This is a genomic window from Candidatus Pelagibacter sp., assembly GCF_052049995.1.
GTDB lineage: Bacteria > Pseudomonadota > Alphaproteobacteria > Pelagibacterales > Pelagibacteraceae > Pelagibacter.
Genome location: NZ_JBNGYX010000005.1, coordinates 60,172 through 105,697 on the forward strand (window position 1 = coordinate 60,172; position 45,526 = coordinate 105,697).

General features: G+C 29.1%; 38 protein-coding genes and 2 tRNA genes (1 of these 40 cut by a window edge). 15 read left to right on the top strand and 25 right to left on the bottom strand.

All coding sequences use genetic code 11. The features are described 5' to 3' along the window. Together ACTT9Y_RS05145 and ACTT9Y_RS05150 are read left to right on the top strand one after the other, a co-directional pair. Positions 1 to 411 carry the 3' end of a histone deacetylase family protein gene (locus tag ACTT9Y_RS05145; protein ID WP_440933325.1) on the top strand. 519 nt of this gene lie to the left of the window's left edge, so 411 of the gene's 930 nt are visible here — the last part of the coding sequence; the start codon falls outside the window, past its left edge; the stop codon is at positions 409 to 411. A gap of 32 nt (positions 412 to 443) precedes the next feature. Then, entirely contained in the window at positions 444 to 935 is a 492-nt protein-coding gene (locus ACTT9Y_RS05150) for an SET domain-containing protein (protein WP_440933326.1), read from the top strand. On the opposite strand, the gene truA is transcribed toward ACTT9Y_RS05150, so the two are convergent. The 5 genes from truA to ACTT9Y_RS05175 are packed head-to-tail and all read right to left on the bottom strand — an operon-like array spanning position 915 to position 5,041. Continuing rightward, positions 915 to 1,655: a tRNA pseudouridine(38-40) synthase TruA gene (truA, locus tag ACTT9Y_RS05155; protein WP_440933327.1), complete on the bottom strand. Its 741-nt coding sequence runs from the start codon at positions 1,653 to 1,655 to the stop codon at positions 915 to 917. The two genes, ACTT9Y_RS05150 and truA, sit on opposite strands and share 21 nt — an antisense overlap. After that, on the bottom strand, positions 1,655 to 2,578 hold the full coding sequence (fmt, locus tag ACTT9Y_RS05160; RefSeq protein ID WP_440933328.1) for a methionyl-tRNA formyltransferase: 924 nt from the start codon (positions 2,576 to 2,578) through the stop codon (positions 1,655 to 1,657). The genes truA and fmt overlap by 1 nt, the downstream gene beginning before the upstream one ends. Positions 2,579 to 2,580: 2 nt before the next feature. Further along, positions 2,581 to 3,099: a peptide deformylase gene (gene def / locus ACTT9Y_RS05165; RefSeq protein ID WP_440933329.1), complete on the bottom strand. Its 519-nt coding sequence runs from the start codon at positions 3,097 to 3,099 to the stop codon at positions 2,581 to 2,583. A gap of 21 nt (positions 3,100 to 3,120) precedes the next feature. After that, a complete protein-coding gene (locus ACTT9Y_RS05170) occupies positions 3,121 to 4,884 on the bottom strand; it encodes a hypothetical protein (protein ID WP_440933330.1) in 1,764 nt (587 codons plus the stop codon). Next, complete coding sequence (locus ACTT9Y_RS05175; protein WP_440907384.1) at positions 4,859 to 5,041, bottom strand: hypothetical protein; 183 nt, start codon at positions 5,039 to 5,041, stop codon at positions 4,859 to 4,861. Before ACTT9Y_RS05175 ends, ACTT9Y_RS05170 begins: the two co-directional genes overlap by 26 nt. A 57-nt stretch (positions 5,042 to 5,098) precedes the next feature. On the opposite strand from ACTT9Y_RS05175, the gene ACTT9Y_RS05180 reads away from it, so the two are divergent. Continuing rightward, positions 5,099 to 5,611 carry a shikimate kinase gene (locus tag ACTT9Y_RS05180; protein WP_440933331.1) on the top strand — a complete coding sequence of 171 codons (513 nt, stop codon included), beginning with the start codon at positions 5,099 to 5,101 and terminating at the stop codon, positions 5,609 to 5,611. Continuing rightward, positions 5,598 to 6,704, top strand: coding sequence for a 3-dehydroquinate synthase (gene aroB, locus ACTT9Y_RS05185; RefSeq protein ID WP_440933332.1), 1,107 nt, complete (start codon positions 5,598 to 5,600; stop codon positions 6,702 to 6,704). Before ACTT9Y_RS05180 ends, aroB begins: the two co-directional genes overlap by 14 nt. On the opposite strand, the gene ACTT9Y_RS05190 is transcribed toward aroB, so the two are convergent. Then, positions 6,693 to 6,953 carry a BolA family protein gene (locus ACTT9Y_RS05190; RefSeq protein WP_440933333.1) on the bottom strand — a complete coding sequence of 87 codons (261 nt, stop codon included), beginning with the start codon at positions 6,951 to 6,953 and terminating at the stop codon, positions 6,693 to 6,695. The two genes, aroB and ACTT9Y_RS05190, sit on opposite strands and share 12 nt — an antisense overlap. Before the next feature lie 17 nt (positions 6,954 to 6,970). Between ACTT9Y_RS05190 and ACTT9Y_RS05195 the strand changes: the two genes are divergently transcribed. The 3 genes from ACTT9Y_RS05195 to ACTT9Y_RS05205 are packed head-to-tail and all read left to right on the top strand — an operon-like array spanning position 6,971 to position 10,262. After that, positions 6,971 to 7,504: a J domain-containing protein gene (locus ACTT9Y_RS05195; RefSeq protein ID WP_440925977.1), complete on the top strand. Its 534-nt coding sequence runs from the start codon at positions 6,971 to 6,973 to the stop codon at positions 7,502 to 7,504. After that, positions 7,488 to 8,462, top strand: coding sequence for a cobaltochelatase subunit CobS (gene cobS / locus ACTT9Y_RS05200; RefSeq protein ID WP_075484811.1), 975 nt, complete (start codon positions 7,488 to 7,490; stop codon positions 8,460 to 8,462). The genes ACTT9Y_RS05195 and cobS overlap by 17 nt, the downstream gene beginning before the upstream one ends. Continuing rightward, positions 8,463 to 10,262, top strand: a complete 1,800-nt coding sequence (locus ACTT9Y_RS05205; protein ID WP_440933334.1) for a cobaltochelatase CobT-related protein — start codon at positions 8,463 to 8,465, stop codon at positions 10,260 to 10,262. It begins immediately after the preceding gene. On the opposite strand, the gene ACTT9Y_RS05210 is transcribed toward ACTT9Y_RS05205, so the two are convergent. From ACTT9Y_RS05210 to ACTT9Y_RS05265, 12 genes are all read right to left on the bottom strand, one after another. Continuing rightward, entirely contained in the window at positions 10,259 to 11,539 is a 1,281-nt protein-coding gene (locus ACTT9Y_RS05210; protein ID WP_440933335.1) for an ActS/PrrB/RegB family redox-sensitive histidine kinase, read from the bottom strand. The genes ACTT9Y_RS05205 and ACTT9Y_RS05210 overlap by 4 nt on opposite strands. A gap of 2 nt (positions 11,540 to 11,541) precedes the next feature. After that, entirely contained in the window at positions 11,542 to 13,599 is a 2,058-nt protein-coding gene (locus tag ACTT9Y_RS05215; RefSeq protein WP_440933336.1) for a DNA gyrase subunit B, read from the bottom strand. A gap of 115 nt (positions 13,600 to 13,714) precedes the next feature. Further along, positions 13,715 to 13,804: transfer RNA gene (locus tag ACTT9Y_RS05220), tRNA-Ser, on the bottom strand. 11 nt (positions 13,805 to 13,815) lie between these two features. Further along, positions 13,816 to 14,553 (bottom strand): hypothetical protein, encoded by a 738-nt coding sequence (locus ACTT9Y_RS05225; protein WP_440933337.1) that lies wholly within the window; start codon positions 14,551 to 14,553, stop codon positions 13,816 to 13,818. 14 nt (positions 14,554 to 14,567) lie between these two features. Further along, positions 14,568 to 16,376 (bottom strand): translation elongation factor 4, encoded by a 1,809-nt coding sequence (gene lepA, locus ACTT9Y_RS05230; RefSeq protein WP_440933338.1) that lies wholly within the window; start codon positions 16,374 to 16,376, stop codon positions 14,568 to 14,570. A 9-nt stretch (positions 16,377 to 16,385) separates the two neighbouring features. Further along, entirely contained in the window at positions 16,386 to 18,794 is a 2,409-nt protein-coding gene (pheT, locus tag ACTT9Y_RS05235) for a phenylalanine--tRNA ligase subunit beta (RefSeq protein ID WP_440933339.1), read from the bottom strand. Then, positions 18,791 to 19,858: a phenylalanine--tRNA ligase subunit alpha gene (pheS, locus tag ACTT9Y_RS05240; RefSeq protein ID WP_440933340.1), complete on the bottom strand. Its 1,068-nt coding sequence runs from the start codon at positions 19,856 to 19,858 to the stop codon at positions 18,791 to 18,793. The genes pheT and pheS overlap by 4 nt, the downstream gene beginning before the upstream one ends. Positions 19,859 to 19,901: 43 nt before the next feature. After that, the gene (gene rplT, locus ACTT9Y_RS05245; protein ID WP_440933341.1) at positions 19,902 to 20,258 is read right to left on the bottom strand and encodes a 50S ribosomal protein L20; all 357 of its coding nucleotides are present in this window, start codon (positions 20,256 to 20,258) and stop codon (positions 19,902 to 19,904) included. Positions 20,259 to 20,260: 2 nt separating this feature from the next. Next, positions 20,261 to 20,467, bottom strand: a complete 207-nt coding sequence (gene rpmI, locus ACTT9Y_RS05250; protein ID WP_023854436.1) for a 50S ribosomal protein L35 — start codon at positions 20,465 to 20,467, stop codon at positions 20,261 to 20,263. A gap of 53 nt (positions 20,468 to 20,520) precedes the next feature. After that, complete coding sequence (gene infC, locus ACTT9Y_RS05255) at positions 20,521 to 21,066, bottom strand: translation initiation factor IF-3 (protein WP_440933342.1); 546 nt, start codon at positions 21,064 to 21,066, stop codon at positions 20,521 to 20,523. Beyond that, positions 21,067 to 22,983 carry a threonine--tRNA ligase gene (gene thrS, locus ACTT9Y_RS05260; protein WP_440933343.1) on the bottom strand — a complete coding sequence of 639 codons (1,917 nt, stop codon included), beginning with the start codon at positions 22,981 to 22,983 and terminating at the stop codon, positions 21,067 to 21,069. Next, positions 22,984 to 24,138 carry a glycosyltransferase family 4 protein gene (locus ACTT9Y_RS05265; protein WP_440933344.1) on the bottom strand — a complete coding sequence of 385 codons (1,155 nt, stop codon included), beginning with the start codon at positions 24,136 to 24,138 and terminating at the stop codon, positions 22,984 to 22,986. It abuts the gene before it with no gap. Between the two features lie 42 nt (positions 24,139 to 24,180). Between ACTT9Y_RS05265 and ACTT9Y_RS05270 the strand changes: the two genes are divergently transcribed. After that, the gene (locus ACTT9Y_RS05270; protein WP_440933345.1) at positions 24,181 to 24,924 is read left to right on the top strand and encodes an alpha/beta hydrolase; all 744 of its coding nucleotides are present in this window, start codon (positions 24,181 to 24,183) and stop codon (positions 24,922 to 24,924) included. On the opposite strand, the gene gltB is transcribed toward ACTT9Y_RS05270, so the two are convergent. Then, the gene (gene gltB / locus ACTT9Y_RS05275) at positions 24,921 to 29,426 is read right to left on the bottom strand and encodes a glutamate synthase large subunit (protein WP_440933346.1); all 4,506 of its coding nucleotides are present in this window, start codon (positions 29,424 to 29,426) and stop codon (positions 24,921 to 24,923) included. The genes ACTT9Y_RS05270 and gltB overlap by 4 nt on opposite strands. Then, positions 29,426 to 30,865 carry an NAD(P)-dependent oxidoreductase gene (locus ACTT9Y_RS05280; protein WP_440933347.1) on the bottom strand — a complete coding sequence of 480 codons (1,440 nt, stop codon included), beginning with the start codon at positions 30,863 to 30,865 and terminating at the stop codon, positions 29,426 to 29,428. The genes gltB and ACTT9Y_RS05280 overlap by 1 nt, the downstream gene beginning before the upstream one ends. A gap of 183 nt (positions 30,866 to 31,048) precedes the next feature. Between ACTT9Y_RS05280 and ACTT9Y_RS05285 the strand changes: the two genes are divergently transcribed. Beyond that, complete coding sequence (locus ACTT9Y_RS05285; RefSeq protein WP_440933348.1) at positions 31,049 to 31,813, top strand: undecaprenyl-diphosphate phosphatase; 765 nt, start codon at positions 31,049 to 31,051, stop codon at positions 31,811 to 31,813. Here the strand turns inward: ACTT9Y_RS05285 and ACTT9Y_RS05290 are convergent. From ACTT9Y_RS05290 to ACTT9Y_RS05305, 4 genes are all read right to left on the bottom strand, one after another. Then, complete coding sequence (locus ACTT9Y_RS05290; RefSeq protein WP_440933349.1) at positions 31,810 to 32,703, bottom strand: DMT family transporter; 894 nt, start codon at positions 32,701 to 32,703, stop codon at positions 31,810 to 31,812. The genes ACTT9Y_RS05285 and ACTT9Y_RS05290 overlap by 4 nt on opposite strands. 6 nt (positions 32,704 to 32,709) lie before the next feature. Beyond that, positions 32,710 to 33,972: a 2-oxo acid dehydrogenase subunit E2 gene (locus ACTT9Y_RS05295; protein ID WP_440933350.1), complete on the bottom strand. Its 1,263-nt coding sequence runs from the start codon at positions 33,970 to 33,972 to the stop codon at positions 32,710 to 32,712. Beyond that, a complete protein-coding gene (aceE, locus tag ACTT9Y_RS05300) occupies positions 33,973 to 37,011 on the bottom strand; it encodes a pyruvate dehydrogenase (acetyl-transferring), homodimeric type (RefSeq protein ID WP_440933351.1) in 3,039 nt (1,012 codons plus the stop codon). Positions 37,012 to 37,140: 129 nt separating this feature from the next. Further along, positions 37,141 to 38,328, bottom strand: coding sequence for an acetyl-CoA C-acetyltransferase (locus tag ACTT9Y_RS05305; RefSeq protein ID WP_440933352.1), 1,188 nt, complete (start codon positions 38,326 to 38,328; stop codon positions 37,141 to 37,143). Positions 38,329 to 38,401: 73 nt separating this feature from the next. On the opposite strand from ACTT9Y_RS05305, the gene ACTT9Y_RS05310 reads away from it, so the two are divergent. Together ACTT9Y_RS05310 and ACTT9Y_RS05315 are read left to right on the top strand one after the other, a co-directional pair. Continuing rightward, positions 38,402 to 38,478: transfer RNA gene (locus tag ACTT9Y_RS05310), tRNA-Arg, on the top strand. A 119-nt stretch (positions 38,479 to 38,597) separates the two neighbouring features. After that, on the top strand, positions 38,598 to 39,023 hold the full coding sequence (locus tag ACTT9Y_RS05315; protein WP_440933353.1) for a PaaI family thioesterase: 426 nt from the start codon (positions 38,598 to 38,600) through the stop codon (positions 39,021 to 39,023). A gap of 10 nt (positions 39,024 to 39,033) precedes the next feature. On the opposite strand, the gene ACTT9Y_RS05320 is transcribed toward ACTT9Y_RS05315, so the two are convergent. After that, on the bottom strand, positions 39,034 to 40,995 hold the full coding sequence (locus ACTT9Y_RS05320; protein ID WP_440933354.1) for an acetoacetate--CoA ligase: 1,962 nt from the start codon (positions 40,993 to 40,995) through the stop codon (positions 39,034 to 39,036). Between the two features lie 173 nt (positions 40,996 to 41,168). Between ACTT9Y_RS05320 and ACTT9Y_RS05325 the strand changes: the two genes are divergently transcribed. From ACTT9Y_RS05325 to ACTT9Y_RS05340, 4 genes are read left to right on the top strand one after another with little or no spacing between them, the layout of a single operon-like run. Beyond that, complete coding sequence (locus ACTT9Y_RS05325) at positions 41,169 to 43,649, top strand: helicase-related protein (RefSeq protein WP_440933355.1); 2,481 nt, start codon at positions 41,169 to 41,171, stop codon at positions 43,647 to 43,649. 1 nt (position 43,650) lies between these two features. Next, positions 43,651 to 44,061, top strand: a complete 411-nt coding sequence (locus ACTT9Y_RS05330; protein ID WP_440933356.1) for a TerB family tellurite resistance protein — start codon at positions 43,651 to 43,653, stop codon at positions 44,059 to 44,061. Further along, positions 44,058 to 44,384, top strand: a complete 327-nt coding sequence (gene fdxA, locus ACTT9Y_RS05335) for a ferredoxin FdxA (protein ID WP_075484280.1) — start codon at positions 44,058 to 44,060, stop codon at positions 44,382 to 44,384. Before ACTT9Y_RS05330 ends, fdxA begins: the two co-directional genes overlap by 4 nt. Further along, positions 44,326 to 45,237, top strand: a complete 912-nt coding sequence (locus ACTT9Y_RS05340) for a CarD family transcriptional regulator (protein WP_440933357.1) — start codon at positions 44,326 to 44,328, stop codon at positions 45,235 to 45,237. Before fdxA ends, ACTT9Y_RS05340 begins: the two co-directional genes overlap by 59 nt. Positions 45,238 to 45,526: the final 289 nt, after the last annotated feature.

Below are 45,526 nucleotides of genomic sequence, written 5' to 3' on the forward strand. Positions count from 1 at the left end.
TATGAAAATGAAAATGTTCTCTTTATATCAACCCACCAATATCCCTACTACCCAGGAACTGGCTCAGAACAAGAAAGAGGTAAATTTAACAATATCTTTAATATACCTTTGCCAGCTGGCATAAGTTCACAAGAATATTTAAACGTATTTGACCGTGTATTAAAAAAATTAGAAGAGTTTAGACCTGAGTTTATATTGATTAGCGCTGGTTTTGACGCCCATGAAGATGACCCTCTCGCTCAATTTAATTTAAAAACAGAGGATTATTTTACTATTACTAAAAGAGTATTAGAGACTTCTAAAAAGTTTTGTAATGGAAAAGTTGTTTCAATTTTAGAGGGTGGTTATGACCTAAATGCACTTCGAGACAGTACTAAAAGACACGTTGATGCTCTTTTAGAATTTAATTGATAATTCTTAAGAAAACTCTAAATAAAAATTTCATGAAGTTGTATAAAATAAAAAAATCTGGCATTGATAATAATGGAAGAGGACTTTATGCAACTCGTGACATTAAAGAGGGAACCAAAATAATTGACTATGTCGGAAAACTTATAACAAAAAAACAAACACAAGATTCTGATAAGTACGATAATAGTAAACCAATATATTTATTCACAATTAATAAAAGATACGATCTAGATGGAGATTTTCCATGGAATACCGCAGGTTTAATTAATCATTCTTGTGATAATAATTGTGATTACGATGGAAAGGGATTGAAAATTTGGGTCAAAGCAATCAAAGATATTAAAAAAGGTGAGGAGTTTACCTGTGATTATGGATTTGGTTATGATGAAAACTACAAACAATTTCCTTGTAAATGTAAATCAAAAAACTGTTGTGGGTATATTGTAAGAGCTGAGTCTAGATGGCGAATAAATAAAAAGTTTGCTATGAGCAATAAAAATCAATTAATAAAGAACTCTAAATAAAAATAAACCACTTGGTGGTGCTGGAGGAGCACACAGTGTTCTTTTTTTTAACTTAAATCTCTTTTCAAAAGTTTTCAAATCCCATTTAGTTTCTCCCAAGTATTTTAAACAACCAACCATAGATCTAACCTGATGTTGTAAAAATGATTGAGAACTAAATTGAAATTCAATTTTATTTTTTGATGATTTAATTTTAATTGATTTAATAGTTTTAATTGGACTTTTAGCGTGACAGCTTGAAGATCTAAAAGTTGAATAATCATTAGTTCCTAATAACTTTTTTGCTCCCTTTTTCATTAAGTCTAAATTTAAAGGCCTACGAACATGCCATGCTCTATTTTTTTCAATTATTGGTTGGCTTATTTGATTAAAAATAAAGTATTTATAAATTCTTTGTTTTGCTGAAAATCTAGCATGAAATTTATTATTTCTTTTTTTAATATTTTTAATTGCAATGTCCTTTAAATTTAAAAAATGATTAATGGATTTTAAAAATTTAATTTTATCGGTTATTTTATTTTTGCAATCAAAGTGTGCAGATTGCTCAAATGCATGAACCCCTGCATCAGTTCTTCCTTGACCATGTAAAGCAATTTTTTCTTTTAATAATTTTGATAATTTTTCTTGAATTAATCCTTGAATTGTCGGACCCTTTTTTTGAATTTGCCAACCTCTAAAATTTGTCCCTACATACTCGATAAGTATTTGGTATCTATTCATTATAAAAATGAACCCTTTTTAATTTGTGTTCCTAAAACAAATTCCCCAATACTTTGAGGTTTTTTTCCTTGTCTTTGTATTTCTTTAATTTTTATTGATTTTTTATCTCCACATGAAATTTCTAAATGGTCAGATAAAACCTCACCTGGTTTTCCTTGTGATTGTCCAATTTCTGCTTTTAATATTTTATATCTCTCACCGTTAAACATGAAATAAGCTCCTGGAACTGGATAAAGTCCATTTATTTTACCAATTATAATTTTAGCATCTTCTTTCCAATTAATCTGCCCCTCTAATTTTTGAATTTTTGGTGCGTATGTCGCTGATGAGTGATCTTGTTCTATAAAGTTTGCTTTATCCTCATATATATCATCGATATTATCTAAAATTTTCTCTGCAGCCAAACTTGATAGCTTTTCATTAATATCTTCAGCGTTTAAATTACTCTCTATATTAATTTTATAAATATTACATACAGGTCCTGTATCTAGTTCCTCTCCTATTTTCATAATACTAATTCCTGTCTCTTTATCTAAATTCATAATTGATCTTTGAATAGGAGCAGCACCTCTCCATTTTGGAAGAATAGATGCATGTATATTAATAAATCCTTTTTTAGTTAAATTTAAATATGACTTTGGTATAATTTGACCATAAGCAACAACTATTACTAAATCTGCCTCTAAAGATTTAAAATACTCTAACTCCTCTAAATTTTCTTTTAATGAATTTGGTGTTCTAAATTCTATGTTTAAAGTTTCTGAAATTAATTGAATTGGTGACTTGTTAATTTTTTGACCTCTTTTAGATTTTTGAGGTGGTTGTGTATAAACGCAAGAAATAGGATATCCATTTTGATAAAGTGATTTTAAAATTGGAACAGCGAACATGGGTGTACCCATAAAAACTATTTTCTTTAGCATGTTTAAAGAACTGCTGCTGTAGATTTTTTCTTAGATAATTTTTTAATTATCATTGACCTTTTTAATTTTGAGAGATAATCAATAAATAGTATGCCCTCTAAATGGTCCATTTCATGCTGAATACATGTTGCAAGAAGACCATCTGCCTTTAACAATTTCTTTTCTCCATCATAATCAAGATATTCTACTTCACACTTACTAGGTCTATCAATTTCTGCAAACTGATTTGGCACAGAAAGACATCCTTCCTCATAAGTTGCTTTTTCTGGATCTTTATTTTTTATAACTGGATTTACGAAATATCTTGGCTCTTTTTTATTCTCATCTTTACTAATATCCATTACAATAATTCTTTTTGGTACACCAACTTGTATCGCTGCGAGACCAATTCCGTTTGCGTCATACATTGTCTCAAGCATATCATCCATCAATTTTCGCTCTTCTTTACCAACACCATTGACTGGTTTAGAAATTTGTCTAAGTAATTTATTGGGTTCTGTTATTATAGTTCTGATAGCCATAACTTGATTTTATTATAATTTTTATACTTTTAAAGGAAGAACTTTTAGCAATAGTTTATTTCTAATTAAATCAACATTTAATTGATTTAAAGTATTGATAATAAAATAAACTGTATCTTCATCAATATTTTCAATTTTGTCAGGTCCAATTACCTCAATTATTCTCAACAATGCGGCACCAATCTCGTTATTATCTATCATTGTTTGAATATCGGCAGGCATTTCTGATTGCTTCACCTCATAAAGACCGTCGTATTTTTTTGAAATTTCAACTCCATCAGATTTAAGCGCCTCTAAAAAAATTATATCTTTTTTCGATAAAAAATATTTTTTATCTTTTTTAATTTTCTTTAGAAATTTATCTAGATCCTCTTCAATTTTAGATTTTGCATAATCCCCATTGAAATAATTTATAAGTTTTGATTGATGTAAAATTTTACTATTATATTTAATCTTTTTATCTACTGTCTCTTTCTTGTTTAGATTTCTATTATAAAATGTTGTAAAATTTGATGGAACATCCTCAAGATTAATTTCGCTTAAAAATTTTTTTAATTCTAAATCAAAGGCGTCGCCTATTTCATCAGATATGAATAGATCCTTTAAAATCTTTATAAATTCTAATTTGATTTTTGGTTCCTCTGTTAAAAGAGTTCTTTGATATAAAAGAGCACGTCCCTCGATCGGAGATAAAGATTTATACGCCTCTTTTGCATTTAAAAATTGATTAATATTAAATTGGAATTTTTTATAAAATTCGAACAACTCCTCCTCAGAATAATTTTTATCATTAACAGCTTTTTCTATTGTAGAAATTTTTTCTACATCAGTAATTTCTATATCTTGAATTTTAAAAAGTAAATTAGCAGATGAAAGATATTTCCAAATTATTTTTGGTGTTTCCTCTGTTGGTTCGTAAGAAAACTCAGAGTTAGTTCTATGAGCTAAATGAAAATCTAAAATTGAATTTGTTGATATTTCTTTATCTGGCTCATCTAGATATCCAAATAGATAATTTATTTTATTTTCGTAATAACTGTCTTCGAAACCTAATTCTTTTTTTAAATCTAAGATTAGTTGTGCTTCTTCATTTTTTCCATAATTGATTAAACAATATAAATTAAATTTTGATAGATATTCATCTTGAATGGGTTCAGAATTTTTAGAAAAAATCTCACATGATTTTTTTATGTTTGATTCTGATAAATAAGTATCTACCAAATATTTTGTTAAATTTGGATGCAAATTTATTATTTGATTTTTAATTAAATACTCTTCTATTAATTCTAAGTTTGCATCCTTTATTAACCAATCAGATTTAAAGCTCATAAATTCTTGCTCTGTAATATTTTGAGTTGGGGAATAAGCGTTAGTTAATAAAGATATGTGCATTATATCAGATGCATCATCAGAAAGATTAAATTTATTAATATTCTCAAATAAATTTTTTAATTTATTTCCATCAGAATTTGACCACATATCCATACTCAAACCGTATTCACTAGGATCATATAACCCAACAATTTTAATTTCTTTTGAGGAAAATTCTTTATCAAGTTTAATAGTATCAGTTTGTTTATTTGTTTGTAGTTCGTAAACACTATTCTGAGTAGTGCCACTAGAATTTTCACTCGAAATATTTGTTTCTGAAATAACCTGATTATTTTTTTTTTCTATATTCCAAATATCAATTGGTTTCTCTTCTGAAAATACAGGTGTAAAAAAAATAAGACAAACTAATGTAATTGAAAGAATTTTTTTATTTAACAATTTTAAAATTTTCATTTGGAATAATTTTTTCAATTTCTTTTTTAGGTGCAGGAAAATCAATTGTACTTAGAAAAAAAATAATACCTAAAATAACCCCTAATCCGATTATAGATTTAATCACAAGTCCTATGATACTTGCTTTGCCTGAACTTGTGTTTTTAGTGAATTGCATATACTTTTAGATAATTTCAAATTAAGACATATTTATGTTTTTTCAATAAAGAAACTTATGAAATCAAAAGAAAATCTAGTTTTTTTGGGGATGATGGGTTCTGGAAAGAGCTCTATTGGATCTTTAGTAGCTAAGAAATTAAAATTTAATTTTATCGATATTGATAAAGAAATTGAAAAAAATTTAAACATTACAATAAAAAAAATCTTTGAAGTTAAGGGTGAGAATTATTTTAGAAAAATTGAAGAACAAACAACTTTAAAAAAACTTAAATTAAGCTCTACTGTGATTTCACTTGGTGGAGGAGCTTTTACAAATAACAATATTAGGAAAGAAATTTTAAAAAATCATTTATCTTTTTGGCTAAATTGGGATGATAAAACATTGTTAAATAGAATTAAAAACAGTAAAAAAAGGCCATTAGCGATTAATGCAACAGATACTGAGTTAATTGATTTAATTAAGAAACGATCTAACATTTATTCTAAAGCTCTATATGAGATAAAATGTGATAATCTTACTAAAATTGAAATAGTAAAAAAAATTGTTGAAATTTATGAAACAAACTAGATTAAATATAGTAACTAAAACTGAAAAATATCCAATAATTATTGGATCAAATTTGACCTCAAGTGTATCAAAAATTTTTAAATCTAATTCAATTGATTTTGATAAATGTTTAATCGTTGTTGATAAAAATGTTCCAAAAAAATTTATCTCGAATATTAAAAAGTCTTTGAAAAATAAAAGTATTTTTGTGTTTTTTTTTAATGCTAGTGAAAAAAATAAAAATATTAATAGCGTTAATAAAATTCTAGAAGTTTTATTAAATAAAAACTTTTCAAGAAATGATGTTTTAATTTCTTTAGGAGGAGGAATTACAGGCGATGTAAGTGGTTTTGCGGCTAGTCTTTTTAAAAGGGGCCTAAAGTTTGCAAACATTCCAACAACTCTTTTAGCTCAAGTTGATTCATCAATAGGTGGAAAAACTGGAGTTAATTCTAAGTATGGTAAAAACCTAGTAGGAAGTTTTTATCAACCATCATTGGTTCTCTCAGATATTCAATTTCTTAAATCTTTATCAAAAAGAGAGTTAATTTGTGGATATGGAGAAATATTGAAGCATTCATTAATTGAGAATAAAAAATTTTTTATTTTCTTAAATAAAAATCTTCAAAAGATTTTAAGTCTTTCATCTCCATTTATTGAAAAAGCTATCTATGAAAGTTGTAAAATTAAAAAAAAGATAGTCGAAAAAGATGAAAAAGAAACAGCATTAAGAAAAGTATTAAATTTTGGCCATACATTTGCCCATGCTTATGAAGCAGGCTTAGGGTACAGCCATAAACTAAATCATGGTGAAGCTGTGATACTTGGAATGAAAACAGCACTGAGTTTTAGTTTTAAGGAAAACCTGCTAAATAAAAGTGAATATAATTTAATTGTAAATCATATTGATAATTCTGGTCTACCTTCTTCTATAAAAAAATATTTTTCTATAAAAGATTTAAATAAGATTTTATCTTTTATGATCAAAGATAAAAAAAATAATTCTAAAAAAATTAACTTAGTTTTGTTAAAAAAAATTGGTAAGCCAATTTTTAACAAACAATACTCAAAAAAAAAGTTAAATTTATTTCTAAAAAATTTTTTAACTAATTAAAATTTGGATTGAGTGAATAAAGTCTTTTAATTCTTGATCCAAAATCTTGTAAATTTTTTTATTACTTTCAATTTTATTCATTTTTTTTAGTTCTTCAGAAACAATAATTAATTTTAAATGATATTTTCCCTCTTGATTTCCTTTGTGATTTTTATGAATAAAAGATTTATCCTCAATATTTATACTTTCAATATTAATTTGATTTAATAATTTATTTTTTACAATTGTAATTAACTCATTTATATCCATATATGTTATTATATATCATGAAAAATATTTGTGACTGGAATAATTGTAATGAAATAGGTGAATATAAGGCGCCAGTCGAAAAAGATAATAGCAGAAAATTTAGAATGCTTTGCCTTGAGCATGTAAAAGAATTTAATAAAAATTGGAACTATTTTTCAGGAATGAATGATGATCAAGTAATGGATTTTTTAAAATCTGACATGACTTGGCACAAACCTACACAAAGCTTTAGCTCTTCAGATAATTTTTTCAAAGTATTATGGAATACAACTTTGAGAGATGAGTTAGATAAAGAAAAAATAAATGGAGAATATAATCATATGCGTCAATTTAAATTTGATCATAAAGATATAAAAGCTTTTGGTATATTAGGGGTTTCTGTGGGTTTAAATTGGAAGAAAATACAAGATAAATTCAAATTACTTGTGAAAAAATTTCACCCTGATATGAATTCTGGAAATAAAAAATACGAGGAAAAACTTAAACTTATAACACTGGCTTACACCCAATTAAAAAATACCTATAGAGAAAAAATTGACACCAAATCTTAACACAGAACCAGATATTAAAGTTTCATTAAAACAAACTTTTGGGATTGACTCAGAAATGGAAGTTGACGCATTTTCAAAAAAAAATGAATACGTTCCTGAAATTGATAAAAACTACAAGTTCGATAGAGATACTACTTTAGCCATTATTTCAGGATTTGCGTTTAATAAGAGAGTTTTAGTTCAAGGATATCATGGCACTGGAAAATCTACTCACATTGAGCAAATAGCTGCAAGATTAAATTGGCCCTGTATCCGTGTAAATTTAGATAGTCATGTAAGTAGAATTGATTTGATTGGAAAAGATGCGATCGTTCTTAAAGATGGCAAACAAGTAACTCAATTTAACGAGGGTATTTTACCATGGTCTATACAAAATCCAGTTGCACTTGTTTTTGATGAATATGATGCAGGTAGACCTGATGTAATGTTTGTAATTCAAAGAGTTTTAGAGGCTGAGGGTAATTTTACATTACTAGATAAAAACAAAGTAATTAAACAAAATAAATTTTTTAGATTATTTGCTACTTCAAATACTGTGGGACTGGGTGATACGACAGGTCTTTATCATGGTACACAGCAAATTAACCAAGGTCAGATGGATAGATGGAATATTGTTACAACATTAAATTATCTTAGCCTAGATAGAGAAATGGATATTGTGTTGTCCAAAAATAAAAATCTAAATAATGCAAAAGGTAAAGAAAAAGTTGCCAATATGATAAAAGTTGCATCCCTAACACGTAAAGGATTTATAGCAGGGGATATTTCAACGGTAATGAGTCCTAGAACTGTGTTGCATTGGGCTGAAAATTCTGAAATTTTTAAAGACACTGGTTACGCTTTTAGAGTAACTTTTCTAAATAAATGCGACGATATAGAGAAAAATACTATCGCAGAATATTATCAAAGATGTTTTGGAGAAGAATTGCCAGAGTCCTTGGTTAATATTCAAATTTAAATGAGCTCTAAACAATCAAACTTAAAAGAAAAATTCAGAATTGCTTTAAATTCAACAGCAAAAGTAATTTCTGATGATTTTGATTTAAATAAAAAAAACTTTGAAGAAAAAAAAGCTAAAGATATTATTTCATTAGAAATCGATAATCTTACTAATCCAAGCGACTTTATAAGACTACGTGCAGAGACTGACTCAAGTGCCCTTAAAAAAAAATTTTCTAGTGAGTTAATTTATAAAAAAAACTTACCTAGCAACAATTCATCTAGATCACTTTATAATATTGCTGAAAAAATTAGATATGAGGTCTTGGGTGGTCAAATGCTTAAAGGTATAGAAAAAAACTTACATGAAAACTATTCACAAATAATTAATCGTAAAAGGAAAGATCAATTAAAAACAAAAGAGGATGTACCTGTGGCAGAGGCTTTTGAATTATATATGCTAAAAAACTTTCATAAAATAAAGTTAAATGCTCTAACTTCTAGAATGTTAAATTTTTGGGAAAAAGATTTTGAAAATTCTATTGAAAAACACAAGGAATTTTTGATGAATAATCTAGAGGATCAAAATACTTACTCTTCAAAATTTTCTCAAATATTGGAAGAAATGGATATTTTTCAAAGTGATGAAGATAACGAAAAAGAGGAAGAAAATCAGGATCAGGGGCAAGACAATCCTTCAAATGATGATCAAAACAGTGATAAAGATGATAACAAAGATGAAAACAATGACCAGGAAACTCAAGCCTCTCTAGACGCTGACTATAGCATTGATGAATTTAACTTAGATGAACAGCTCAACGAAGTTGAATCTGATGAACAAAGTCCAGAACAAATAGTAAAAAAAAATATAGATAATATAAATCTTGATTATAGAATTTTTACTACACAGTATGATGAAATAGTAAAAGCTGAGAATTTAGAAAATGCTGATGAAGCAACTAAACTAAGAAAAAGTTTAGATCAACAGCTAATTGGTTTCCAAGATGTTATAACAAAATTAGCAAATAAACTTCAAAGACAATTGCTTGCAAAACAAAATAGAGCTTGGGAATTTGATTTAGAAGAAGGATTATTAGATAGCTCTAAACTTCCAAGAATTATAATGGACCCTTATAATTCTTTATCTTTTAAAAAAGAAAAGGACTTAGATTTTAAAGACACAGTAGTAACTTTATTGATCGATAATTCTGGATCTATGAGAGGAAGACCAATTACTATTGCAGCAATATGTGCGGATATTTTATCTAGAACTCTAGAAAGATGCTCAGTTAAAGTTGAAATTTTAGGTTTCACAACAAAAAACTGGAAAGGTGGACAAAGTAGAGAGCTTTGGACAAAAAATTCAAAACCTAAAACACCAGGTAGATTAAATGATTTAAGGCATATTATATACAAAGGTGCAGATACTCATTGGAGACAAGCAAAAAATAATTTGGGACTGATGCTTAAAGAAGGTTTGCTTAAAGAAAATATTGATGGAGAAGCAATATCATGGGCTTACAATAGAATAAAAAAAAGAAAAGAGGAAAGGAAAATCTTAATGGTAATTTCTGATGGAGCACCTGTGGATGACTCAACTCTTTCAGTAAATTCAGGAGATTTTTTAGAAAAACATTTAAAAAAGATTGTAAAGTTTATTGAAAATAAATCTGATATTGAAGTTTTGGCTATAGGAATTGGTCATGATGTTTCAAGGTATTATAATAAAGCTATTAAAATTACTGACGTTAATGAATTAGGAGATGTTATGATATCTCAATTAAGTTCTTTATTTGAAACAAAAAAAAAATATCACTAAATATTAAATAGTTCTTTGTTCTTCCATCTAATAATAACTTCAGCACCATTACGTGTTTTTGAATTTCTACAATTGACTGATGCAAAATTTTTTTCTAATAAGGTTTTTCCAATAAACAAACCAAGACCAAGACCTTGTTTCGACTTGTCGTTAGAATAATTTGATTTTAAATATGGTTCTCCAATTTTCGATATAATATCTCGTGGATAACCATTACCATCATCTTCTATTGTAAGCTCTGTAAATTCACTATCACTTTTTAAATTAATAAAAATAGAATTTTTGGCAAATTTATTTGCATTTCCTATAAAATTTCTTAATCCATAAACTATTTCAATAGATTTACTTATTTTTTTTGGGTTTGAGTCTTGATCAAAATTGAAGATAAACTCCTTTTTGCTTATTTCTCTAAATGAGGAAATAATTTCATTCAAGTAATCTCGAATATTAATATCTTTGTCAATAAATTCATCTTCCTCCACAGGATTTAATGTTAATCTCTTTAAAATTTCATTACATCGCTCGACTTGGCTATTCAATAACTCTATATCTTTTTCTAAATCTTTTTGCCCCTTTAATTGTTTCATTAAATCATGTGCAATTATTGTTATTGTGGAAAGTGGTGTACCTAAAGAATGTGCAGCTGCAGCAGCTTGACCACCCAAAGATAAAAGCTCATGTTCTTTAGCCATTACCTCTTCCATTTTTCCTAATGCCTCTTTTCTTAATCTGGATTGTGTACCAAACGTCATTGCAAAGTAATTTAAAAATACCAAGGCAATAACTAATGATATCGGTATAGAATAATAAAAATAATGATTGTTATGAAAATCACTATTTAAATTAATTGGCAAGTCTTGATAATTAAAAGTTAAAAATACAATTATAATTATTGTTAAAATTACTAACAAAGTATTAGTTCTTAAGCTTAAATTTGATGAAGAAAAAACACTTGGAATTAATATAAAAATTACAAAAGGATTAGTTATTCCACCTGACAAATAAAGAAGAACACCTAATTGTAAAATATCTATAAGTAGAAAGATAAAAGCAGACCTATCTGATAATTGTGTTTTTTTATAAATAAAAATTAAATATAAATTACTTAATACTCCTAAAAATATAACTAGGTTTGACGTAATATGATCAAAACTAGGATTTAGAAATAAATATACAAAATTTACTGCAATTAATTGTCCAACAATTCCAATCCATCTAAGTGTTATATAAGTTGATTTTTTAAAAGAATGATATTTTGAAGTTTCAAAGAACTTCATTTTTAAATATCGAGATTTCTAACATTTATAGCATTTGAAACTATAAAATCTTTTCTTAATGCCACATCGTTACCCATCAAAGTATGAATTAAACTTTGATCCTTTTTCAAATCTTTTGAGTATTGTACTTGAAGTAAATTTCTTGTTTCTGGATCTAATGTTGTACTCCACAACTCCTCAGGGTTCATTTCTCCAAGACCTTTGAATCTTTGAATATTCATTTTTGATTTTTCCTCTTCCATTTTTTTTGAGTAATCTTTAGATCCTTTTTTAATTTTTTTTAAATCCTTATTATTTTTTGTTATATAATCTTCTAACTCCTTCTCATCCTTAATATAAACACCTTTAGTGCCTTTATTAATTTTAAATAAAGGAGGTTGTGCTAAATAAACGTGACCATTTTCAATTAGCTTATTAAACGGCTTATTATTAAAAAAAGTTAAAAGAAGAGCTCTTATATGAGAACCATCTACATCAGCATCCGTCATAATTATTATTTTTCCATATCTTAAATCCTTTAAATCAATTTCTTGCGCTTTTGGGTCCAAACCTAGAGCATTAATCAAGGTAACGATCTCATTTGAAGAAATCATTTTAGACAAAGCCTTTGTTCTTTGATCAGAACCATTTCCATTACCGTTTTTCTTAATGTTAAAATCCTCTACATAAGTATTAAGTATTTTTCCTCTAAGTGGTAAAACTGCTTGATTTGCTCTATTTCTTCCTTGTTTTGCAGAACCACCCGCTGAATCTCCCTCAACAATAAACAATTCGGTCCCTTCTTGTTTCCCAATTTGACAATCAGCTAATTTTCCAGGAAGACCACTTAATTCAAGAGCTCCTTTTCTTCTTACATTTTCTCTTGCTTTTCTAGCAACATCTCTGGCCATTGCTGCTTGAATAACTTTGGCTAAAATGATTTTTGCAATAGATGGATTTTGATCAAACCAAATAGATAATTTTTCATTTACTAATGTCTCTACTATCATTCTTACTTCTGATGAAACAAGTTTATCTTTTGTCTGAGATGAAAACTTTGGATCAGGAATCTTTGTTGAAAGCACACAAGTAAGACCTTCCTTAATATCATCACCTGAAATTGCCAATTTATTTTTTTTAAGTAAATTATTCTCATTAGCATATTTGTTTACTACTCTAGTTAATGCACTTCTGAAACCTAATAAGTGAGTTCCACCGTCTTTTTGGTATATATTGTTTGTGTATGGAAAAATATCTTCTGTATATCCAGCATTCCATTTTAATGAACATTCAAGTTCAATACTATTTTTTTTACCCTCTATATAAATTGGTTTTCTAAATAAGTCGTTTCCATTTTTATTTTGTAACTTTTCTCTCTTTTCATCTAAAAAATCTACAAATTCAATAACACCTCCATCAAACTTAAATTCTGATGTTTTTTCTTTCTTTTGGCTGGCGTCTGTAAAAATTATTTTTATTCCTTTATTTAGAAATGCTAATTCACGCATTCTTTTAATTAGTATATTTGCACTAAATTTAATTAAAGAAAAAATTTCTTTAGAAGGCAAAAAAGTAATCTGAGTTCCAGTATTTTTTGCTTTTCCCACAACCTTTAAAGGAGCTTTAGCTTCACCATTTTGAAATTCTATGTAGTGTTTTTTTCCATCTCTACATATCTCTAACTGTAATTTTTCTGAAAGCGCATTTACAACTGAAACACCCACACCATGTAGTCCGCCTGAAACTTTATAAGAGTCATGATCAAACTTACCACCAGCATGAAGTTGGGTCATAATTACTTCTGCTGCTGATTTTTTTTCTCCTTTATGTATATCAACAGGTATACCTCTTCCATCATCATTTACTGTAATTGTTCCGTCAGAATTAATTTTTACGTTAATATTTTTACAATATCCTGCTAATGCCTCATCAATAGAGTTATCAACCACTTCATAGACCATATGATGCAAACCAGTTCCATCATCTGTATCTCCAATATACATACCTGGTCTTTTTCTAACCGCTTCAAGACCCTTTAAAACTTTGATGGAGTCTGCCTGATATGTGTTTTTATTTGTCATTTTTTTAAATTTTGGAAAAAAATAATTATAACATTTTTTATAAAAATTGCTGATTAATATTAACAAAAAAGCTTTAAAATGCTCAAATAGCCCTTGAAAAATAAAGCTTATTTAATGGCGGAGAGAATGGGATTCGAACCCATGAAAGAATTGCTCCTTTACACGCTTTCCAAGCGTGCGCCTTCAACCGCTCGGCCACCTCTCCTAATTTTAATATTAAATATTTTTAAAATTATTAGTTTTTTTTTTAAATAATAAATATTCATCACAATTTTCTTTATACTTTAATTCTCGTGCTTTTTTACGATCAGTGCTGTAAGTTTCTATTATAGCTCCCAGCTGAGTATGTTTTTTATATATCGACTTATGTTTAAATAAAATTGGTTGTTTTAAAAAAGGGAATGCTGAAATTATATCAACTTTTAATACTTTGTTTAAATAAATTGAAATCCATAGATCATCATTCAGTATTAATTTCTTATTATCCTTTATGTATTTATTATAAAAATTTTTAATTTTATTTAAATAATTAGTATTAATTGTAAATCCATCTGCACCTTGACCAACTTTACAGTCTAAAATATCATAAACACAAAAACTATAAGATTTATCTATGTTCCTTTTAGCTAAATCAAAAAATATTTCTAACATTTGTTTTTTATAAATATGATCATCATCTACTAATACTACAAAATCATATTCTAAAATTTGATCTAGAGAACCTAATAATTTTGTACCAGGACCAGAGTCATTACATCTATTTATTATTAAATTTGAAAATTTTTTTGTCAAATTATCAAAGTCATATTCTGTATTTTTAAATCTATTAAATATATTCGGAATATTCAAAAATATTTTTTCAGGTTTTTTGTTTTGATTTTCTAAGGAGTTTAAAGTTTTTTCTAATGATGAAAATCTTGGTGGTACTGAGGTCATTGATACGCAAAAATTCATAATTTTTTTTTGATTTAAATATCTTTGTTTATTTTAAGAACTCCTATAAATGCCTCTTGTGGAATTTCAACTCTTCCAAACTGTTTTGATCTTGCTTTACCTTTTTTCTGTTTCTCTAAAAGTTTTCTTTTTCTATCTGTTGCTCCACCACCATGAATTTTAGTTAAAACATCTTTTTTGAAACCTTTTATTGTTTCTCTAGCAATAATTTTTCCTCCTATTGCAGCCTGTACTGGTATCATAAAATTATGTCTTGGTATTAAATCTTTTAGTTTTTCACATACCTCTCTACCAGTTTTTTGAGCAAAATCTTTGTGGATCATCATTGCTAACGCATCAACTGGCTCTCCATTTACTAAAATTCCAAGTTTAACAAGATCGCCTTCTCTGTGCTCTATAATTTCATAATCAAAACTAGCATAACCACTTGTCATTGACTTCAACCTGTCGTTAAAATCAAAAACAACCTCGTTTAACGGCAGTTCATAGTTCACAACAGCTCTATTTCCAGAATAACTTAGATTAGTTTGAACACCTCTTTTATCCTGACACATTTTTATAATTGAACCTAAATATTGGTCAGGAGTAATGATTGTTGCTCTTATCCATGGTTCTTCTATATATCTTATTAAAGTTGGATCAGGTAAACTTGATGGATTTTGAAGATCAATTACGTTTCCATTATTAAGATGCACTTTGTAAACAACACCGGGTGTAGTTGTTAATAAATTAACATCAAATTCTCTTTCCAATCTTTCTGTTACAATTTCGAGATGAAGCAAGCCTAAAAATCCACATCTAAAACCCAATCCTAAAGCTGAAGATGACTCTGGTTCAAATGAAAAACTTGCATCATTTAACTGCAATTTAGCTAAACCATCTTTAAGTTTTTGAAACTCAGAACTATCTACTGGAAATAACCCACAGAACACCACCGGTTTACTTGGTTTAAATCCTGGCAAAGCTTCTTTTAATGGTTTCGAGGCATCACAAATTGTATCTCCAACTTTTGTTTCAGATAAAACTTTAATTCCTGTTGTAATAAATCCTATTTCACCTGTTTTTAATTCATTTATGTCTACTGGTTTTGGGGTAAAAACTCCAACTTTTTCAACAATATATTCTTGATTAGTAGACATCATTTTTATTTTCATATGTTTTGAAAGTTTGCCGTCTATCACTCTCACTAATATAACTACACCTAGATACGTGTCATACCAACTGTCAACTAATAAACATTTTAAATCCGCTGAGCTCTCTCCTTTTGGCGCAGGTAATGTTGTGATTATTTGTTCTAAAATATCCTCTATACCCTCACCAGTTTTACCTGAACACGGGATTGCGTTTTCAGTATCAATTCCTATAACTTCTTCAATTTGTTTTTTAGTTCTTTCTAAATCTGATGCAGGCAAATCAACCTTATTTAAAACTGGTACTATCTCATGGTTAGTGTCTAAAGCCTGATAAACATTTGCTAAGGTTTGAGCCTCTACCCCTTGTGTACTATCTACGATCAAAATTGAACCTTCGCATGCATATAAAGATCTACTAACTTCATAACTGAAATCAACATGGCCCGGAGTATCAATAATATTTAAAATATAATTTTTTCCATTTTTAGCTTTGTAATTTAATTTTACAGTTTGAGCTTTAATTGTGATTCCTCTTTCACGCTCAATATCCATAGAATCTAAAACTTGAGCTTTCATTTCTCTTTCAGTTAATCCACCACAACTATGGATAATTCTATCAGCTATAGTAGATTTTCCATGATCAATATGCGCAATTATTGCAAAATTTCTTATATTATCAATTGAACTCATTTATTTATTTTAGGAACGTATTTTAGCTGCAGTTTTATTTTCAACTGTTTCTATTATCAATTTATTAATTTTTTCCAAATCATTATCCGTTAATGTCTTTTCCAATGATTGAATAGTAACGCTTATTGCGATTGATTTTTTATTTTCAGGAATATTATCTCCCTCATAAACATCAAATACTTTAATGTTTGAAATTAAATTTTTATCAATGTTTGATATTACATTTACTAAATCTTGTACGTTTACTTTTCTATCAACTATAAATGCAAAATCTCTTTCAGATTTTTGAAAGTCAGATACTGTATATTTTGTTTTTTGATCTTTCAGAGGTTTTTTAGGTAATTTTAAATTATCTAGAAATATTTCGAAACCTACTAAAGACTCTGTTTTAATATCTAGCGTTTTGATTATATTTGGATGAATTTCACCAAAATAAGCTGCTACCTTATCTTTTCCCTTATTTAAAAATATCCTGCCTGATTTTCCTGGATGATAATAATTAGGGCTTTGATCATCAATATAAAATTTTTCTGAGTCATAACCAGCTTCTACTAAAGTTTGTATAACATCTTTTTTAATATCAAAAACATCAATATTTCTCTCTTTTTCAATCCATGAAAGTCTAGATTTTTTTCCAGCTGACAAACCACAAACAACTGTATTTTGTTCTCCGGGTTGTGAACCATAAAATATTGGCCCTATTTCAAATATTGATAAATCTTTAATTCCTCTATCTAAGTTTTTACTAATATTCATTGCTAAATTTGAAAAAATAGAGTTTCTTAGTACTCCCAACTCAGAGCTAATTGGATTTACAATTTTTATTTCCTTATTGGCTTCTTTAAAGAGATCATTATATTTGGCATCTGTAAAAGACCAAGTAATTGCTTCCAAATAACCTTTGGATGCTACTGCCCTTTGAAGAAAATGAAATAACTTTTGAGTTGGATTTAAAGTATTTTTTGATCTTTCTTTGACAGGATTTTCTATTTTTATTTTTTCATAGCCATTAATTCTTACAATTTCTTCAACTATATCAATTTCTTGAACAATATCTGGTCTCCAAGATGGAACTGATAATTTAAAGAATTTTTTTTCTTTTTTTAATTTAAAACCAAGTTTTTCTAAAATAATTATCATTTCTTTGGTTGAAATTTTAAAACCGGTAACTTTTTCAAATGTTTTTGGTTCAAATTGTATTACTTTATTTTTATAAGATTCAATTTTTTGAATATCTATTTTACTAATTTCACCACCACAAATTTCCTTAATTAAAAATGCTGCTTTATTTAATCCATTTTCAATAGACAACTGATCAATACCTCTTTCAAATCTAAACTTAGCATCTGTATCAATATTTAATTTCTTAGCAGTTTTTCTAATTGATCTTGGATCAAAATAAGCTGACTCTAATAAAACATTTTTTGTATCAAACTCTGTACCAGATCTTGTTCCTCCAATAATTCCTCCTAGGCCTAGGACACCTTTGTTATCGCTTATTACACACATTCCATCATCCAGTTTATAATTTTTATTGTCTAGGGCAGTAAATTCTTCTCCTGATTTTGAATTTCTAATAATTATTCCTTTATCAATTTTGTCAGCATCGTACGCGTGCAAAGGACGATTAATATCAATCATGACATAATTAGTAATATCTACAATTGCAGATATTGGTTTTTGACCTATAGAAATTAATTTATCTTTCAACCATTTAGGACTTTCTGTATTTTTGACATTAGTTATCAAGCAGCTACCAAAAGATAAACACCCTTGATTTTTTTCTTTTGTTATTTTTACTTTTAAGGTCTGTTTTTTATTAGATTTTATTTTTTTATCTTTTTCAAATTTTAAATTTCCAAAACCTGCGGCTGATAGATCTCTCGCAATCCCCCGAACACCAAGACAGTCTGGTCTATTTGGTGTAATGGATAAATCGATAAGATTTGAACTTGGTTTAGAAAAATAACTTTTTCCAATATTTTTGGCATATTTGGATGACGATAGCTCAGTAATCCCATCACTTTCATCTGATAAATTTAATTCAGATTCAGAACAGAGCATTCCATAAGATGTAACATCTCTTATTTTAGCAACAACAAGTTTAGTTTTATTTTTTGGAATTGTTGCGCCTGGTGGAGCATATACAGTAAGAAGGCCCTCTCTTGCATTTGCAGCACCACAAACAACTTTTTTGATTTCTTTATTACCAACATCAACATCACAAACTTTAAGTCTATCTGCATTAGGATGTTTTTCTGTTTTTACAATTTTTGCTATCTTAAATAAATCTAATCCCTCAGATAAGTTTTCTATACTCTCAACCTCAAGACCTATGTCTGTTAGCTTCTCAAGAAGTTTATCTTCTTTGGCACTTGTTTTTAAATGATCTTTTAGCCAATCATATGTAATCTTCATCTGCTAAGACCTCTATAATTTGAAGGAACATCAAGTGGATCAAAACCAAAATGATTTAGCCATCTATAATCACAATCAAAAAACGCTCTTAAATCATTAATGCCATATTTAAGCATTGCTAATCGGTCTATACCTATACCAAAGGCATATCCTTGATATTTAGAGGGATCTACTTTTACATTTCTTAAGACATTAGGATGCACCATACCGCACCCTAAAATTTCAAGCCACTTATCTCCTTCTCCGATAATTATTTTGCCATCTTTCATTTCATAACCAATATCTACCTCAGCGGATGGTTCTGTGAATGGAAAATGACTTGGTCTAAATCTCATTTTAATTTTTTCGACTTCAAAAAATTCTTTAATAAAATAATTCAGGCATCCTTTCAAATGTCCCATATTAATATTTGTGTCAATATGCAAACCTTCTACTTGATGAAACATTGGTGCATGTGTTTGATCACTATCAGATCTATAAGTTCTACCAGGAGCAATGATCTTAAATGGGGGTTCGTCTTTTAGCATAGTTCTGATTTGGACTGGTGAAGTATGAGTTCGTAACAAAACATCTTTGTTTTCATCTAAGTAAAATGTATCATGCATATCTCTTGCTGGATGATTGTCAGGTGTGTTTAAAGCAGTAAAGTTGTTATATTCATTCTCGACATCAGGGCCTTCCTCAACACTAAATCCTATTTCAGAGAAAATAGATGAAATTTCATCAATAGTTTGAGACACTGGGTGAACTTTCCCTCTAACGAATGGTCTTTCAGGTAAAGTTATATCAACTTTTTCCTTTTCTAATTTTTCGTTTATTTTTTTTCCTTCTATCTCACTAATTTTAGAACTAATCAAATTCTGAAGTTCGTCTTTAGCTTGATTTAAGTCTGATGCAAATTTTTTTCTATCAGTCTCTGGAATTGATCCTATTGTTTTAAATTTTGATGAAATTAAACCATTTTTTCCAAATAGCTCAGTTTTGATTTCATTTATTTGATCAATATTTAAATCATTTTCAAGCTTTGATACAAACTGATCTCTAATATTTTTTATCTCTGACATATTAGTAGATTATTTCCTTAAGAAATAAAAACAATAGCGAAGATTAATTTAAAGCCGATTGAGCTTTTTGTACAATTATTTTGAATGCTTCAGGGCTATCGTAAGCAATTTCAGCAAGAATTTTTCTATCTATTACAATACCACATTTACCTAATCCATTGATAAATTTTGAATATGTTAAGCCTTCAGCTCTAACTCCAGCATTGATTCTCTGTATCCATAATGATTTAAAGTCTCTTTTTTTATTTCTCCTATCTCTGTAAGCGTATTGCATGGATTTTTCCATAGCTTGCTTTGCAACTCTAATAGTATTTTTTCTTCTACCCCACTGACCTTTTACAGCTTTTAAAACTTTTTTATGTTTAGCTTTACTAGTTACACCTCTTTTAACTCTTGCCATTATTAACCTCTTAAACTGTAAGGCATATATGACTTAACAATTTTTCCATCTTGTTTTGACAATGTTGTAGTGCCTCTTAGTTTTCTTATTTGTGAATTCGTTCTTTTGATCATGCCATGTCTTTTACCTGCTTGAGCAGAAATAACTTTACCCTTAGCAGATATTTTAAATCTTTTTTTTGCTGAGCTTTTTGTTTTTAGTTTTGGCATAATTCTGCGGACTTATACAAAGAAAGATATAATTTTACAACCTCTATTAAGGCTTATAAAGGTTGAATTACCATGATCATTTGCTTTCCATCAAACTTGGGATGCAATTCTACCTTACCGATATCCTTCATATCTTCTTTAATTTTGCCCATTAGTTCATTTCCTAAATGGGAATGCTGAAGTTCTCTACCTTTAAATCTTATAGTGAATTTAACCTTATCTCCTTTAGCTATAAATTTTTTAGCATTTTTGACTTTAAACTCATAATCATGAGTTTCCGTAACAGGTCTCATTTTAATTTCTTTTAAAGAAACAATTTTTTGTTTTTTCTTTGCAAGATTTGCTTTTTTCTGAGCATCATACTTATATTTACCCATATCCATTATTTTACATACAGGAGGATTTGCATTGGGTGCTATTTCAATTAAATCTAAACCTTGATTTTTTGCCATAGAAATAGCTTCATTGGTATTGATCACTCCAAGATTTTCTCCATCACTTCCTATGACCTGAACCTCTGGAGAAGAAATTCTATTATTTGATCTTGGACCTCTGTCCTTGGTTCTTCTTTGAAAATAATTTTGTTTGAAATCTGCCACTTAGTTTGAAGATGCTTTGTTTAAAGCAGAAAATGTTTTTAAGAATTGATCTATACCCATATTTTCTTGTTTATTAGAGTCTAATCTTCTAATCGTTACTGAATTGGAGTCAACTTCTTTTTTACCACAAATTAATAAAAGCGGTATTTTTGCCAAGGAATGATCTCTAATTTTATAATTTAAATTATGATTTTTTAAATCTACTGCAGAACTTATACCTGAATTTTTAATTTTATTTGATACCTCAACTGCATAATCATTAAATTCTTCTGAAATAGGTATTACCATAGTCTGTAAAGGAGATATCCAAAATGGAAACTTGCCTGCATAATTTTCAATTAAAATTCCAATAAATCTCTCTAAAGAACCAAATAATGCTCTGTGCAACATAACAGGAACTTTTTTAGTTCCGTCTTTGTCAACATAAGAAGCATCTAATCTTCCAGGTAAATTTAAATCTACTTGTAAAGTTCCACATTGCCAATCTCTGCCAATAGCATCTCGTAAAACAAATTCAATTTTAGGACCATAAAAGGCTCCTTCACCTTTATTAATAGTATATTCTAATTTAGAGGCTTTAACGGCTTCAAGCAAAGAGGCTTCTGCTTTATCCCAAACTGAATCATCACCCACTCTTACTTCTGGCCTATCTGCATATTTTAGAATCACATTTTCAAAACCAAGATCCTTATAAATATCTAGTATTAGATTTGTAACAATTAAACATTCGCTAGTAATTTGATCTTCAGTGCAAAAAATATGGGCATCGTCTTGAGTAAAGGCTCTTACTCTTAATAAACCATGTAAAGCGCCTGAAGGCTCATAACGATGAACTTTCCCAAATTCAGCAAAACGTAACGGAAGATCTCTGTAACTTTTTAAGCCTTGATTAAATACCTGGATATGACCAGGGCAATTCATTGGTTTAATTGCAAAAACTTTCTCATCTGGTGTTTCAGAAGTATACATGTTTTCTCCATATTTTTCCCAGTGCCCAGATTTTTCCCAAAGTTGTCTATCTAGTACCTCTGGAGTATTGACCTCTTTATAACCAGCTGCATCTTGTCTGCTTCTCATGTAGTTAATGAGCTTTTGAAATAAACCCCATCCTCTTTCATGCCAAAATACTGAGCCAGGGCTTTCTTCTCTAAAATGAAATAAATCCATTTCTCTACCTAATTTTCTGTGATCTCTTTTTTCTGCCTCTTCTATTCTTTTCAAATATTCATCTAGATCTTTTTGAGTTGCCCAACTCGTACCATATATTCGTTGCAACATTTCATTATTAGAGTCTCCTCTCCAATATGCTCCAGATACTTTTGTAAGTTTAAAATATTTTCCTATTTTACCAGTAGAGGAAAGGTGTGGACCTCTACATAAATCATGCCATTCTCCATGAAAATAAATTGATACATCTTCGTTTTCAGGTATTGCTTCAATCAACTCAGCTTTATAAATTTCTCCTTTTTTTTTAAAATGGCTAATTGCTTTGTTTCTTTCCCAAACCTCTCTTTTTGTTATTTCATTCCTATCAACAATCTCTTTCATTTTATTTTCAATTTTAACTAAATCATCCTCTGTGAATGGTTCTTTTCTAGCAAAGTCGTAATAAAATCCATTTTCAATCACGGGTCCAATTGTAACTTGTGTTCCAGGAAATAATTCTTGAACAGCCATAGCTAAAATATGAGCTGTGTCATGTCTTATAGTTTCCAAGCCCTCAGGATTTTTTGAGGTAAAAATTTTTACAGAACAATCATTTTCAATTAGAAAATCAAGATCTTTAAGCTCACCATCAACACTCATGACCATGGCTTGTTTAGCTAATGATTTACTAATTTTATCAGCTACTTCCTGTCCAGTAACTTTATTAGGAAAATCAATATTGTTTCCGTCAGGTAATGTTATTATCGGCATTTAATTTAATAATCTCTTATACTCTGAATAAGTAGAAAAGCACATTTTTTCAACATTAAATTTTTGAACTATGTTTTTTCTTCCCTCATTACCAATTGATTTTAATAGAGTTTCATCCATGTTAAGAGTTTTTAAGATTTTATTACTTAATGATTTAGCATTTCCTGCTTCGTATAAAAAACCAGTTTTTTCATCAATTATTGTTTCATTAGAACCTCCAATGTTACTTGCTATAATTGGTTTTTCCATCGATTGTGCTTCTACAGCAACTCTACCAAAAGCCTCTGGTTCGGTTGAGGCCGAAATGATAATATCAGAAACTTTATAAGCTAATGCCATATCCTTACAATGATCTATAAACCTTATTTGTTTAGACAGTCGATATTGCTCTGCAAGTCTTATTAATTTTTTCTTATATAAATCTCTACCTTGATCACTACCTAGAATGACAGCATAAAAAGCTTCATAACCCAGTTCGATATTCACTAAATTAATTGCCTCTATAAAAACTTCCTGTCCTTTCCAGGAAGTTAATCTACCGGGTAAAAGTATAATTTTTTTATCTTTTTCAATGTCCCATTTTTTTAATAATTTTTTTTCATCAATTTCAATTTTTGTTGTTGGGTCAAAGTAGTCAACATTAATTCCTCTAAAAATAACCATTAATTTTTTTTTCTCATTTAAATATTTTGAATAATTTTTTTTAATATGAGAGAAAATAAAATTAGATCCTGCAATTATTAAATCTGCTCTAGTCATTACTGAATTATAAATTTTTTTTATATTACTCTTAAAATTGTATGTTCCGTGAAATGTAGTTACAAATTTTCGTCCTGTGATTTTTGTTGCTAACAAACATGACCAAGCAGGCGCTCTGCTTCTTGCGTGAACAAGAGAAATATTATAAACTAAAATTATTCCAATTAAGATAAATGAATTAATTAAAATTAATAAAGGATTTTTACTCTGTACCGGAAGTCTAAATACCTTAACTTTTTTTCTATCTACAAATTTAAGTAATTCACCACCACTTGTAACAATAAATGATTTACAATTATTTTCTGGTAAATAATGCGCAATATCATAACAACCTGTTTCGGCTCCTCCGTAACCTAACTTTGGAATTACTTGTAAAACTTTTAAATCAGATGACATTTGATATGATTATATATTAATAGACAAAACTTATAAACGATTATGGCAAATTTCAGATTTCATCAAATATCGAATACAAAGAAAATTAGACATATTTCTAAAATTTTTAAAAATAGTTCTTTTATAGTTTTTTTGCATGGTTTTATGTCAGATCTTGAAGGAAAAAAACCAAATGCATTTTTAAAATTTGCTAAAAGAAATAAAATAAGTTTTTTAGCACTAGAATACTCTGGTCATGGGAAATCTTCTGGAAAATTTGTAAATGGAAATATTTCAAAATGGAGTAAAGAGACGTCAATTTTAATAAAAAAATACGTTAAAAAAAAAGAATTTGTACTAATTGGTTCAAGTATGGGCGCATGGATTTCGCTCAATCAATTCAAAATTTTCAAAAAACAGATTAAAGGATTTTTAGGAATAGGGGCTGCTCCTGAATTTTTAGAAAATTTAATGTGGAAAAAATTTACAAAAAAAATGAAAGAGGAAACAATACGTAAGGGTATTTACAAATTAAAACATGGCAATTATGAATATCCAATTACTCTACAATTAATAAAAGATGGGAGAAAAAACAAAGTCTTAAATAAAAAAATTAATTCAAAAATTAAAGTAACAATGGTTCATGGTGAAAAAGATGAGGCAGTTCCTGTCTCATATTCAAGAAAAATTTTAAGATTATTTCCAAAAGCTAAGAAAAAATTAAATATTATAAAAAAAGGTGATCACAGTTTATCAAATAAAAAATGGTTAAATATAATTTTAAAAGAGCTTAAATTATTAATTTAGCTAACTTTTTTTATATCTTTTTTTGAAGTAATTGGATTTTTTAATTTATCTAACATTTCTTTAGGACACACCTGAACAAAATTATTTACCTCATCATCAAAATTTTCAATTATTTTTTTCGATAATTGAGACTCAGTTTCTTTAAAGTGCTCACTGACTAAATTTTTTAAATATTCTCTCCAGTAATCTGTCTCTACATTTTGCCAAACTACTGATTCTGGATTTACTTTCTTTTCAAATTGTTGAGATTTGTCATATATAAAGGCCATTCCACCTGTCATACCAGCTGCAAAATTATCACCAACATCTCCTAAAATTACTACAGTTCCACCAGTCATATATTCACATCCATTAGAATCGCATCCTTCAATTACTGTAACTGCACCAGAATTTCTAACTGAAAATCTTTCACCAGCTTGGCCAGCAGCAAAAAGTTTTCCTGAAGTAGCTCCGTAAAGAACAGTATTTCCTAAAATTGTATTCTCATTTGAAACTAAATTGCTCTCTTCAGGTAATTTTATTGAAATAGTAGCTCCTGATAAACCTTTACCAACGTAATCATTTGCATCTCCCTTTAATACAAGTTTTAAACCTTTGGAAGAAAATGCACCAAATGATTGACCTGCTGATCCTTTAAAATTTAAAACTAAAAAGTTTTCATCAAGTTTTTCATAACCATATTTTTTATACAAATGATGAGAAATTCTAGTGCCTACTGCCCTATGAGTATTTTTTATTTGATATTCTTTCTCAATTTTTTTAGAATTATCTAAAGCTTGTTCAATTTCTGGCCAAATTTGTTGGTCAAGAGTATCTGGTACACTGTTTATTTCTTGATCCTCACAATACCTTGGATTATTTCCAGTATCAGCTTGAACAAATAAAGGATTTAAATCTAAATCGTCTAAATTTGGAGAACCTTTACTAACCTGTTTTAACAAGTCTGTCCTACCAATTACTTCATTTAATGATTTAAAACCTAAATTTGCTAATATTTCTCTTACTTCACTGGCTATAAATGTGAACAAATTGACTACTTTTTCTGGTGTCCCAGTAAATTTTTCTCTGAGCTTTTCATCCTGAGTGCAAACGCCCACAGGACATGTATTTGAATGACACTGCCTTACCATTATACAACCCATTGCAACTAAAGCTGTAGTAGCAACACCATATTCTTCAGCACCCATCATTGCAGCTATCACCACATCTCTTCCGGTTTTAATTCCACCGTCTGTTCTTAATGTAACTTTATGTCTAAGATTATTTAAAGTTAATACTTGGTTTGCTTCTGTCAAACCCATTTCCCATGGTATTCCAACATACTTAACACTAGTCTGTGGTGTTGCTCCTGTTCCACCATTGTGTCCGGAAATTAATATTATATCTGCTTTTGCTTTAGCTACACCAGCTGCTATTGTTCCTACTCCAGAGGAAGCAACAAGCTTAACTCCAATTCTTGCTTTAGGATTTATCTGTTTTAAATCATAAATTAGTTGTGCAAGATCTTCGATTGAATAAATATCATGATGTGGTGGTGGTGATATTAAAGTAACTCCAGGAGTTGAATGCCTAAGTTTAGCAATCTCCTCTGTAACTTTAAATCCTGGGAGCTGACCTCCCTCACCAGGCTTAGCGCCTTGTGCAATTTTAATTTCTATCTCATTACAATTATTAAGGTAATTAACTGTAACTCCGAATCTTGCAGAAGCTATTTGTTTAACTCTTGAGTTTGCGCTGTCACCATTATCTAAAACTTTAAATCTACTCGCATCTTCACCGCCCTCTCCACTACATGAAGCACCTTTAATCCTATTCATACCAGTTGCCAAGGTTTCATGGGCCTCTTTTGATAAAGCTCCATGAGACATACTCCCACTTCCAAATCTTTTTAAAATATTTTCTATTGGCTCAACCTCAGAAATATCTATTGGCCCACTTAATTTTTTTTCTCTAAAATCAATTAAGTCTCTAAGATTAATAGGTGGTAAGCTGTATATTCCATCCGCATATCTTTTATAGGCATCATAAGAATTAGACCCTACTGCACTTTGAAGTAAATGAATTAATTTTCCTTGATATTGATGAGTTTCACCATTTTTACGATATCTATATATACCACCTATCGGCAATATGGTTTCAGAACTTTCAAATGCCTCTTTATGTATTTCTCTAATTTTTTTCTCTATACCCGTAAGTCCAATGCCTGAAATTTTAGAGACAACTCCTGGAAAATAATCTGCAACAATTGTTCTACTTAAACCTACGGTTTCAAAGTTACATCCACCTCTATAAGAACTTAGAACTGAAATACCCATCTTAGACATGATCTTTAATAAACCTGCGTTTACTGATTTTATGTATCTCTCTACACATTCATCAAAGCTAAATTGACCAAATAATTTCTTTTCATGACGCTGAAATAAACTATCAAATGCTAAGTATGGATTTACAGTAGTTGCTCCAACTCCTATTAAGGTTGCAAAAGAGTGTGTATCTAAAGCCTCTCCAGATTGAACATTTATTGATACATATCCTCTTAGTTTTTTTTCAATAAGGAATGAATTAATTGATCCAACTGCTAAAAGCATTGGTATTGGAAGTTTTAAGCTAGAAAGCTGTTTGTCACTTAAAATCAATTGAGTAACTCCCTGTCTTACTGCAATTTCAGCTTCTTTTTGAATTTTTTTAATTGAATCAAATAAAGTTTCATCCTCAGAAAAAGTACAATCAATTATAGATGAATTGTTACCAAAAAAATTTATAAATTTTTCAAACTGAGAATTTGATAATATTGGACTATTTAAAACATAAATATTTTGCTTTGTTAAATTGTCAAAATTTAAAATATTTCCAAGATTTCCAAATCTTGTTTTCAAACTCATAACCTTGTTTTCTCTTAAAGAGTCTATGGGTGGGTTTGTGACTTGGCTAAAATTCTGTCTAAAAAAATGGTATAATGGCCTATACCTATCTGACAAAACAGCCAATGGTGTATCGTCCCCCATAGATCCAGTTGCTTCTTTAGCATCTTCTGCCATAGGATGTAGTATAAGCTCAAGATCTTCTAAACTTATTCCAAAAGTATATTGTCTTCTTCTTAAATCATCTCCTGAAAAAGAATTTTTTTCATCTGAAATAGTTAACTTGTCATCTAGGTCGATAATTTGTGAATTAAAATGTTTATATTCTTTAGCTAAATAATCTTTTATTTGCTTGTTAGTAAATACTTTACCTTTTTCTATTCTAACTCCAATTATTTCCCCGGGACCTAATCTTCCCTTTGACAAAATTCTTTTTTCATTTAATTCAATCATTCCTGTTTCAGAACCTGCAAATAGTAATTTATCTTTTGTAATTGCGTATCTTAAAGGTCTTAATCCATTTCTATCATTTGCAGCTATAACCCACTCATTATCAGTTCCAGCAATGGCTGCCGGTCCATCCCATGGCTCCATAGTACTGTTTAAAAAATTAAATAATTGTTGGTGATCTTTTGGAAGAGTTTTATTTTTTTTAGACCATGCATCTGGAACTAACATGAGCTTAGCCAAAGGAGCTGGCTGACCAGATATATTTAATAATTCAAAAACATTGTCTAATGCAGCAGAGTCTGATGCTCCTTGTTGTATAACAGGTTTTAAGTTTTCAACATCGTCAAAAAGGGGACTGTTCATCTCTTGTTCATGAACTTTCATCCAATTTTTATTTCCTCTATAAGTATTAATTTCTCCATTATGCGCTATAGCTCTAAAAGGTTGAGCTAAATTCCAGCTAGGTGCTGTGTTTGTTGAAAATCTTTGATGAAAAATAGCAAACCTTGAAACAAATCTCTCATCTTTTAAATCAAGGTAGAAATCTGAGATAGCTTCAGCTAAAAACATTCCCTTATAAATGATAGACTTAGAACTCAATGAACAAATATAAAAATTGTTTAAAGATTTTTTAAAAGCTTCGTTTTCTATTTTTCTTCTAGTTTCATAAATTTTTCTCTCTAAATCTTTATTTGTTAATTCTGGGTTATAAGGCTTAAACAATACTTGGATAATTTCAGGCATTGTTTGAAATGCCTTTTCTCCTAAAACTTTTGGATTAACTGGAACTTGTCTCCAGCCATAAATACTAAAATCATTTTTGGTTAATTCACTTTCAACAATAGTTTTGCAACTTTCTTGTGCCGCATAATCATTCCGAGGCAGAAATATCATACCCACACATATTTCAGAATTGTCATGTGTGTGTCCTGTCACTTCTATCTTTTCAATGAAGAAATCTTTTGGTATTTCAACATGAATTCCAGCTCCATCTCCAGTTTTCCCATCGGCATCTACAGCGCCTCTATGCCAAACAGCTTTTAACGCTTCAATACCATACTCTACAATTTTACGAGATTTTTTACCTTCAGTTGATGCAATTATACCAACACCACAAGCATCATGCTCCATGTCTTCTGAATAAATATTATTTTCTTTTAAAAGGTGAAGGTTTTTTTTATAATTTTTCATTAAGCCACTCTTTTTTCCACTTTAGATTTACTCTCTAGATAAGTTTTAATTGAAGCAGCTGCATCTCTTCCATCTTTTATCGCCCAAACAACTAATGAAGCTCCTCTAACTATATCACCAGCAGCAAACACCCCTTTTATATTTGTTTCCATAGTATCAAAATCTGTTTTAATAGTTCCCCACTTTGTTACTTGTAATTCACTACTATCAAATAAACTTGGTAAATCCTCAGGATCAAAACCTAGTGCTTTGATAACCATATCTGCTTTTGTTTCGTAACTTGAACCTTCTTGTACTTGTGGCTTTCTTCTTCCTGTCTCGTCTGGATCACCTAGTTTAATTTGATCTACAATTATTTTTTCTACTTTATTTGTACCTTTAAATTCTTTAGGACTTGATAACCAAACAAATTCAACACCTTCTTCCTCTGCATTTGCAACTTCTCTTGCAGATCCTGGCATATTTTCTTTATCTCTTCTATACAAACATTTAACAGATTTTGCCTTCTGTCTTATAGAAGTTCTCACACAATCCATTGCTGTGTCACCTCCACCGATTACAACAACATCTTTACCTTCTGCGTTTAAAATTCCTTTATCAAACAACTCAACATCATCTCCTAGACCTTTTTTATTAGATGCTGTTAAAAAATCCATTGCAGGAAAAATATTATCAAGATCATTTCCAGGTAAATTTACTTCTCTTGCTTTATAAACTCCTGTAGCAATTAAAATTGCATCGTGTTTTTTTCTCAATTGGTCTAGGCTTGCATCCTTACCAACTTCAAAATTTTGAACAAATTCAATTCCTCCATCTTTTAAGAGTTTTGTTCTTCGCTCTACAACTTCTTTTTCTAATTTAAAATTTGGAATTCCATAAATTAATAATCCTCCTGCTCTATCATATCTATCGTAGACAGTTATTTTATACCCATTTTTTCTTAATTGTTCTGCAGCAGCTAAACCAGCAGGACCTGCTCCTATAATTCCTACGCTTTGATTTTTTTCATTCGTTACCTTAATTGGTTTTACCCAACCCTGAGCCCAAGCATTATCTGTAATATATTTTTCTACTGATCCAATAGTTACTGTTCCATGACCAGACTGTTCAATTACACAATTTCCCTCGCATAATCTATCTTGGGGGCAAATTCGGCCACACACTTCAGGCATATTGTTTGTGCTTTGGGATAATTCATACGCCTCTTTTAATCTTCCCTCAGCTGTGAGTTTAAGCCAATCTGGAATGTTGTTACTTAAAGGACAATGAACTTGGCAAAAAGGTACTCCACATTGCGAACACCTACTTGACTGTTCTTTAGCTTTTTCATTGATATACTCGTCATAGATTTCCTTAAAATCCTCCTTTCTAGTATCAACTTCTCTTTTAGGTGGAGTTTGTTGACCTATTTTAACAAATTTGAGCATTTTATCTGGCATAATATTATTTAAGTTTCGGCAAAATATACCCTCATTTATGTATATAAAGCATAAAATAGGTCATATATATTGACCTTAATTTTTAAATTATTACCACTAATACACAAGTTTTTAATTATTGCATAGCTATTATGCTTAAATCGAATTGTTTTAAATAAATACTTTATAAGTTACGTAGAAATAATGTTTCAAAATATTATAGAAGTTTTAATTCTCTCTGCAATTCAAGGAATATCTGAATTTCTTCCGATTAGTTCCTCTGCTCATTTAATTTTGGTTTCTACTTTATATGAATTTAAATCTAGTTCCTTGCTTATTGATATCAGCCTCCATCTAGGTTCTCTAATAGCAATAATTTATTTTTTTAGGGATGAACTATTTGATGCTAGAGAAAATAAAAGACTTTTAAGTTTAATTATACTTGGATCTATTCCGTTAATAATTGTTGGATACATACTTTATAGTACAAATTTAATTTATCAGTTAAGAAACATAGAAATTATAGCATGGACTACTTTGATATTCGCAATAATTTTATATATCTCAGACAAAAATCGATTTGATAAAAAAATTTCTTCAAATTTAAATTTTCAGTCAATAATATTTATAGGTATTTTCCAAATTTTCTCTCTAGTACCCGGAGTAAGCAGAGCAGGAATTACTATAACAGCTGCGAGAATTTTAAAATTTAATAGAGTAGACTCAAGTAAGATATCTTTTTTACTTTCAATTCCAGCATTAGTTGGAGCAAGTGTCTTAAGCTTAAAAGATGTTTTGGAACAATCAATACAGTTTAATTACTTAGTTGTTATCGCAATTATATCTTCTTTTATTTTTTCATTTCTAACAGTAAAATTCTTTTTAATTTATATAAATAAATTTTCAATGAATGCGTTTGTAATTTATAGAATAATAATTGCTTTAATTTTATTTAGTTTAATTTATTAAATATACTTCTTTTTTATCAAAGGAAGTAATTGAGACAAGAGAACTCCACATAGAATAAAAAAGCATCCAAGTAAATTATTAATTTCTAAAATTTGATTTAAAATAAACCAAGCAGCTATAGTCGCAAATACACCTTCAAGAGAAAAAATTATAGCAGCAGGTGCTGGAGTAATATTACGCTGCGCATAAATTTGTAATACAAATGCAAATCCACCGGATAATATACCTGCATATAAAATTGAATAAATTTCCATTAAAATGTTGCTGAAAATAAATTCTTCATAAATAATTCCAATTATAAATGAAAAAAAAGCCACAATTAAAGTCTGCACAGCTCCTAAGGTAAGTGGAAGATTGTATTTAGTTATAATGATCCCAGTAAAAATGATATGAGTGCTCCAAAACAAAGCTCCGAGAACAACCAAAGTATCTCCTAATCTTACTGTTGCATCATGAAAATTTGTTAATAAATACCCTCCAATTAAACATAGAACTACAGAAGGCCATACACTCCAATGCATTGATTTTTTACCAAACATAAAAATGATAATCGGTACCATTGGCACATAAAAAATTGTAAAAAAAGCAGCATTTGCAACATCTGTATAAAGCAAAGCGACTTGTTGAAGTGCTGAGCCTAAGAATAAGGAAATTCCGATTAATAATGAATAAATTATGAAAGTTTTTTTATCTAATTTAAATTCTGATTTAAAATTTTTTAATTCAAATAAAATCATAAGTGGAATTATGGCTAGAAAACCAACAAAAAACCTCACAGCGTTAAATGTAAAAGGGCCAATATTATCCATGCCCGTGTCTTGGGCAATAAAAGTTGTTCCCCAAATAAAAGTGCACAATAAGGCACTAAATAATGATATGGATTTATTCATTTTTAATTAGACAGCTAATTTATAGGCAAAATTTTTGCCTAAGTTTTCTTTTAGATCATTATTAAACCTAGCTGCTTCAGCACCATCAATAATTCTGTGATCATAAGATAAAGAAATTGGCAGCATAGTTCTAGTTTGAAATTTTCCATTCATAAAAATTTGTTTTTTTTCTGATCTTCCTACTCCTAATATGGCAACTTCAGGATAATTAATTATAGGAGTAAAAAATGAACCTCCTATACCACCTAAACTCGTAATTGTCATCGAGCCACCGAACAATTCTTTTTTATTAATTTTTAAATTTCTACAAAGTTCACTTACCTCTTTTAATTCTTTACTTATGAGAGAAATTTTTTTGTTATTTGCATTTCTTATTTTTGGAACCATTAATCCATTTGGCGTGTCAACTGCTATCCCAATATGGTAATATTTTTTTAAAGTCATTTTTCCAGTTTCAATTTCGTCAATAGAAGAATTAAAACTAGGAAATTTCTTAAGAGATGCAACCAAAGCCTTTATTATAAAGGCTAAAGGTGTAATTTTAATTTTTTCCCCAGTATACATGTCTGTTAAAGAACTTCTAAAACTTTCCATCTCTGTTATGTCAACTTCATCGTGATTTGTAACATGAGGAATTGTTTTCCATGAATTTGTAAGATATTTTGATGATAATTTTTTTACTCTTGGTATGTCTTTAATTTCTATTTCACCAAAATCAGAATGTTCAAATTCGTTTTCAATTTTATCTGATTTACTATCTTTTACTTCAACGTTGTTTTTCGAAGTTGATAAAACAAATTTTTTAATATCGTCTTCAACAACTCTGCCATCTTTCTGACTACCTACTACTTGATTAATATCTACACCAAGTTCTCTAGCAAATTTTCTAGCTTTTGGACTTGCAGATGAAATGTCTGAAATTTTATTCGTAGAAAAAGTTTTTTCTTGAATTTCAGGTTTTATTACCTCAATATTTTTTGATTTTTTTTCAATTTCTGGTTTTTCTTTTACCTCTTCCTTTTGAATTTCAGTGTCACTTTCTACAGTTAAAATTAAGTCGCCCTCAGAAACTTTGTCTCCTACTTTTATTTTTAAATTTTTAATTTTACCTTCTAAATTTGATGGTATCTCTACGCTAGATTTATCACTTTCAATTGTTATTAAAGCATCATTTTTTTTAATTGATTGACCTTCAGAAACTAATACCTCGATGATCTCAACATCTTTAAAATCTCCTATATTAGGTACTTTAATCTCAGTTTCTGACATTTATAATTTTGTTGGCATTGGTTTGTTACTATCAATATTATACTTCTTCATTGCATCTTTTGCGTATTTAGATGTTATAAGCTGTTCTTTTGCCAAAATACTTAAACCGTAAGCAACCAAATGTTCTTTATCCACCTCAAAAAATTTTCTTAAATTTTTTCTTGTATCACTTCTTCCAAAACCATCTGCTCCTAATGAATAAAAACTTTTATTAGTATAAGATCTGATTTGATCTGAATTCATTCTCATATAATCAGATGCAGCCATAATTGGGCCCTCTGTTTGGCCCAGGCATTGCTCAACATAAGATTTTTTAGGTTCTTTGTCAGGATTCAAAAGATTATATCTTTCTACCTCCATTCCATCTTTTCTTAATTCATTAAAACTTGTTACACTCCATATCTCACTATCAATTTTATAATCATTTTGCAAAATCTCCGCAGCTGACATCATTTCTCTTAAGATTGTTCCTGATCCTAAAAGTTGGATTTTAGTTTTTTTATATTTGTTAAATTCTTTTATTTTATACATGCCCTTTAAAATGCCTTCCTCACAATTTTTATCTTTTGGCATTTCTGGGTGAGAGTAATTTTCATTCATTGTTGTAATATAATAAAAAACATTCTCATTTTTCTCATGCATTCTTCTTAGACCTTCTCGAAAAATTACCGCTAATTCGTAATGAAATGTAGGATCATAAGTTACACAATTTGGAATAGTTGATGCAATTAAATGACTATGCCCATCCTGATGTTGTAAACCTTCTCCAGCTAGTGTTGTTCTTCCAGCTGTTGCACCCACTAAAAATCCTCTAGCCTGACTATCTCCAGCTGCCCAAGCAAGATCTCCTACTCTTTGGAAACCAAACATTGAATAAAAAATATAAATTGGTATCATTTCGATATCATGATTAGTATATGCAGTAGCAGCAGCAATCCATGAAGACATAGCACCTGCTTCATTGATACCTTCCTCTAAAACTTGACCACTTTTATCTTCTCTATAAGAACTTAATTGCGCTGCATCTTCAGGTTCATACTTTTGTCCTTCATGCGCATAAATACCTATTTTTTGAAAAAATCCTTCCATACCAAACGTTCTTGCTTCGTCGGGAATAATAGGAACCAGTCTAGGAGATATATTTTTATCCCTTAATAAATTTGTTAACATTCTTACAAGTGCCATAGTAGTAGACATTTCTTTTTCACCAGTTGATACTTTCATGAAATCGAAAATATCTTTTGAAGGTGCTTTGATTGGTTTAGCAAAAGTCGAACGTTCGGGTAAATATCCACCTAATTTAATTCTTTTTTCTTTTATGTATCTTATTTCTGGAGATTTTTCGTCAGGCCTAAAATATTCAATATTTCTCACCTGTTCATCTGTTAAGGGAACATCAAATCGATCTCTATAATACATCAAGTCATCAACATCTAATTTTTTAGTTTGATGAGTAGTATTTACACTTTCTCCTGATTTCCCCATTCCATAACCTTTGATAGTTTTTGCAATTATCACTGTTGGGCTCCCATGATGTTTAGTCGCTTTATCATATGCGGCAAAAACTTTATGAGGATCATGTCCACCTCTGTTGAGTCGCCATATATCTTTATCAGACATACTTGAGACTAATTCTAATGTTTGAGGAGATTTTCCAAAAAACTTTTCTCTTACATAAGCACCATCTCTTGCTTTCATTGCTTGATACTCACCATCTACGGTTTCATTCATAATTTTTATCAAGTGACCAGTTTTATCATTAGTCAATAATGAGTCCCAATATGATCCCCAAATAACTTTTATTACATTCCACCCAGCTCCTCTAAAACTTCCTTCAAGTTCTTGAATAATTTTTCCATTACCTCTAACTGGACCATCTAATCTCTGAAGGTTACAATTAATTACAAAAATTAAATTATCTAAATTCTCTCTTGCAGCTAGCCCAATTGCACCCATCGACTCTGGTTCATCCATTTCTCCATCACCTAAAAAAGCCCATACTTTTCTTCCTTCATCTTTAATCAAACCTCTATTGATTAAATATTTCATATACCTTGCTTGATATATTGCTAGCATAGGACCTAATCCCATCGATACTGTAGGGAACTGCCAAAATTTTGGCATTAACCAGGGGTGTGGATATGAGGATAGACCTCCAGGTTTTACCTCTTGTCTAAAACTATCTAATTGTTTTTCATTTAATCTACCCTCTAAGAATGCTCTTGCATACATTCCTGGAGCACTATGTCCTTGAAAATAGATTAAATCTCCACCAAATTTGTTATTTTTTGCTCTCCAAAAATGATTCATCCCAACATCATATAATGTTGCAGCAGAAGCAAATGTACCAATATGTCCACCAAGTTCAGGATATTTTTTATTTGCCCGTACCACCATCGCGGCTGCATTCCATCTAATTAACGATCTAATTCTTCTTTCAATATTTTGATCACCACCAGACTTTACTTCAGCCTCAGGAGGTATTGTATTAATGTAAGGTGTATTTTGAGTATAGGGAATATTTGCTCCTTCACGATAAGCTTTGTTAATTAATTCTTTAATTAAAAAATGAGCTCTTTGATTTCCATCTTTCGAAATGACTGCAGATAAAGATTCCAACCAATCATGGGTTTCAAGCGGATCAATATCATTGCCATTAACTAGTTGAATTGTAGATTGCTTTTTCTCAATTATAGGTTCAGATATAATTTTTTTTTCCTCTTTTTTTACAGCCATTGCTTCTTCAGCTTGTTTAATTATATTTTCTGTATCTTTTGGAAGAGTGCTTTCTGATGATGTTTTTGATGATGATGTAAGATTAAGCAATAAATCTCCTTTAGAAACTTTATCACCAACTTTAACTTCTAAACTATCGACTTTTCCAGCAATTGTAGAAGGAATTTCAACACTTGATTTATCACTTTCAATTGTAACTATTGGATCATTTTCTTTAATTTGATCACCAGGTTTTACAAGTATCTCTATAACCTCAACATTTTCAAAGTCACCGATGTCAGGAACAAGTAATTTTTCGCTCATTTTTTAAAATGTTTTATATACCCAAAAAAACATTATTGGATTTTATTTTTATCACATTAATAAGGTTTTTTCGTTAATCTTGTATTTTTATTATACAAAAAATAAAAAAATAAATGAATATTAAGCTTTTTAGCTTCTCTCAATACACATAGCTATTCCCATACCACCACCAATACAGAGTGCCGCACAACCCTTTTTTTTATCTTGCTTAATCATTTCATGAACAAGAGTAACCAAAATTCTTGCACCCGAAGCTCCAATCGGATGACCTAAAGCAATTGCTCCTCCATTAACATTAACTTTTTGTTCAGGGATTTTTAATTCTTTAATTACCGCAATACTTTGTGCTGCAAAAGCCTCATTAATTTCAAATAAATCTACTTCATCTATTTTCCAATTCGCTTTGGATAAAGCGTCTTGAATTGAAGGTATGGGTCCTAATCCCATTAATGAAGGCTCAACCCCACAAGTAGCCCAAGATACAATTTTAACCAATGACTCTAATGATTTTTTTTCTGCTTGCTCTCTAGACATTAAAACTAGGGCCGCAGCACCATCATTTATACCTGAGGAATTTCCAGGTGTTACAGTCCCATTTTCTTTAAATACTGTTTTTAATTTTTTTAGATCATCTATACTTAAATTTTGTCTAGGATGTTCATCTTTTTCAAAAACAAATTTTTTATTACCTTCTTCAATTTGTAATTTAATCAGCTCGTCTTTAAATTTATTTTCGCTATAAGCTTTTTCTGTTTTTTTCTGAGAATTTAAAGAAAAGTTATCTTGTTGATCTCTTGAAATTTTATATTTCTCAGCAACGTTCTCAGCTGTAACACCCATATGATAATCATTAAATGAGTCTAATAGACCATCTTTCATCATTGTATCTACTAATTCTTTTTCAGAAAATTTTTTATCTTCTCTATAATAAATTGCATGAGTAGCTCTAGACATATTTTCTTGACCCCCTGCAACAATTATTTGATTTTCTCCTAAACTGATTGATTGATATCCTGACACAACAGATCTTAATCCAGATCCACAAACCTGATTGACTACATGAGCAGGTTTTGAAACTGGTATTCCAGCTCCAATCGAAGCTTGTCTAGCAGGATTTTGACCAAGTCCAGAAGTTAAAACATGCCCCATTATTACTTCGTCAATCTCTTCTAAATCTAATTTTGATTTATGAATTACCTCTTTAATTACTATTGATCCTAATTTTGACGCACTAAGATTTTTTAATGAACCTTTGTATCTTCCTATTGGAGTTCTTAGCGCAGACGTAATTACAACATCGTTTGGTTTATTGCTCATAAAGTAATTAACTTAATATTTTATAAGTTAAATTACATCAAAAACTTTGATATATGGAATATATTATTTTAAAGGACCGCTGGCCAAATTGGATAAGGCGCTCGGCTACGAACCGGGAGATTCCAGATTCGAGTTCTGGGCGGTCCACCAAAAAGGAAATAGAAATGTTAGATTGGTTTTTAAAAGTATCTTTACAAAAATCAGTAATTTATTTTTTCATAATTATTTTAATTATTTTATTAATCTTAACTTTTGTATTATAAAAAATTATGAGTAATAAATTTGAGCAAATAAGTATTAAACCTGGATTTATGAAACACAATGGGGGTGTTTTGTTTAGATCTATTTCAGATACTGAATATGAATTTAAGTCTATAATTAATGAAAATCATTTAAATGCTGCAGGAATTACTCACGGAGGCTATTTATCTGCGTTAATAGATGCAGGAGCAGGAACAGCTGCACATAGAGCTTCAGGAAATGCTCCATGTGTAACTATCTCTTTAGATATAAAATTTATAGGTGCCTCAAAAGTTGGAGATGAAATTATTGGATACACAAAAATTTTAAAAAAAACAAACACTCTTGTCTTTTTATTTTGTGAGCTAAAGTGTAATGACAAAATAATTACTTCTGCATCTGGAGTATGGAAAATTATTAAAATAGAGCCTTCTAATTTAGGACCTGGTGGATAATTTTTTATATTTAGATATTTAATTCTTTTAAATTACTATATTGTTCAAGAGCTTCCGGATTTGCTAAGGCTTCGATGTTTTTAATTTGACTTCCTTCTATCTTGCTTTTGACTGCTAGTTCAACTATTTTGCCACTTTTTGTTCTAGGTATATCTTTTACAACAATAATTTTACTCGGAACATGTCTGGGAGATGCATTTTTTTTTATTTCTGATTTTATTTTGTTAATTAATTCTTCTGTTAATGAATAATTTTTGCTCATTACAATAAATAAAACTATTCTAACATCATTATCCCATGATTGTCCTACAACGATAGATTCTTTTATCTCTTTAAACTTTTCAACTTCTGAATATATCTCTGCTGTTCCAAGTCGAACACCACCTGGATTTAAGGTGGTATCTGATCTTCCATGAATTATATACCCACCACTGTTTTTTATCTCTGCGTAATCACCATGGTGCCATATATTTTTAAATCTATTAAAATAAGCACTCTTAAATTTAATATCATTTTTATCATTCCAAAACTTTAATGGCATTGATGGAAAAGGATTTTTACAAACAAGTTCTCCTTTACTATTTTTTAAAGACTTCCCTTTATCACTAAGAACATCTACATCTAAAGCCAAACCATTGTTTTGTATTTCTCCTATATTAACTGGCTGATATAAATTTCCTAATACGAAGCATGAAACAATGTCAGTACCACCAGAAATAGATGACAAATGCACATTTTTTTTAATGTGCTTATAAACATATTTAAAACTTTCTTCTGAAAGAGGTGATCCAGTTGAACAAATTGTTCTTAATTTGTTTAATTTAAATTTATATTTTAATTTTGGTTTAAACTTTCTTAAAGCATCTAAATACTTTGCACTTATTCCAAATAAAGTTATTTTTTCTCTTTGTGCGATTTTCAAAAGTAAATCAGATGATTTAAACATAGGAGATCCATCAAAAAGAACAACAGATGCCTTCGAAGCTAATGAACTAACTAACCAATTCCACATCATCCATCCACATGTGGTAAAATAAAAAACGTTATCATTTTCTTTAATATTACAATGTAACTGATGTTCCTTCATATGCTGGATTAAAACACCACCAGATCGATGACAAATGCATTTAGGTTTTCCGGTAGTTCCACTTGAATATAATATTGCTAACTCTGTTTCAAAATCAAATCTTTTGAAATCATTTTTTTCAGTATTAGTTTGCATTAATTCATTCCATTTAAATATGTTAATTTTTTTAAATTTATGTTTATTTTTAATAAACTTTTTTCCAGGATAGTTACTAATTACAACACTTTTAATTGATGGGATTAATTTTAAAATCTCTGAAAGTCTATTTAAAATGTCTATTTTTTTTCCATTATAAAAATACTGATCAGTAATGAATAAAACTTTTGGATTAATTTGAGAAAATCTTTCTATAACACCTTTAGAACCAAAATCAGGACTACAAGAAGACCAAATACCTCCCAAAGAAGTTGTGGCAATGAATGCTTCAACAGTTTCAATAGTATTTGGCATATATGCAGCTACTCTATCTCCTTTTTTAATATTTATTTTTTTTAGAAACTTTGAAATTTTGTTAGTATTTAAATTTAATTGTCTCCATGATCTTTCTTCTCTAAATCCATTTTCACTAATAAAGGTAATTGCTTTTTCATTGTTGTTTTTAGATAATAAATTTTCACCAAAATTTAGTCTGCTACCTGGTAAAAATAAATTTTTATAAAAAGTCTTCGATTTTCTAAAATTTTTATTACTTTTAATTCCCTTAATTTTGCTAAAATCCCAAAATCTACTCCAAAACTCTGGTGAATTTTTAATACTCCAATTTAATAATTTTTTATAATTTCTATTAAATTTTATATTTAATTTTTTTGAAATGTAATTTTCAAAAGCAAATAAATTTGAATTTTTTTTTTCAATAAGAGGGGGTTGCCAAAGTTTTTTAATCATTTTATTAAATTAAATTACTGTTATAGAATTAATCTTATTTATGATAATCTCACTTACATTTAAAAGAAAATGAGAACTTTTTATCCTCCGATTCGGTCATGTTTTAGTCTATTTTTGTTCTTTAGCAGTAACAATATCTGGTAGGTAAAAAAAAAGAAGCACAAAAGATAGAAATGACTAAAAACAAAATAACAGCTGTTCTCGGTCCTACTAATACAGGCAAAACCCATCTTGCTATTGAAACCATGCTCTCTTTTGAAAGCGGTATGATTGGATTTCCACTTAGATTACTTGCAAGAGAGGTATATGACAAAGTAATCAAGAAAATAAGTTTAGATAAAGTTGCACTTATAACTGGAGAGGAAAAAATAATCCCATCTAACGCTAAATATTTTTTATGCACAGTTGAGTCTATGCCAATTGACAAACATCTAGAGTTTGTTGGTGTAGACGAAATTCAAATGTGCTCTGATCATGAAAGAGGTCATATTTTTACTGAAAGACTTTTAAACATGAGGGGAGAAAAACTTACAATGTTAATGGGTTCAAGTACGATTAAAAATATTATTTCAAAATTAGATGCAGATATTGAATTTATAAATAGAGAACGACTATCTAAACTTACCTATGCTGGTCATAAAAAAATATCAAGAATTGACAGAAAAACAGCAATCATTGCATTTTCAGCAGAGGAGGTTTATGCCATTGCAGAGTTAATAAGAAGACAAAAAGGTGGTGCTGCTATTGTAATGGGATCACTAAGTCCAAAAACAAGAAATGCTCAAGTTGAATTATATCAATCTGGTGATGTTGATTTCCTAGTTGCAACAGATGCAATTGGGATGGGAATAAACATGGATTTAGATTTTGTTTATTTTTCAAATGTTAAGAAATTTGATGGAAAAAAATTAAGAAGATTAAATCTATCTGAAATAGGTCAAATAGCCGGTAGAGCTGGTCGATACCTTAACGATGGAGGTTTTGGTATCACTGGTGATTGTAAAGAAATATCTCCAGAAGAGGTAGAATTATTAGAAAATCATAAATTTGATGAAATTAGAACTTTGTTTTGGAGAAATTCAAATCTTAATTTCAATAATCCAATTAGTTTAATTAAAAGCTTAGAGGAAAAACCTCAGGTGGAATGGCTAAGAAAAATTCATGAATGTGAGGATGAAAAAGCACTTAAATATTTTTTAAAAGATCAAAAAATTTTAAATAGAGGATGTGATAAAAAAACTTTAATGCTCTTATGGGAATGTTGCCAAATACCTGATTTTGTTAAAAAAACTTATGGAAATCATTTTGAGGTTATTGGAAATGTATTTAAATTTTTAACTAGCAAAAAAGGACTGATTTCTGAAGATTATATGAGATTACAGCTAATGAAACTTGATAAATTAGATGGAAATGTAGATTCTTTATCAAATAGAATTGCAAATGTCAGAACTTGGTCATATGTTTCAAATAAAAATAATTGGGTAGAAAATCAAAGTTATTGGATAGAAAAAACTAAACACTTAGAAGATAGACTTTCAGACAGATTACATGAAGAACTTACTAAAACTTTTATTGACAAAAGAGCAAGTGTACTCGCTAGAGGTTTAAAACAAGATATGGAATTCAAAACTGAAATTTTACAAAACAACGACGTTAAAATTGACGATCAATTTATAGGAAAGATTAAAGGACTAAAATTAGAACTAGATCTAAAAAAAGGTGCTTTAGAAACTGACATTAAATCTTTAAAAAAAGCTGCCAGACAAACTATTGGTCCAGAATTAGAAAGACGAGTGCAATTAATAGTTGATACAGGATTAATTAGTTTGAATGAAAATTTTAAAATTTACTGGAATGATTTTCCAATTGCTAAATTAATAACTGGTAGTGATTATTTAAATCCTAATTTTGATTTAATTGTTGATGATATTATTGAACAAAACACTAAACAAAAATTAAACGACTATATTAACAAATGGATACATTCGAAAATAAATAACGTTCTTAAAAGTTTAATTGATTTGAAAAATATAAAAGAAAATAATTCATCAATTAAAGCACTGGCATACCAGCTTTATGAAAATAATGGGGTATTAAAACGAGACCAAGTTTCTGAATACTTAAAAAACCTAGAGCAAAATGAGAGAAAAATTCTAAGAGATTTAGGGGTAAAATTTGGGAGATATCACGTTTTCCTATATCAATTAATTAAACCAGAAGCAGTATCTTTGAGAACATTATTATGGAAAAATTTTTATCAAAAATTTTATAATTTAAAACCACCTACCTTTGGTTTGAATTTTTTAGATGATAAAGAAATAAAAAATAAGAACTTTATGCTTTTGTGTGGATTTGAAAAATTTGATAATTTTTTTGTAAGAATTGATATTTTGGAAAGATTATTTGTATTAATAATAAATTCTAGTTCAAAGGAAAATTCTGAAACAAAATTAGTTCCAGAAATGTTAAATCTTTTAGGATGTAGTAAAGATAATTTCAAAAAATTACTTCAAAAAATGAATTATAAAATATTTGAAAAAGAAAATGAAACTTTTTTTAAATATAGTCCTACTAAAAAATTTAAAAAAATTACAACAAAGAAGATCTCAAACGAAAATCCATTTAAAATATTAAAGAATTTAAATTTAAATTAAAATGTTTTTTAAAAAAGAAGAAACAAAAAATAATAATTTTCTCACAAAAGTTTGTGCTTTATTAATTCATGCCGCAAAAATAGATGAGAACTATACTGATAAAGAGCAAGAAATTATTAAAAAAACACTTAAAGAGCTTGGTGTAGAAGATGAAAATATTTCTAAAACAATTGAAGAAGCAAAAAAAATTGAAGAAAACTCAAATCAAATTTTAGATTTTACCCGAGAAATAAAGGGGTTACCCGAGCAAGATAAAATTAAAATTATTGAGGCTTTGTGGTCTATAATCTATTCAAACAAAGATGCTGATATTTATGAAACTAATTTAATGAGACGACTTGCGGGTTTACTTTACATTGACAATAAAACAATGGGCGATATTAAAGAAAGAATTAAACAAAATTCAAAATGACATATATCGTTAACGACAATTGTATTAAGTGCAAACTAACAGACTGCGTTGATGTCTGCCCGGTTGATTGCTTTTACGAAGGTAAAAATATGCTTGTAATTAAACCCGATGAGTGTATAGATTGTGGCGTTTGCGAGCCAGAATGTCCTGTCGATGCCATAAAAGCAGACACTGAACCTGGAAGTGAAAAATGGTTAGAGATCAATAAAAAATACTCTGAAATCTGGCCTAACATAAGTGAAAAGAAAGATCCACCAGCGGATCATGAAAAATTTAAAAATGAGCAAAATAAGTACGAAAAATATTTTAAAGAAAATCTTTAAAGGTAAAAAAGATAAAAAAGTGAAAAAAAAAGTTTCCAAAAAAAAGGCCGCACACGTTAAAAAAAAAGTAAAAGCCAAAAAAACAAAAAAAATAGTTTCCAAAAAAAATAAAAAAGTTATTAAAAAAGTTTCACCTAAATTAACTAAAACAAAAAAAACTGTTAAAATTACAGAAACGACAGTTGAACCGAAAGTAGATAACTTAAGGATTTCAAAAACAAATGAAGTTAAGCCTGAAATAAAAAAAGTTAAAAAACAAGAAACTGAAAAAAGAGAATACAAAATTAAAGATCACGTTGTTTATCCAAAGCATGGGGTGGGCCAAATTACTGAATTTAAAAAAATCAACATTGGTGGAATTGATGTTGAAACGTATGTTATTAAATTTGAAAAAGACAAAGCTAATGGAATGGTCCCTGTAAACAAGCAGTCTCACTTAAGACCGTTAGCAACTATTAATCAAATAAACAAGTGTATTTCAATTTTAAAAAGTAAACCAAAAATTAAAAGGTCAATGTGGAGTCGAAGAGCGCAAGAGTATGAAGCAAAAATATCTTCTGGAAAAATATATGAATTAGCTGAAGTTGTCAGAGATTTAAACAAGGGTGATGACCTTATGGTTGACCAGTCTTATAGTGAAAGACAATTATTTGAAAAAGCTTATGAAAGAATTCTGTCTGAATTTCAAATTGTTTTGAATGTATCATTAGAAGATACTCAAAAAAAATTGGATAAAGCACTAAAAAGAAATTTAGGTGGGCAGTCTCAACCAGTGGTACCTGCAAAAACTCCAACTAGTGAATTACCTGTAGACGAGCCAATTTCTGATAACGAAGAACCGATTGACGAGTAAAAAAAAACGCCTCTCACACAAACTGTCATGAGAAGCGTTTTTTGTAAAGAATACTAAGTTACTATTTTCTTCTTCTTTTTTTTGCTTTTTTCTTAGCTTTTTTCTTAGCTTTTTTCTTAGTTTTCTTTGCCGCTTTTTTTCTTTTCTTAGGCATCTTTAGCTCCCTTTTTTAGTTAAACGAATCAAATTGATTCGCTGTTAACATATTTTTATTTTTTTCTATAAGTTATGTCAATTCTTTAATTAGAAGTTGAATTTTATAAAAAATTATTTTTTAAATTTTATTTTT

Bases quoted from the DNA above. Each gene is read 5' to 3' on its own strand.
- ACTT9Y_RS05205 (WP_440933334.1), top strand. From the start codon at position 8,463: ATGAGCTCTAAACAATCAAACTTAAAAGAAAAATTCAGAATTGCTTTA.
- ACTT9Y_RS05225 (WP_440933337.1), bottom strand. From the start codon at position 14,553: ATGAATTTTTGCGTATCAATGACCTCAGTACCACCAAGATTTTCATCA.
- truA (WP_440933327.1), bottom strand. From the start codon at position 1,655: ATGAATAGATACCAAATACTTATCGAGTATGTAGGGACAAATTTTAGA.
- gltB (WP_440933346.1), bottom strand. From the start codon at position 29,426: ATGAAAAATTATAAAAAAAACCTTCACCTTTTAAAAGAAAATAATATT.
- ACTT9Y_RS05270 (WP_440933345.1), top strand. From the start codon at position 24,181: ATGGCAAATTTCAGATTTCATCAAATATCGAATACAAAGAAAATTAGA.
- ACTT9Y_RS05190 (WP_440933333.1), bottom strand. From the start codon at position 6,953: ATGGATATAAATGAGTTAATTACAATTGTAAAAAATAAATTATTAAAT.
- rplT (WP_440933341.1), bottom strand. From the start codon at position 20,258: ATGGCAAGAGTTAAAAGAGGTGTAACTAGTAAAGCTAAACATAAAAAA.
- ACTT9Y_RS05290 (WP_440933349.1), bottom strand. From the start codon at position 32,703: ATGAATAAATCCATATCATTATTTAGTGCCTTATTGTGCACTTTTATT.
- ACTT9Y_RS05320 (WP_440933354.1), bottom strand. From the start codon at position 40,995: ATGATTAAAAAACTTTGGCAACCCCCTCTTATTGAAAAAAAAAATTCA.
- rpmI (WP_023854436.1), bottom strand. From the start codon at position 20,467: ATGCCAAAACTAAAAACAAAAAGCTCAGCAAAAAAAAGATTTAAAATA.
- ACTT9Y_RS05170 (WP_440933330.1), bottom strand. From the start codon at position 4,884: ATGAAAATTTTAAAATTGTTAAATAAAAAAATTCTTTCAATTACATTA.
- pheS (WP_440933340.1), bottom strand. From the start codon at position 19,858: ATGTCAGAGATAAAAAATATTAGAGATCAGTTTGTATCAAAGCTTGAA.
- aroB (WP_440933332.1), top strand. From the start codon at position 5,598: ATGAAACAAACTAGATTAAATATAGTAACTAAAACTGAAAAATATCCA.
- ACTT9Y_RS05305 (WP_440933352.1), bottom strand. From the start codon at position 38,328: ATGAGCAATAAACCAAACGATGTTGTAATTACGTCTGCGCTAAGAACT.
- def (WP_440933329.1), bottom strand. From the start codon at position 3,099: ATGGCTATCAGAACTATAATAACAGAACCCAATAAATTACTTAGACAA.
- ACTT9Y_RS05175 (WP_440907384.1), bottom strand. From the start codon at position 5,041: ATGCAATTCACTAAAAACACAAGTTCAGGCAAAGCAAGTATCATAGGA.
- fmt (WP_440933328.1), bottom strand. From the start codon at position 2,578: ATGCTAAAGAAAATAGTTTTTATGGGTACACCCATGTTCGCTGTTCCA.
- ACTT9Y_RS05330 (WP_440933356.1), top strand. From the start codon at position 43,651: ATGTTTTTTAAAAAAGAAGAAACAAAAAATAATAATTTTCTCACAAAA.
- ACTT9Y_RS05265 (WP_440933344.1), bottom strand. From the start codon at position 24,138: ATGTCATCTGATTTAAAAGTTTTACAAGTAATTCCAAAGTTAGGTTAC.
- ACTT9Y_RS05280 (WP_440933347.1), bottom strand. From the start codon at position 30,865: ATGCCAGATAAAATGCTCAAATTTGTTAAAATAGGTCAACAAACTCCA.
- aceE (WP_440933351.1), bottom strand. From the start codon at position 37,011: ATGAGCGAAAAATTACTTGTTCCTGACATCGGTGACTTTGAAAATGTT.
- ACTT9Y_RS05325 (WP_440933355.1), top strand. From the start codon at position 41,169: ATGACTAAAAACAAAATAACAGCTGTTCTCGGTCCTACTAATACAGGC.
- ACTT9Y_RS05210 (WP_440933335.1), bottom strand. From the start codon at position 11,539: ATGAAGTTCTTTGAAACTTCAAAATATCATTCTTTTAAAAAATCAACT.
- ACTT9Y_RS05295 (WP_440933350.1), bottom strand. From the start codon at position 33,972: ATGTCAGAAACTGAGATTAAAGTACCTAATATAGGAGATTTTAAAGAT.
- ACTT9Y_RS05285 (WP_440933348.1), top strand. From the start codon at position 31,049: ATGTTTCAAAATATTATAGAAGTTTTAATTCTCTCTGCAATTCAAGGA.
- fdxA (WP_075484280.1), top strand. From the start codon at position 44,058: ATGACATATATCGTTAACGACAATTGTATTAAGTGCAAACTAACAGAC.
- ACTT9Y_RS05340 (WP_440933357.1), top strand. From the start codon at position 44,326: ATGAAAAATTTAAAAATGAGCAAAATAAGTACGAAAAATATTTTAAAG.
- ACTT9Y_RS05180 (WP_440933331.1), top strand. From the start codon at position 5,099: ATGAAATCAAAAGAAAATCTAGTTTTTTTGGGGATGATGGGTTCTGGA.
- ACTT9Y_RS05315 (WP_440933353.1), top strand. From the start codon at position 38,598: ATGAGTAATAAATTTGAGCAAATAAGTATTAAACCTGGATTTATGAAA.
- ACTT9Y_RS05195 (WP_440925977.1), top strand. From the start codon at position 6,971: ATGAAAAATATTTGTGACTGGAATAATTGTAATGAAATAGGTGAATAT.
- pheT (WP_440933339.1), bottom strand. From the start codon at position 18,794: ATGAAGATTACATATGATTGGCTAAAAGATCATTTAAAAACAAGTGCC.
- ACTT9Y_RS05215 (WP_440933336.1), bottom strand. From the start codon at position 13,599: ATGACAAATAAAAACACATATCAGGCAGACTCCATCAAAGTTTTAAAG.
- ACTT9Y_RS05150 (WP_440933326.1), top strand. From the start codon at position 444: ATGAAGTTGTATAAAATAAAAAAATCTGGCATTGATAATAATGGAAGA.
- lepA (WP_440933338.1), bottom strand. From the start codon at position 16,376: ATGAGTTCAATTGATAATATAAGAAATTTTGCAATAATTGCGCATATT.
- thrS (WP_440933343.1), bottom strand. From the start codon at position 22,983: ATGCCGATAATAACATTACCTGACGGAAACAATATTGATTTTCCTAAT.